This window comes from Streptomyces sp. NPDC047974 (genome assembly GCF_040653375.1).
Taxonomy (GTDB): domain Bacteria; phylum Actinomycetota; class Actinomycetes; order Streptomycetales; family Streptomycetaceae; genus Streptomyces.
This window is the reverse complement of record NZ_JBEZNU010000007.1, coordinates 57372-102400: the sequence shown is the minus strand read 5'-3', so window position 1 is coordinate 102400 and position 45029 is coordinate 57372. Positions and strand designations below refer to the sequence as shown.

Here is a 45029-nt window from a genome sequence, read left to right as displayed (position 1 = left end):
CACGGCGTCCCGGTCGCCCCGCAGGAGCCCGTCGCCACCGCCCACGGCTACGAGCCCGGCATCCTCGACACCGGCGCCCACGAGGCCGCCGGCCGCGACTCCGGCCCCGTCGACCTCGGCGGCGTCCGCGTGCCGCCGCCGGCCGCCCCGCAGCCCGCCCCCGCGCGCCGCCCGCTCCACATGGGCCCGCCGGTCCCGGACACCGCCACCGGCGGCGTGGTGCGCTCGCTCGCCGACCGCGGCCCGGCCGCGCCGGTGCCCGCCGCCCCGCCGGCCCCGGCGCCCGTCCCGGAGCCGCTCGTGGCCACCGGCCCCGCGCCCGTGCCCGTACGCACCCCGGGGCCGCCCACCACCGGGCCCGAGTACTTCGAGATCGCGCAGGACCGGCAGACGGCGCCGCAGGGCGCCGAGCCGTGGGCCGCGCAGCCGCAGGAGCCCCCGGCGCCCGCCGAGGCCGTCCCCGCAGAAACGGTCGTTCCGCCGAGCGGCCTGTTCGTCCAGGTCGAGGGCAGCGTCCCGACCGCCGAGCAGCCGGCCCCGACCCCGCCGGCCGGGACCCTGATCCCCGAGCAGGAGGCCGTCGCGCCCGAGGCAGGGGTCCCCGTGGCCCCCGAGGCCGTCGTCCCCGCGCCCCGCGAGCCCGAGGCCGCCGCCGAGGAGCCCGTGGCGGAGGAGCCGGTGGCCGAGGAGCCGGTGGCCGAGGAGCCCGCCGAGGCGCCCGTGGCCGAGGTCGTGGAGGTCGCCGCGCCCGCCGACGTACCGGCGGAGAACGCGCCGGAGGCCCCGGCCGAGGAGATCGCGGCCGAGGAGCTCGCGGCCGAGGTGGCTCCGGCCGCCGAGCAGCCCGTGGAGCCGGTGGAGCCGATCGCCGAGCCGGTGGCCGAGGCCGAGGCCGTCGCCGTCGCCGTCGAGGAGCCCGTGGTCGCCGAGCAGGCGGCCGAGCCCGTGCCCGCCGCGGTCGAGGAGCCCGCCGCCGAGGAGCCCGTCGTCGTGGCGGCCCCCGTCGAGGTCGTCGCCGAGGCCGTCGCCGAGCCCGCCCCCGAAGCCGAGCCGCAGCCCCAGGCCGCGCCCGAGGTCGAGGGCGAGGCCGTAGCCGCCGAGCAGACCTCTGCGGAGCAGCCCCTCTCTGCGGAGCAGCCCCAGGCCGAGCAGGTCCCGGCCGAGCAGACCCCCGCCGAGGCGTTCGCCGACGCCGCCGCCGAGGTGCCCGCCGAGGCCCCCGTCGTCGCCGTGGCCGAGGAGATCCCGGTCGTCGCCGAGGACGCCCCCGAGGACCGGGCGCAGACCGAGGCCGAGGCCGGGACCGAGGCCGAGGACGCCGACGAGCAGGGGGAGCCGCGTCCCGCCGCCCCCGGCTACGACGAGGCCGAGCGCGAGGCGGTCCTGCGCGTGATGCGCGAGCGCCGCGACATCCGCAACGGCTTCCGCTCCGACCCGATCCCGCACGAGGTGCTGCTCCGCGTCCTGGAGGCCGCCCACACGGCCCCCAGCGTCGGCCACTCGCAGCCCTGGGACTTCGTCGTCATCCGGTCCGCCGAGACCCGGCAGACCATGCACGAGCTGGCCCAGCGCCAGCGCGAGGCCTACGCCAAGTCGCTGCCGAAGGCCCGCGCGAAGCAGTTCAAGGAACTGAAGATCGAGGCCATCCTCGACACCCCGGTCAACATCGTGGTGACCGCCGACCCCACCCGGGGCGGCCGGCACACCCTCGGCCGCTACACGCAGCCGCAGATGGCCCCGTACTCCTCGGCCCTCGCCGTCGAGAACCTCTGGCTCGCCGCCCGCGCCGAGGGCCTCGGCGTCGGCTGGGTCAGCTTCTTCGACGAGCGCGAGATGGTCCGCGCCCTCGGCCTCCCCGACCACCTGGAGGTCGTCGCGTACCTCTGCGTCGGCTACGTCGACGAGTTCCCGGACGAGCCCGAGCTGATGCAGGCCGGCTGGGCCAAGCGCCGCCCGCTCTCCTGGGTCGTCCACGAGGAGACGTACGGCCGCCGCGCCCTGCCCGGCGAGGAGCCGCACGACCTGCTCCAGGAGACCGTCGCCGCCATCCGCCCGCTGGACGCCAAGGCGCTCGGCGAGGCGTGGGAGCGGCAGAAGCGGATGACCAAGCCGGCCGGCGCGCTGGGCATGCTGGAGATCATCTCCGCGCAGCTCTGCGGCCTCTCCCGGGTCTGCCCGCCGCCGATCCCGGAGCCCGCCGCCGTCGCGATCTTCGCCGGCGACCACGGCGTGCACGCCCAGGGCGTCACCCCCTGGCCGCAGGAGGTCACCGGCCAGATGGTGGCCAACTTCCTCGGCGGGGGAGCGGTCTGCAACGCCTTCGCGAACCAGGTCGGCGCCGAGGTCTGCGTCATCGACGTGGGCGTCGCGAGCGAGCTGCCCGCCACCCCCGGCCTGCTGCCCCGCAAGGTCCGCGCCGGGTCCGGCGACTTCACCACCGGCCTGGCGATGACCCGCGAGGAGACGATCGCGGCGATCGAGGTCGGCATCGAGACCGCCCGTGACCTCGTCGCGGCGGGGAACAAGGCGCTCCTCACCGGCGAGATGGGCATCGCGAACACCACCGCGTCCGCCGCCCTCATCTCCGTCTTCACCGGTGTCGACCCGGCCGAGGTCACCGGCCGCGGCACGGGCATCAACGACGAGACCCACGCCCGCAAGGTCGACGTGGTCCGCCGCGCCCTCGACCTGCACAAGCCGGACCCGCAGGACCCGATCGGCGTCCTGTCGCAGATCGGCGGCCTGGAGCACGCCGCCCTCGTCGGCTTCATCCTGGGCGCCTCCTCGCTGCGCACCCCGGTGATCCTCGACGGCGTCTCCACCGGCGCGGCCGCCCTGGTCGCCCGCGCCATCGCCCCCGAGTCGCTGGCCGCCTGCATCGCGGGCCACCGCAGCGCCGAGCCCGGCCACGTGGCCGCGCTCAACAAGCTGGGCCTGCGCCCGCTGGTCGACCTGGACCTCCGCCTCGGCGAGGGCACCGGCGCCCTGCTGGCCCTGCCGCTGGTGCAGAGCGCGGCCCGCGCCATGCACGAGGTCGCGACCTTCGACTCCGCGGGCGTCACGGAGAAGTAGTCCGTACGGCCCCGGTGCCGCCGCCCCGACCACGGGGGACGGCGACACCGGGGCCGCCCCATGTCCCCCTCCGCGCCCCGTCCGGCGCAGCCCCGCGCCGGTCCGAGGGACGAGGGTCACAAGGTGCCCACGCCACGTCACCGATATCGTGTGCACCGGGCCTCCCGCCCGCCCCACCAGCCGCTTCACCGCCGCAGCGGCCCCCCAGGGCCTGCCTGACAGGCCCGAGCCCCGTCCGAGGAGCCGCCCGCACATGGCCCAGCACGTCGAGCCCGCCGAGCACCCCGCCTACCCCGTCGGCCTCCGCCTCGCCGGCCGGCGCGTCGTCGTCCTCGGCGGCGGCACGGTCGCCCAGCGCCGCCTGCCCGCCCTGATCGCCGCCGGCGCCGACATCACCCTGATCTCCCCCTCCGCCACCCCCTCCGTGGAGGCCATGGCCGAGGCCGGCGAGATCACCTGGGTGCGCCGCCGCTACGAGGCCGGCGACCTGGCCGAGGCCTGGTACGCGCTCGTCGCCACCACCGACCCGGCCGCCAACGCCGCCGCCTCCGCCGAGGCCGAGCGCGCCCGGGTCTGGTGCGTCCGCTCCGACGACGCCGAGGCCGCCACCGCCTGGACCCCGGCCACCGGCCGCGGCGCCGGCGTCACCGTCGCGGTCCTCACCGGCCACGACCCGCGCCGCTCGGCCGCCGTCCGCGACGCCGTCCTGGAAGGCCTGCGCGACGGCTCCCTCGCCGCGCCCGCGCAGCGTGCCCGTACGCCCTTCGTGGCCCTCGTCGGCGGCGGCCCCGGCGACCCCGACCTCATCACCGTCCGCGGGCGCCGGCTGCTCGCCGAGGCCGACGTCGTCATCGCCGACCGGCTCGGCCCCCGCGACCTCCTGGACGAACTGCCGCCGCACGTCGAGGTGATCGACGCGGCGAAGATCCCGTACGGGCGCTTCATGGCCCAGGAGGCCATCAACAACGCGCTGATCGAGCACGCCAAGGCGGGGAAGTCCGTCGTCCGCCTCAAGGGCGGCGACCCCTTCGTCTTCGGCCGGGGCATGGAGGAGGCTCAGGCGCTCGCCGCCGAGGGCATCGCCTGCACCGTCGTGCCCGGCATCTCCAGCTCCATCTCGGTCCCCGGCGCCGCCGGCATCCCGGTCACCCACCGGGGCGTCGCCCACGAGTTCACCGTGGTCAGCGGGCACGTCGCCCCGGACGACCCGCGCTCGCTCGTCGACTGGGCCTCGCTCGCCAAGCTCACCGGCACCCTGGTGATCCTCATGGGCGTCGACAAGATAGGGAAGATCGCCGAGGCGCTCGTCGCCCACGGCAAGGCCCCCGACACCCCGCTCGCCCTCGTCCAGGAGGGCACCACCGCGACCCAGCGCCGGGTCGACGCCACCCTCGCGACGGTCGCCGAGGTCGTGAAGGCCGAGGAGGTCCGTCCGCCGGCCGTCATCGTCATCGGCCCGGTCGTCGCGGAGGGCCCCGACAAGCTCACCCGCTGACGCGACCACCCACCCACCCGGCCGGGACGGGCGGCGGCCGCCGCCCGTCCCGCGCATTGGCACCACACCCCGGACAAGGCAGTATCACCCCGTGGCCGAAATCATCACGATCACCGACGCCGACGACCCCCGCCTCCACGACTACACCGGCCTGACCGACGTCGAGCTGCGCCGTCGGCGCGAGCCCGCCGAGGGCCTGTTCATCGCCGAGGGCGAGAAGGTCATCCGCCGCGCCAAGCAGGCCGGTTACGAGATGCGGTCGATGCTGCTCTCCGCCAAGTGGGTCGACGTCATGCGCGACGTCATCGACGAGGTCCCCGCCCCGGTGTACGCGATCCAGCCCGACCTCGCCGAGCGCGTCACCGGCTACCACGTGCACCGCGGCGCCCTCGCCTCCATGCAGCGCAAGCCGCTCCCCGAGCCCGCCGAACTCCTCGCGGGCGCCCGCCGGGTGGCCGTCATGGAGGCGGTCAACGACCACACCAACATCGGCGCCATCTTCCGCAGCGCCGCCGCCCTCGGGATGGACGCCGTCCTGCTCTCCCCGGACTGCGCCGACCCGCTCTACCGCCGCTCGGTGAAGGTCTCCATGGGCGCGGTCTTCTCCGTCCCGTACGCCCGACTGGACACCTGGCCGCGCGGTCTGGAGGCGGTGCGGGAGGCGGGCTTCAAGCTCCTCGCCCTCACCCCGGCCGAGAAGGCCACCGCCATGGACGAGGCCGCCCCGCACCGCCTCGACCGGGTCGCCCTGATGCTCGGCGCGGAGGGCGACGGCCTCTCCACCCAGGCGCTGCGCGCCGCCGACGAGTGGGTCCGCATCCCGATGGCCCACGGCGTCGACTCCCTCAACGTGGGCGCGGCCGCGGCCGTCGCCTTCTACGCGGTCACGGCCGGCCGCCCCGAGGCGTAGGCCGCCCCGGGTCAGCCCTGGAGGGCCTGGGCGGCGGCGATGCCCAGCGCCACCAGGAGGGTCACCACCACGAAGACCACGAGCCGCTGGCGCAGCAGCCGGGGGTTGGCCGGGCGGCGGCCGGTGGACGTGGTCCGCGCCCCCGGACGGGTCCCGGGCCGCGACTGCGGGTTGCGGGAGCCGCCGGTGCGCGGAGCCGCCGAGGGACGCGAGGACGGTGCGGCGCCGCGCCCCCGGGCCGCGGCGCGTTCCGGCTCGCGGCCCGGCGCGTCGCGCTCCGTGTACCGCTCGGTGGGCCGCAGCGTGCCGCGCTCCTCCATCCGCTCGCGCGGGGCCGGCGGCCGTGCGGACGGCAGGCCCTGCGCCTCGCGGGCCGCGATCTCCTTGAGCCGCATCGACAGCTGGAGCGTGCTGGGCCGGTCCTCCGGGTCCTTCGCCAGACAGGCCCGGATCAGCGGCGCGAGCGCGTCCGGCACCCCCTGGAGCTGGGCCTCCTCGTGGACCACGCGGTAGAGCATGACCTCGGAACTGCCGTGCCCGAAGGGGGAGTCGCCCATCGAGGCGTACGCGAGGGTGGCGCCGAGCGAGAAGACGTCCGTCGCCGGGGTGACGGCCGCGCCCCGCACCTGCTCGGGCGCGAGGAAGCCGGGGGAGCCGACCGCCGTGCCGACGTGCGTGAGGGTGCTGGCCCCGGTGGCCCAGGCGATCCCGAAGTCGATGATGCGGGGGCCCTTGGGGGAGAGCAGGATGTTCGACGGCTTCAGGTCCCGGTGCACGACCCCGGCCTCGTGGACGGCGACCAGGCCCTCCGACAGGGCGGCGCCGATGGAGGCCACGTCGGCGGCCCGCAGCGGACCCTCCTCGGCGACCCGGTCGTGCAGCGAGGGCCCGGGCACGTACTGGGTGGCGAACCAGGGACGGTCGGCGTCCAGGTCGGCGGCGACGAGCCGGGCGGTGCAGCCGCCACGGATCCGCCGGGCCGCCGACACCTCACGGGCGAACCGCGAGCGGAACTCCTGGTCCTCGGCGAGGTCCGGGCGGATCACCTTCAGCGCCACCCGCTGCCCGCGCCGGTCGGAGCCGAGGTACACGACCCCCATCCCTCCGGCGCCGAGTCTGCGGTGGAGCCTGAACGCCCCGACGATCCGCGGGTCCTCGCGCCGGAGCCGCATCATCGCCATGTCCGTCCCCTCGTCCGTTCGACGTGGCACAGCTTACGTAGTGGCGCCCCCGCGCGCTCATAGGCCGCGCCCTCCCACCGGCTTCGATTGTCAGTGCTGAGGGGGACGACGGCCCCGTGCCGCACCGACTCTCCCCGCCAACACCCCTTGCCGTCCAGCCCACTTGACAACGGCCCCGGACAACTCCCGTCGCCCCGCGCCGGGTACCTCCGCCCGGGTCGGCGCACCCCGGCGCATCCCGCCCGCCCTCGGACGTGACCCAAGTCACGCGGGGGCGCGTCCCCTCCGGGAAGACCCCCACCCGCGCGCCCCCGTCTCCACCCAGGGGAGTACGCCGGGGGGAGCGGCGTCATCCTCGCGTAGGCCCGCAAGCCGGTACGCGGGCATGACGCCCCGGGCGGCCCCGCTCCCTACTGTTGAGGTCATGCGGTGGGCGCGACTCTCGTCCCCCGAGGAACACGCGCCCACCGCACCGAGAACCGGCAAGAGAAGCGACAGGAGAGGACCATGGCCCACACGGCACACCGGCCGACCACCCGCCCCGCGGGACGCCGTCACCCCCTGGTGGCCACCGCCATGGTCCTCCCCCTCGCGGCCCTGCTCGTGGTCGTCTTCGGCGGCTGGGAAGCGGTGGTCACACAGGCGTCGTCCGTGGGCGTGATGCTGGGGCGCTGAGCGGCGCCCCGGACCCGGGAGAGCGGCCCGGGTCGGGGACATCGGCCGACAGCCCCGTGGGGACGGGGGTGCGGCGGACGACAGCGCAGGGGCCGGTCGGCCGGGGAGCCGACCGGCCCCTCCGCGTGTCCGGACCCGGGCGCCCGCCCGGTGCCTGCCGCCCGGCTCCGCCGCGTACGCTCGCCGGATGGAGTTCGTGGAGAGCGGCGGTGACGTGCTGGGGGCGCTGGCCCTGATCGCGCGGGGGGCCGTGCACGGCGGGGAGCGGTGCGGGTGCGATCCGGAGGCGGTCCGGGTGCTCGCGGACCGCGAGGACGGGGCCGTCGTACGGCACGGCGGGATCGTCGCCAAGGCGCACGCCCCCGGCACGGAGGACGGTCCGCACGCGCTGCGGGTCGCGCTCGCCGGCGACCCCGCCCTCGGCGGGATCCTCCTGCCGCCGGTCCCGGGGCCCAGGACCGAGCGGGTCGCGGGACGGCCGGTGACGGTGTGGCCGTACGGGCCTCCGGTCGATCCCGGCGACCCCGACGCGGCGCCCTGGGAGGACGCGGCCCGGCTGCTCGCCCTGCTCCACCGCACCCCGCCCCCGCCCGGCCCGCTGCCCGCGATGCGGGCTCCCGCGAAGGCGGCGCTCGCCGTCGGGCGGATGCTCCGCGCGGCGCCGGACCACCCGGCGACCGCCACCGTCCTCGCGGCCTGGCGGACCGTCACCGACTCCATGGGCGAGGGCGACACCGGGGGCACGCGCGTGTCCCTGTGCCACGGCGACTTCCACCTCGGCCAGCTCGTCCGGGACCTCCGCGGCGAGTGGCGCCTCATCGACGTCGACGACGCCGGGCTCGGCGACCCCGCCTGGGACCTGGCCCGCCCCGCCGCCTGGTTCGCCGCCGGGCTGCTCCCCGCGGAGGTGTGGGCGCGGTTCCTCGGCGCCTACGAGGCGGCCGGCGGCCCGGCCACCGGGCCGGACCCGTGGGCGCGCCTCGACCTGCCCGCCCGGGCCCTGACCGTGCAGACCGCGGCGCTCGCGCTCGCCAAGGCGGCGGTGGAGGGCCGCGCGCTCGACGAGGTCGAGGGCGTGATGATCGACACCTGCGCCAGGATCCCGGTTGCCCGAACCGTCCCGGGCTCCGCCGCGTCCTCATAAGCTGAAGCAGTCATACGAACGGCAACGGCAGGGGAGTTGAGCCGAGCATGCAGTGTCCCAAGTGTCACGCGGCGATGCACACGTACAACCGCAACGGCGTCCAGATCGAGCAGTGCAGCGGCTGCCGCGGGATCTTCCTGGACTACGGCGAGCTGGAGGCCCTGACCCGCCTGGAGTCGCAGTGGCAGGCCCCGCCGGCCCCGCCCGCCGGCTACCCGGCCCAGCCCGCCCCCGCCGCCCCCGCCTGGGGCGCCCCGCACGGAGGCCACCACGGCGGTCACTACCGTCAGCGCGGCTTCGGCCGGATGCTCTTCTCCTCCTGAGCCGTCCGCGTCCTTCCGGCCCCCGGGTCCGCCCTGCGGATCCGGGGGCCGGCGCGCGCCCCCGCCCGCACGACGACGAAGCCCCCGGCCGCGAACCGCGGCCGGGGGCTTCGTCTTTCTGTGCGCGATACTGGGATTGAACCAGTGACCTCTTCCGTGTCAGGGAAGCGCTCTCCCGCTGAGCTAATCGCGCGGGACGCACCCGAAGGTGCAGGAGATGTGGTGCGCGATACTGGGATTGAACCAGTGACCTCTTCCGTGTCAGGGAAGCGCTCTCCCGCTGAGCTAATCGCGCGGGACGCACCCGAAGGTGCAGGTGAAGTGGTGCGCGATACTGGGATTGAACCAGTGACCTCTTCCGTGTCAGGGAAGCGCTCTCCCGCTGAGCTAATCGCGCGGGGATCCGAAGATCAGGACCCGAAGATCCAGTGGACGATACTGGGATTGAACCAGTGACCTCTTCCGTGTCAGGGAAGCGCTCTCCCGCTGAGCTAATCGTCCTTGGAGGTGGAGACGGGATTTGAACCCGTGTAGACGGCTTTGCAGGCCGTTGCCTCGCCTCTCGGCCACTCCACCAGGAGTGATAACGGGGGTTCGGGAAGATCCCCCACATCGAGCGGACGACGAGATTCGAACTCGCGACCCTCACCTTGGCAAGGTGATGCTCTACCAACTGAGCCACGTCCGCTTGTCGTTTCCGGTCCGCTTGCGCGTCCCGGCGACGTGTTGAACTCTAGCGGATTCCTGGGCCAGTACAAAAACGCGTTTCCGCAGCGTGCTGACCTGCACGCCCTTCGGCGCGCCCGGCGGCGGCTCCCGGAGGGTTCGAACGGTGTTCACCCGCCGTGTCCCCCGGGTCGCGCGGAGCCCCGCTCCCCGCGCACCCCGTGCCCCGGGGGCGGCTCGACCTAGACTCGATGCGTGTACGACCTACCTCCCCTGGCCCGCTTCGGCGGCCTCGTCGCGACCGACCTGCGGGACGTCACCCATGATCCCGAGGCGCTCGACTCCACCGGCTTCTGGGCCGTCTGCGCCGACTTCGAGGGCCGGCTCACCTGCGCCCGCTTCGGAGACGTCCGCAGGGCGCCGGTGCCCGCCGCCGTCCCCGGCGCGTGGATCGGCCCCGGACCGGGCGACTGGACGTCGTCGCTCGACCGCGCCGCGTACACCGCGGGCGTACGCGCGGTGCGCGAGCACATAGCGCGCGGCGAGGTCTACCAGGCGAACCTCTGCCGGGTGATGACCGCGCCGCTCCCCGATCCGTCCGCCGCCGACGTGGACGCCCTCACCGCGCTGCTCGCGGCCGGCAACCCCGCCCCGTACGCCGGGACGATCCGGCTGCCCGCGCACGGCGTGGAGATCGCCACCGCCTCGCCCGAGCTGTATCTGCGGCGCGACGGCGGCCGGGTCTCCTCCGGGCCCATCAAGGGCACCGGCAGGACCGCCGCCGACCTGCTCCCCAAGGACCACGCCGAGAACGTGATGATCGTGGACCTGGTCCGCAACGACCTCGGCCGCGTCTGCGAGACCGGCTCCGTCGCCGTCCCCGCCCTCTGCGACATCGAGGAGCACCCCGGCCTGGTCCACCTCGTCTCCACCGTCAGCGGTGTCCTGCGCGAGGACGCCGGCTGGCCCGAGCTGCTCGCCGCCACCTTCCCGCCCGGCTCCGTCACCGGCGCCCCCAAGTCCTCCGCGCTGCGGATCATCGAGGCGCTGGAGACCGCGCCCCGGGGGCCGTACTGCGGCGGCATCGGCTGGGTGGACGCGGACGGCGGCCACGGCGAGCTGGCCGTCGGCATCCGCACCTTCTGGATCGACCGGCCGTTCGGCGTGCTGCGCTTCGGCACCGGCGCCGGCATCACCTGGGGCTCCGACCCCGAGCGGGAGTGGGAGGAGACCGAGCTGAAGGCGGCCCGGCTGGTCGCGATAGCGTCGGGCGCCTACGAGTCAGGCGCCCGGGACGGCGAGGTCCCAGGAGCGAGCGGAAAGGCCATCTCTCGATGAAAATCTGGGTCAACGGCGGGCTGCACGACGAGGAGACCGCCCGGGTCTCCGTCCTGGACCACGGACTGACCGTCGGCGACGGCATCTTCGAGACGGTCAAGGCCGAGCGCGGCGAAACGTTTGCTCTCACCCTCCACCTGGAGCGGCTCACCCGCTCCGCCCGCGGCCTCGGCCTGCCCGACCCGGACCTCGACGAGGTCCGCCGGGCCTGCGCCGCCGTCCTCGCGGCCAACCCGATGGAGCTCGGCCGGCTGCGGATCACGTACACCGGCGGACTCTCCCCGCTCGGCTCGGAGCGCGGCGACGCCGGCACGAGCCTCGTCGTCGCCGTCGGCGGGACCTCCCGCCGCCCCGACACCACCGCCGTGGTCACCGTGCCCTGGACCCGCAACGAGCGCGGCGCCCTCACGGGCCTGAAGACCACCTCGTACGCGGAGAACGTCGTCGCCCTGGCCCGGGCCAAGGAGGCCGGCGCCACCGAGGCCCTCTTCGCCAACACCGTCGGCCGGCTCTGCGAGGGCACCGGCTCCAACGTCTTCGTCGTGCTCGACGGCCGGATCCACACGCCGCCCGTCTCCTCCGGCTGCCTCGCCGGCATCACCCGCGCGCTGGCCGTCGAGTGGATCGGTGCCGTCGAGACCGACCTGCCGTTCGACGTCCTGGAGACCGCGGAGGAGGTCTTCCTCACCTCCACGCTGCGCGACGTCCAGGCCGTGCACCGCGTCGACGGCCGCGAACTCGCCGCCGCCCCCGGACCGGTGACCGCCAAGGCCATGCGGATCTTCGAGGAGCGGGCCGCCGCCGACCGGGACCCGAAGCTCGGCTGAAATCCGGATGACGGGGCCTTCCCGGATGGGTAGAACACCCCTGATGACCACCACCCTGCGGCCGACCGAGCCGCTCCAGCACTCCGCCGACGGCGGCCGTTCCCGCGTCTACGACATCTGCGTGAACAGCCGCCGGGTCGGTTCCGTCCGCGTCGCCACCGATCCCGGCTTCGGAGCCGGGTCGGGGAGGGTCGACCGCCTGTGGGTCGAGGAGCCGGACCGCGGCCGGGGGCGGGGGACGGTGGCGGCGCTCGCCGCCGAGGAGGTGCTGCGCGGCTGGGGCTGCTCGGACGTCCGGATATCCATGCCCGCGGACGCGACCGCCGCCCTCGGCCTGGCCCGCGCGCTCGGCTACGCCGAGCTCAGCCGGAACATGCTGAAGGAGCTCGCGGACCCGTCGCCCGCGTTGCCGTCCGGCGTCGAGGTGCGGCCGATGACCGAGGACGAGTTCACCGCCTGGCAGGCCACGGCCAAGGAGTCCTTCGCGCGGAGCTGGGTCGACCGGGGCGTGCCCGAGGACCAGGCCAACGCCAAGGCGGAGGCCAGCCACCGCGAGCTGCTGCCCCAGGGGCTCGCCAGCCCCGGCACGGCGTTCCACGTGGCCCTCGCCGACGGCCGGGTCGTCGGCAACGTGTGGACCGGGGTGCGCGAGCTGGAGCCCGGCGTCAGCGCCGCGTACGTCTACGACGTCAAGGTCGCGGCGGAGCGGCGCGGCCGGGGGTACGGCCGGGCGCTGATGCTGCTGGCCGAGCGCGTGGCGCGGGAGGCCGGGGAGCACCGGCTCGGACTGCACGTCTTCGCGGGCAACACCCCGGCGATCCGCCTGTACGAGTCGCTCGGCTACCGCACGACCCACGTCAACAGTGCCAAGCGGCTGCTCTGAGACCCGCCGCCGGGGTCAGCCGGCCAGCAGGCGGTCGGCGATCTCCTCGATCCGGGCGCGCAGCCCGTCCTGGCTCTGGCCGCCGTCGAGGCGCTCCCCGCCGATGACGTAGGTCGGGGTGCCGCTGATCTTGAGGGCCTGGCCCTCGGCCTGGTCGGCGTCGACCGTGAGCAGGTGCCGGCCGTCGATCAGCGCCGTGTCGAACTCCTCGGCGTCCAGGCCGAGTCCGGCCGCCACCTCCATCAGCACCGGCTCGCCCCGGTCGGCGAGCTCGGCGGTCCTGGCGAGCAGCGCCTCCACGTAGGCCCAGCCCTGTCCCTGGTCGGTCGCCTCCTCGGCGGCCTGGGCGGCGGCGTAGGCGTGCTTGTTCTTCGTGAGCGGGAAGTGGCGCAGCTGGATGTCGAGCCGGTCGCCGTAGGCCGCGCGCAGCGCGGCGACGTCGTCGAGGGCCCGGAAGCAGTCGGGGCACTGGAGGTCGAACCAGGCCTCCAGGACGACGGGGGAGGGGGCGGTGGTGGAGTCTGTCATGGACGGCAGTCTTCCAGCAGGTCGGCGCGGGTCCCGCATCGGCACGGCACCGGGACCTGAGGAGGAGATCCCGCCCGGGACGACCCGGAGATCTCCCTGAGACCGGCCCGGGGGCGTGGCCTCCGGCGGGTGGACCGGTGCAGGATGGAAGGGACGTAATCACCCGGGACCTGGAGGATCGCATGCTGGCCGAGACCATCTTCTCCGCGGTGTCCGCGGCGGGCCTGGGCATCGCCGCGATCACGGCGTACCGGAAGAAGTACCTGAGCGCGGCACGGATCGCCGGCTGGTCGCTCGTGCCGCTCGGCCTGGTGATGACCGGCGCCGTCGAGTGGGCCTTCGACACCGTCTTCAGCCCGGTCGCCTGGGTCGGCTTCGGCGTGCTCGGCGCGGCCTGGCTGCTCCTGCTGACGACCCGGGGCGTGGAGCGCCGCCGGGGTGGCCGGAAGGCGGCGGGCGGGGGAGCGCGGCCCGAGGCGGTCGCCCCCGGCGCCTCGTCCCCGGCCTCCGCCACCGCGTCGGGCCGTGAGGCCCTGGCCCGTCCCGCGTCGGGCACGCCCGCCCGTGGTGGGGAGGCCGAGGACTTCAGCGACATCGAGGCGATTCTGAAGAAGCACGGAATCTGACCGCTTCTGGCCGTTGCCTGCCGGGCCGCGACCGGGCGGTGCTCCGGAGATCCACGGGAAGGGATGAACCGCCCCGCCCAGGGGCGGATTCCGGCCTTCCCGGGGGCCGTGGTGCGCGATCATCCCCCCGAGATGCTCGATACCTCGCGGGAACCCGCCCCCGCCTCCGCCGAGTCCGTGCCCGCCGCCGATCCGCCGGTCGACGAGCCGAGGGGCTGTCTCTACGCGCTGTCGCAGCCGCCGCTGATGATCTTCCTGACGGTGATCGGGGCCCTGCTCCTGATGGCGGCCCTGCACGACCTCTACGTGCTCTGAGGCGTCAGCCGGCGGCTTCCTTGCGGCGGGCCCGGTAGGCGGCGACGTGCAGCCGGTTGCCGCAGGTGCGGCTGTCGCAGTAACGGCGGGAGCGGTTGCGGGAGAGGTCGACGAAGGCCCGGCCGCAGTCCGGGGCCTCGCAGCGGCGCAGCCGCTCGCGCTCGCCCGAGACCACGATGAAGGCGAGCGCCATCCCGCAGTCGGCGGCCAGGTGGTCGGCGACCGACGCGCCCGGCGCGAAGTAGTGCACGTGCCAGTCGTAGCCGTCGTGGTCGGTGAGCTGGGGGGTGGTGCCCGCGGCGGCGACCAGCTGGTTGATCAGCGGGGCGGCGATCCTGGCGTCGGGGGCGGTGAAGACGGCGGCGAAGCGGTCCCGCACGTCGCGGACGGCCCGCAGGTCCTCGGCGTCCAGGTCGCCCACGTCGCTGATCCGGTGCTCGCGGACGAACACGCCGAGCGCTTCGAGGTCCGCGAGCGTGTCCTCGCGGTCGCCCTGGGCGGCGGTGTTCATGAGATCGACGACGGTGTCGAGGGCGATCCGGGTGTCGTGGGGAATGAGCACGCTTCGCTCCCTGGCCGGCCGCGGGCGGGCGCCCGTGGAATGCCGTCGACTCTAGCGCGCCCCGGAAAAGCGCGACGGCGCCCTCGCCGCGCCGGCTGCGCGGTGAGGACGCCGGAGGTCGAGCGGATGCGACCGCCCGCGCGGCGCCGTCGCCCCGAGTCGGACGGCGCCGTGCGGTCTATGGCCTGGCTCAGCTGTCGGCCAGGATGTGGGACAGCTCCGTATCGAGGTCGAAGTGCCGGTGCTCGGTGCCCGGTGGCACCGCGGCGTCGGTCCGCTTGAGGAACGATTCCAGGGCCCGCGCGGGGGCCTCCAGCAGGGCCTCGCCCTCGGGCGAGCTCAACGCGATGCAGACGACTCCCTGGCCGTGACTACGGGAAGGCCAGACCCGGACGTCGCCCGTGCCGGTGGGCCGGTGCAGCCCCTCGGCGAGAAGGTCGCGGGCGAAGACCCACTCGACCGTCTCCTCGGCTCCGGTGTGGAAGGTGGCGTGCACGGCGTACGGATCCGCCGTGTCATACCGCAGGCCCGCGGGTACAGGCAGTGAGGACTCGCTCGACACAACGAGGCGCAGGTGCAGCTCGCAGCTCACCACGGTGTTCATAAGCGCCAGGGCCTTTCGCTCAGTGTGCGCTCGGGGATTCGCACGTCGGCGAAATCGACATGCCACCTCCGGTGCCGTTGTAAACCCCTCTGTCGGTTTTGTGATCGTTCAGGTAGCTCGTCTGGCGGTATGTAACTTTGGGTAATACCGCCATACCGGTGGGGCTGGTGAGTCGGGTAAATTGGCATCATGAATGCGGAGAGTGACGAGCGAGCCCCCGAATCCCAGCCCGCCGAGCAGGCCGAACTGGGATCCCGCGCACCGGAGTTCATCAAGGCCCGCCGCGGCCTCCACCTGAGCTGGCAGGTCGGCGTCTTCATCGTCGGACTCGCCGTGATCGTGGCCGGCATCCTGATGCTCGTCTTCCCCGGCCCCGGCTGGCTGGTCATCTTCGGCGGCATGGCGATCTGGGCCACCGAGTTCGTCTGGGCGCAGATCGTCCTGCGCTGGACCAAGCGCAAGGTCACCGAGGCCGCCCAGCGCGCCCTCGACCCCAAGGTCAGGCGCCGCAACATCACCCTCACCGTCATCGGCCTGGTCGTCATCGCCGCGCTGCTCGGCTGGTATCTCTGGAAGTTCGGCCTCGTCATGCCCTGGAAGATCGACGAGTGACCCGAGGGTGGTTCGGAAGCCCCGCTGACATGCGGTAATGTTTGCGGTGCGCCGGGGCGATTAGCTCAGCGGGAGAGCACTTCGTTCACACCGAAGGGGTCACTGGTTCGATCCCAGTATCGCCCACCCCGGTCCGAGGGTCCGGAGACGACATCGTCTCCGGGCCCTCGGCGCGTCCGGCCCCGGATCACCGCATCCGGGCCAGCCGCTCCCGCATCCTCCGCGCCTCCCGCAGCCGCCGCTCGTACGTGGCCCCCACCGCGAGCAGCAGCAGCCCGGCCGCCGCCGGCGGCAACCACCGCGGCAGCGCGCCGACCAGCTGCACCACGTACGGCGCCAGCTCGTGCACCGCCACCAGGGCGAGCGCCGCCCCGCCGAGGACCAGCGGCGCCTGGAGCCGGGACCGCGCCCCGAGCAGCGTCACCGCGAGCGCGCCCGTCCCCAGGAGCAGCGGCCGCAGCCCGTACGGGTCCGACCAGACCGCCATCAGACTCGGCACCAGCGTCGCCGCGAGGCCGGGGCCGTACGCGACCCAGGACGAGGCCTCCGGGTCCCGGCGCCGCCGCAGGAGGCCCACCACCAGCGCCGGCACCGTTACCGGCAGCGTGTACGCCTCCGGGACCGTCACGCCCCACACCCCGAGCCGCAGCCAGGCCGCGGCCAGGAAGAGCGCGCCCGCCGTCCACGAGGCCGCCCGCCGCCGCTCCGCCCGCAGCGCCGTCGCCGCCGCGATCACCCCGCCCAGCGCCAGCGCCAGGGCGAGCACCACCGGACGCGGCGCCGTGAGGGCCACCGCCAGGACGCCCACGGCCACCCCCGACAGCTCCGCCGCGCGCGACCGGAACCGGGCGGCCAGGACCGCCGTGCCCGCCGGGACGAGCAGCAGCACCAGGCCCGTCGTGGCCGCCGTGAGCCCCGCCGCCGCGGCCCCCGCTCCCACCAGGCCCGCCGCCGTGAGGACCCCGGCCGCGGCCGCCGCCCCCCGGACCGCCCCGGTGCCCCGCCAGGCCGCCGCCGCGAACAACCCGAGCAGCACGCCGAGCACCGCGAAGGTCGCACCCCGCGCGTCCAGCGCGAGCAGCGCCGCCGAACCCGCCGTCGCCAGACCGGCCACGAGACCCGTCCACGCCGCCAGGACGTCCGGACGCACCGGCGCCACCGGCGCCCCGGCCGTCCAGGACGCCCCCCAGCCGCCCTCGGGGTGCCCCGAGGGGCCCGCCGGGGCCTTCGGGGCGGACTCCGGCAGACCGCGGGCCGGAGGCCCCGGCCGCACCGCGACCGCGAGCGCCCCCGCCACCGCCACGAGCCGGACCGCGAGCCCCGCCGCGTACGGCAGCTCGAAGACCACCGGCAGCGCCATCAGCAGCGCCCACCCCAGGACCAGCGCACCCCACCGGCCCCACGGCCGTCCCGCCGCCGCCCCCGCGCCGAGCAGCAGCACCAGTGCCGCCGTCGCCGGGTAGCCGAACACCGGCGCGGCGTGGTCCCCGGACCAGACGCCCGCACCCCGGGCCGCGGGACCCAGCAGACCGCCGAGCACCGGCGGCAGCGCCCACAGCACCCCGAGCGCGGCGACCCCGCCCCCGGCGACCCCGAACCCGGCACGTACCGGAGCCGGGAGCCACGCCGCCCGCACCAGGCGCCACAGCACCGCCGGAACCAGACCGCAGACCGTGTACACCGGCACCGCCCACTCCCAGGGCAGCGCGGCCCGCGCCGGCCCGCCCACGGCCGCCACCGCCGCGAGCCCGGCCACCGCCGCGAGGACCGACGCCGCCGGACGCGCCGCCCGCACCGCGTACAGGCACAGCGCGGCGCAGGCCAGCAGGAGCGGAGCACCCGTCCACGGGTCCGTCAGCGAGAGCCAGCCGCCGGTCGTCAGCGCCCAGGTCCCCAGCAGCCCCGCCGCCGCCCCGGCCGTCACCCGCACCGAGAGCCCCACCGGGCGCCCGAGCAGCAGCAGATCGCCCGCGACCGTCAGCAGCACCGCCCACGCCACCGTCGCGGGACCGCCTCCGGCCGCCGCCGCGCCCAGCGGCAGCGGCAGCTGCGCCGCGGCCACCGCCGCGGGGAACGGCAGCCGCAGCCCCCGCAGCACCCCGCCGTACCCGGCCCACATCCCCGCGAGGACCGCGGCGGCGCCCGCCGCGTACCCGAGCCCGTCCGTCTCCGGCAACGCCACCCGGTGCAGGGCGTACGCGTCCAGGACCGTCAGCGCGAGGCCCAGCGCGCCCACCGCCTCCGCCGTCGACGCCAGCCCCCGGCGCAGCAGCACCGCGGGCGCCGCCAGCGCCGCCGAGGTCACCACGAGCAGCACCGCCGAACGCCCCGCGATGCCCATCGAACCCCAGCTCACCAGCGTGAACGCGAGCGCGGCGACCGCGAGCAGCGTCCCGCCCAGCGTCAGCAGCACGTTCTGCGCACCGCGCGGCGAGGTCTCCGCCGCCCGCGGCGCCCCCGGGAACGCCCGGGCCGCGGGCGGCCCGGCGGGGGAGTGCAGCACGCCGAGCAGCCACACCCGCCGGGCCAGCAACTCCGCGCGGCGCGCGTCGAGTCGGGCCAGCTCGACGTCGAGGCGCCGCAACTCCTCGACCGGAGGCAGGTTCATGTCCATGCCCGGAGTGTCGCGCCGCGCCCCCGCCCGGGGAATGCGCGCTGCTACTCAGATCCGGCCCGAGTACCCACACTGGACCCATGGACTGGTGCCGGTACCGCTTCCGCAGCGTCTGGCGGCTCGCCGCCCCGCCCGACCGGGTCTACGCCGCCCTCGCCCGCGCCGAGGACTACCCCCTCTGGTGGCCGCAGGTCCGCGCCGTCGTCCCCCGCGACGACACCAGCGGCACCGCCCGCTTCCGCTCCCTGCTCCCGTACGACATCGAGGTCACCGCCCGCGCCCTCCGCCATGACCCCCGGTCCCGCGTCCTGGAGGTCCGGCTCGACGGCGACCTGGAGGGCTGGGCCCGCTGGACCCTCACCGCCGACGGGGCCGGCACCCACGCCCTCTACGAGCAGGAGGTCGAGGTCCGCGCCCGGCTGCTGCGCCTCCTCGCCGTCCCCGGCCGCCCCTTCTTCCGCGCCAACCACGCCCTGATGATGCGCGGAGGACGGCGCGGGCTCGCCGCGCGCCTGCGCTCCGAACGCATGCTCCGGTGAGCGCTCCCGTGAACGCCCCGAACGAATTTGGAGCCCGGCCCGGAAGCCCTGTATGGTTCAACCCGTTCCCGGGCGATTAGCTCAGCGGGAGAGCACTTCGTTCACACCGAAGGGGTCACTGGTTCGATCCCAGTATCGCCCACCGGGAGAGGCCGGTCCGTCATCACGACGGACCGGCCTCAGCCGTTTCCGGCACCGCTCACGCCGCCTTCCGCAGCTCCGGACGGAGCGGCCACGCGGGATCCACCAGCTCCGGCGTCCCCTGCCGGGTGAACCACGCCTGGAGGCCCCGCGCCTGCGCCGCGTGCCACACCGCCTGGAGCGTGTGCAGCTCCGCCGGGGACAGCCGTTCCAGACGGGACGCGAAGCGCCGCCCCACCGCCCGCACCACCTGGAGCGCGGCCGTGGCGTCCGCCGCCGCGTCGTGCGCTCCCTCGAGGTCCACCTCGTAGTGCGCGCACAGGTCCGTCAGCGTCCGGCGGCCCTTGCGGTACCGGTCCAGATGCTTGTCGAGGACCCGCGGATCGAGCACGCACAGCGAGGTGTGCTCCAGGTACCGGCCCAGCGTCGACGCCCGATGGCGCCTCAACTCCCGGTCCAGGATGGTGAGGTCGAACGGCGCGTTCATCACCACCAGCGGCCTTCCCGCCGCGTTCTGCTCGGCCAGGGCGCGCCCCAGCTCCTCCATCACCGGCGACGGCCACCGGCCGTTGCGCTGGAGGTGGTCGTCCGTCAGCCCGTGCACCGCCGTGGCCCCTTCCGGGACCGGAACCCCCGGATTGACCAGCCAGCGGGTCACCCGGGGCCGTGCCCCGGCCGCGTCCTGGACGACGAGAGCGGCGGACACGATCCGGTCCTGCTCGACGTCCACTCCGGTGGTCTCCGTGTCGAAAGCGGCCAGGGGCCCTTCGTACCAGTTCGTCGTCATACCCGAACTCCTCGCACCCGCGCGGCAGATGGCCAACCCCCTGCCCCGAAGCGGTGATACCCGCCCTGTTTGCGGCGTACGCGGACCGGTCACAACACTGGTGACGGGGAAGGACGTTCACATGTCGGTCGCCAAGCCCGAGTCGGGAGGGCTGCCGCCCCAGCGGGCGGCCCCGGCACGCGGCTCACTCGCCACCACCGCCTGCATGGAGACCCTCCAGGTGGGATACCTGCACGCCGTCGCCGCCGCGGCGGGCTGCTCGCTCGCGCAGCCCTTCCCGGACAACGGCGTCGACTGGCACGTGAGCCACGGCTCGCCCGGACACACCGTCGACGACGAGGTCACCATCAAGGTGCAGCTGAAGTGCACCTACCAACTGCCACCGCACCCGACGGGGAGCACCTTCCCCTTCACCCTCGACAACGACCACCTGGTGAAGCTCGCCCGGACACCCGTGGCGGTGCACAAGATCCTGGTCGTCATGATCGTCCCGAGAGACCCGGAGGACTGGCTGCGAGCGAGCCACGACCGGCTCGACCTGAGGCACTGCTGCTACTGGATGAACCTGGCCGGACACCCGGTCACCGGACGCCGCCGGACCACCGTGCGCGTCCCCACGGCGCGGATCTTCGACGACCGGGCGCTCTGCGAGATCATGACCCGGGTCGGCCGGGGAGGGAGACCTTGATGCACCGACCGATCGACGACTCCGGATACGGGACGGGGGACGGGTACGGGACCGGGGACGGGTCGGGCGGCGGGTACCGGGCGGGCGACCGGGGCGCACCCGGACCCGTCCCGTCGCCGTACCGGCCCCACCCCGTCCCGGCCGCCGACCCCGCCGGCTCCTGGTCCTCCCCGGGCGACGGCGTCCCCGACCCCGGCCGGGTCGACCCGCGCGTCCTCGGCGCCCTCCTCGCCCGCCACGGCTGGCAGCGCCGCGGCGGGGCCGCCGGCCGCTACGGCCGCTGGACCCCGCCCGGCGGGCAGCCGAGCGGCGGCACCAGCCTCCTCGTCCCCGACAGCCTCGCCTTCCCCGACTGCGAGGACCTCATCGGCGAGGCCCTCACCGCCCTCGCCCGCAGCGCGGCCCCCTCCGCCCGCGAGGTCCTGACCGGCCTCGCCGTCCCCAGCGACGAGGTCCGCTGGTGGCGCGAGGTGCCCCCGGGCCCGGCCGGCACCGTGCCCTGGCCCGCACAGGAGAAGTTCCGCGCCGCCGCCCGCGGGATCCTCCTCGCCGGGGCCCTCGCCGTGCGCGGCCGCGCCGGCTACCACGGCTCCCGGCACCGCTCCGCCGCCCGGGCCGCCCTCGAACCCGTCGTCGTCGGCACCGACCCCGGCGGCCGGGTCCTCACCGCCTTCCTGCCCGTCCCGCCCGGCCGGCCCGTCGCGGTCCGGCTCTACCACGCGCTGCACGCCGCCCGCGAGGCCGTCGACTACCAGCGCGCCACCGGAGGCATGGAGGCCTTCGACTCCGCCGTCGAGGCCGGCGTCAGCCGCGAGCTCACCGAGGCGCTCGTCGCCCTCGTCCGGGGGACCGAAGGCGCCCGCATCGCCCTCGAATGGGCCCCGGCCGCCGGCGTCCCCGAGGGCTGCGCCGCCCGCCCCGAACCCGTCGAGTTCTCCCCCGGCGACCTGCCCGCGCTGCGCGAGGCGAGCGCCCGCTACCTCACCGACGAGCCCTCCGTCCCGGTGCGGATCACCGGCGCCGTCGTCCGGCTGCGCCGCTCGGGACCGCGCGGCGAGGGCACGGTCAAGCTCCGGGTGCTCGGCGGCGCGGAGGTCGGCCACGTCCGCGTCGCGCTCGACGAGGAGGCGTACCGCACCGCGGGCCACGCCCACCTCGTGGGCCTCCCGATCCGGGTCGTCGGCCGGCTGGAGAGCCGCGGCGGCTTCCGCCGCCTCACCCAGGCCTCCGGCGTCGTCCCGGTGCAGGTGGACGAGGCGGAGCGGGACCGGCTGATGAAATCGCTGCAGGGGACCGTCGAGGACGGGGCCTTCTTCGAGGAGGAGGGCGGGCCGGAGGAGGACCGGTGAGCGGGGCGCGGGCGGGCCCGTAAGATCGAGGGGACGCGGCACCTCGTCTCTGCCGCGCGCCGCCGGCGCCGGCACCTCGTGTCTGCCAGCGCCCCGATGCATGGAGTACCCGTGTCAGAAGTCCGTGTGACCGTCCAGTCCGCCTTGGGATTTGAGGAGAGGACGGTGAGCGCGGGCACCACGGCCGGCGCCCTGTTCGCCGACGACCGCACCGTCATCGCCGCCCGTGTCGCGGGTGACCTCAAGGACCTCTCGTACGAGCCCGCCGACGGCGATGTCGTCGAGGGCGTCGAGATCTCCTCCGAGGACGGCCTGAACATCCTGCGCCACTCGACCGCGCACGTCATGGCGCAGGCCGTGCAGGAGCTCTTCCCCGAGGCCAAGCTGGGCATCGGCCCGCCGGTCCGTGACGGCTTCTACTACGACTTCGACGTCGAGAAGCCGTTCACGCCCGAGGATCTCAAGGCCATCGAGAAGAAGATGCAGGAGATCCAGAAGCGCGGCCAGCGCTTCGCCCGCCGCGTGGTGACCGACGAGGCCGCCCGCGAGGAGCTCGCCGACGAGCCGTACAAGCTGGAGCTCATCGGCATCAAGGGCTCCGCTTCCACCGACGACGGCGCGAACGTCGAAGTGGGCGGCGGCGAGCTGACCATCTACGACAACCTCGACGCCAAGACCGGCGAGCTGTGCTGGAAGGACCTCTGCCGCGGTCCCCACCTCCCCACCACCCGGAACATCCCGGCGTTCAAGCTGATGCGCAACGCGGCCGCCTACTGGCGCGGCAGCGAGAAGAACCCCATGCTGCAGCGCATCTACGGCACCGCCTGGCCGTCGAAGGACGAGCTGAAGGCCCACCTCGACTTCCTCGCCGAGGCCGAGAAGCGCGACCACCGCAAGCTGGGCAACGAGCTCGACCTCTTCTCCATCCCGGACGAGATCGGCTCCGGCCTCGCCGTCTTCCATCCCAAGGGCGGCATCATCCGCCGGGTCATGGAGGACTACTCGCGCAAGCGCCACGAGGAGGAGGGCTACGAGTTCGTCTACTCGCCGCACGCCACCAAGGGCAAGCTCTTCGAGAAGTCCGGCCACCTCGACTGGTACGCCGAGGGCATGTACCCGCCCATGCAGCTCGACGAGGGCGTGGACTACTACCTCAAGCCCATGAACTGCCCGATGCACAACCTGATCTTCGACGCGCGCGGGCGCTCCTACCGTGAGCTGCCGCTGCGCCTGTTCGAGTTCGGCACCGTGTACCGGTACGAGAAGTCCGGCGTCGTGCACGGTCTCACCCGGGCCCGGGGCTTCACCCAGGACGACGCGCACATCTACTGCACCCGCGAGCAGATGGCGGAGGAGCTGGACAAGACCCTCACCTTCGTCCTGAACCTGCTCCGCGACTACGGTCTGACGGACTTCTACCTGGAGCTGTCGACCAAGGACCCGGAGAAGTTCGTCGGCTCCGACGAGGTGTGGGAGGAGGCCACCGCCGTCCTCCAGCAGGTCGCCGAGAAGCAGGGCCTGCCGCTCACCCCCGACCCGGGCGGCGCCGCCTTCTACGGCCCGAAGATCTCGGTGCAGGCGCGGGACGCCATCGGCCGTACCTGGCAGATGTCGACCGTCCAGCTCGACTTCAACCTGCCGGAGCGCTTCGACCTGGAGTACACCGCTCCGGACGGCACCAAGCAGCGCCCGGTCATGATCCACCGTGCGCTCTTCGGTTCGATCGAGCGCTTCTTCGCGGTGCTCCTGGAGCACTACGCGGGCGCCATGCCGCCGTGGCTGGCCCCGGTCCAGGCGACCGGCATCCCGATCGGCGACGCGCACGTCGAGTACCTGCAGGAGTTCGCCGCCAAGGCGAAGAAGCAGGGCCTGCGCGTGGAGGTCGACTCCTCCTCGGACCGGATGCAGAAGAAGATCCGCAACGCGCAGAAGCAGAAGGTCCCCTTCATGGTCATCGCGGGTGATGAGGACATGGCGGCCGGTGCCGTCTCCTTCCGCTACCGCGACGGTTCGCAGGAGAACGGCATCCCCGCCGACGAGGCCATCGCCAAGATCGCCAAGATCGTCGAGGAGCGCGTCCAGGTCTGACGGCCTGGCGCGTCCCGCCGAGCGCGTCGTCAGAAGGCCTCCGGGGAATCCCCCCGGGGGCCTTCCCCGTTCCCCGGCGGCTTCTCGTCCTCCCTGGTGAACGCCTGGATCAGCCACGACGAGAACGAACCCGTCACCGCGCCGAGCAGGGCCAGGCCGCAGGCCATCAGGCCGACCGCCACCGTCCGGCCGATGGGGGTCACCGGGCTCACGTCGCCGTAGCCGACCGTCGCCAGCGTGGCGCAGGCCCACCAGACGGAGTCGCCGAAGGTGCGGATGGAGGCTCCTGGGGCGTCGGCCTCGTGGTGGTAGACGGTGAGCGCGGCGGTGAAGCCGAGCAGGGAGACCGAGAGCCCGGAGTAGACCATCACCCGGGCGTAGAGGGTGAGCCGCGGCTGGCCCCGGCGGCGCTGGACCCGGTCGTAGAGCGTCACCATCCGGACCGGGCGCAGCAGCGGCAGCAGGAGCACCGTGGTGTCCAGGAGGTGGGTCCGGACGAAGCGGAGCGGGCGCAGGCCGCTGAGCCGGAGCCGCACCACGTAGTCCGTGATGAAGACCGCCCAGGCGCCGAGGACGATCCCGACGCACAGGTCCACGCCGAGCCGCGGGAGGTGGTCGCGGGCGAGGACCCGGACCGCGTACCCCGCGAGGTAGGCGAGCGAGGCCACGGCGAGCGGCAGCTCCATGCGGTGGTCCCAGCGTTCCTGGCGGGGCGGTTTCGGGGGCCTTTCGCTCATCGGATCAGGATCACCCGAGGGGGCTTCCCTCGCCCCGCCGACACGTTCCGAACGGGCGACGCAATATGCTGCACAGCATGACGACTGAGCCGGAGCAGCAGATCGGGGTGGGGGCGCCGGACGCGTTCCAGCGTCTGTGGACGCCCCACCGGATGGCGTACATCCAGGGGGAGAACAAGCCGACCGGGCCGGGCGCCGACGACGGCTGCCCGTTCTGTTCGATCCCGTCGAAGTCGGACGAGGACGGGCTGGTGATCGCCCGGGGCGCGAGCGTGTACGCGGTTCTCAACCTGTATCCGTACAACGGCGGGCACCTGATGGTCGTCCCCTACCGGCACGTCGCCGACTACACGGACCTCGACGCGGCCGAGACGGCGGAACTGGCCGACCTGACCAAGCGGGCGATGATCGCCCTGCGGGCGGCGTCGGGCGCGCACGGCTTCAACATCGGCATGAACCAGGGCGCGGTGGCGGGCGCGGGGATCGCCGCGCACCTGCACCAGCACGTGGTGCCGCGCTGGGGCGGCGACACCAACTTCATGCCGGTCGTGGGCCACACCAAGATCCTGCCGCAGCTGCTGGCCGACACCCGGAAGATGCTGGCCGACGCCTGGCCGGCCACCGTCTGAGCCGACTTCCTCGCCGTACGGCCCCGGGGCGCGCGCCCCGGGGCCGTACGCGTCCCCGGGCGGGGACGTCAGGCGTCGTAGACGTCGGCCTTCTTCGGGCCGGGCTCCTGCACGGAGCCGCCGAGGACGAGGGAGCGGTTGGTGAAGCGCTCGGTGTCGACGTTGTGCTCGCCGAGGAAGCGGATCGTCGCGGTGTGGACGGCGCGGAGCACGGGCGTGGCCATGCGGATGGCGTCGTCGGCCATGAAGCGGTTCTTCCAGAGCGGTCCGGCCCAGACGTGCCGCAGGCCGAAGGGCTCGGGCAGGGTCATCTTGCCGCCGAGGAAGTCCAGGACAGGCGGGTACCAGGTGAGCGGGGCGCGGACGGCGAGCCGGACGATGTCGTCGGTGCCGAGCAGCGGCTGCGGGATCTCCTTGGTCTCCCAGAAGCGGACGGTCTTGGAGACCTCCTTGGTCTTCGCCTTGGGCTTGGTGGTGAACAGGCCGTGGACGGGGCCGAGGGCGTGGCCGGTGACCTCGATGCGCAGGGTGTGGTGGAGCGAGGTCACCGTGACCATCATGGTCAGGACCACGTTGCCGTCCCAGAGCGTGAACTGGACGCCGAGGTAGTGGCGGTTGCCGGCGTCGAACTGCTGCTCGTTGCAGATCCGCTGTATCTCGTGGGGCTTGACCTGGTAGTGGACGATGTTGTCGCCCTCGGGGCGGCTGACCTCGTCGGCGCCCTCGCCGACGGGGGAGACGATCCAGTGCTTGACCGTGGGTTTCGGGAAGCCGGTCTTCAGGGAGCCGCGCTCCAGGAGCGTGAGCTGGTCGTGGATCTTGCGGATCAGGTCCCAGGCGCGGAAGTCGTGCATCTCGAGGCCGGCCACCGGGACCAGCTCCTCGGCGAGCGTCCAGCTGCCCCAGCGGGTGCCGAGGCCGAGGATGCCCTTGGGGCCGGCGTAGAAGACCACGTTGGACTGCTGCTCGGCGGAGAGTTTCTCCAGGTTGAGCCGGAGCTCCTCGGCGGACTTCTCGCCGGGGTCGGTGGGGACGGACTTGGGGACGTGGGCGCTGACGCCGCCGCCGCTCAGCAGTCCGGTCCACCGCTCGCGGAGGTCCACGGCGGCGCCGAGGCAGATCCGGCTCGCGAGGTACCAGCCGATCACCGGGGCGACGATCATCGCCCGCAGGTAGTTGGGGAGCAGGCCGTCGAAGGGGAGCCTGAGGAGGACCAGGGCGGCGACGATGCCCGCCGCCCACAGGAGGACGGTGCCGATGAGGCTGGTCTTCTTGTTGGCCTTCCCGGCGGCGGTGCGGCGCAGGTGGATCACTCCGAGCCAGAGCAGCAGCCCGGGCAGGAAGAGGAAGCCGCAGACGAAGGTGACCAGGGTCAGCTTGATGTCGCGGCGCCGGCGGATGTGGGTGGCCGCCAGGCAGTGTTCGACGACAGGCTGGGGCTCGGCGCCGAAGGACTGGATGAGGGCCTTGCGGCCACCGCCGAGCATGCGGACCTGCACGGCCCGGGAGAACGCCTCGCCGAGGTCGGGGCGGAAGAGCTTCTCCCACTTGCCCTTCTTGACCCCGGTCTTGTAGTGCTCGTTGTCGGCATCCTGGATGGTCTCCAGGGGGCTGTCCCGGTACGCGGCCGAGGCCAGCGCGTTCGTCGCCCCGGTCAGGCCGCTGCCGCCCTGGAGGGGGATCTGTGCCCCCGGTCCGAAACCGTCGATCGCCACTTCCGCCCCCATCACCGCGAGTACCCGTGCGGGCCGTTCCCGACTGCCGCGCCCGGCACAGCCGCCGAGCTGGGCACCACAGCGTAACCGGGCGGCGTGGTATGCGTCACCGGCTGTGGACAACCCCGGCCGGAAGCTGTGGACAAGGCTGACCGGAACCCGTCCGCCCGCTGCGGTGCCGGGCGGACGGAGACCGCCGGCGCTTCGTCGACTACCCACCCTTCCCTGTCTGTTCGCGGAGTCGTTCGGCGATCTGAGGGGGCATCGGTTCGTGCCGGGCGTAGCTGCGGTCGAAGCGGCCCGTGCCGTGCGAGACGGACCGCAGGTCGATGGCGTACCGGCCGATCTCGATCTCCGGGACCTCGGCCCTGACGACCGTGCGGCCCGGTCCCGCCTGGTCGGTGCCGACGACCCGGCCGCGCCGCCCGGACAGGTCGCTCATCACGGCGCCCACGTACTCGTCGGGGACGAGCACCCGCACCTCCGCGACCGGCTCCAGGAGGTGGACCGGGACCTCGGCGGCCGCCTCGCGCAGGGCGAGCGCGCCGGCCGTCTGGAAGGCGGCGTCGGAGGAGTCCACCGAGTGGGCCTTGCCGTCCTTGAGGGTGACCCGGACGTCGACCAGCGGATGCCCGGCGGCGACCCCGCGCGCGGCCTGGGCCCGTACGCCCTTCTCGACGGAGCCGATGAACGGGCGGGGGACCGCGCCGCCCACGACCTTGTCGACGAACTCGATGCCGCTGCCCGGCGGGAGGGGCTCGACGTCGATCTCGCAGATTGCGAACTGGCCGTGCCCGCCGGACTGTTTGACGTGCCGTCCGCGGCCGGAGGCGGGTGCCCCGAAGGTCTCGCGCAGCGGCACCCGGTACGGGACGGCGTCCACGCGCACCCCGTAGCGGCCGCGCAGCCGCTCCAGGACGACGTCCTGGTGGGCCTCGCCCAGACACCACAGGACGACCTGGCCGGTGTCCTGGTTCTGTTCCAGGCGGAGGGTCGGGTCCTCGGCGACCAGCTTGGCCAGGCCCTGCGAGAGCCGGTCCTCGTCCGCCTTGCTGTGCGCCTCGACGGCGAGCGGCAGCAGCGGTTCGGGCATCGGCCACGGTTCGATCAGGAGCGGATCGTCCTTGGCGGACAGGGTGTCGCCGGTCTCGGCGCGGCCGAGCCGGGCCACGCAGGCGAGGTCGCCGGCGACGCAGTGCGCCATCGGCCGCTGCTGCTTGCCGAAGGGGGACGTGAGGGCGCCGACCCGTTCGTCGACGTCGTGGTCCTCGTGGCCGCGGTCGGCCAGGCCGTGCCCGGAGACGTGCACGGTGTCGTCGGGGCGCAGGGTTCCGGAGAAGACCCGGACCAGGGAGATCCGGCCCTGGTAGGGGTCGGCGGCGGTCTTCACGACCTCGGCGACGAGCGGTCCGTCGGGGTCGCAGGCGAGCGGCGGGCGCGCCTCGCCCGCCGGGGTGGTGACGGCCGGCGGCTCGTGTTCCAGCGGGGAGGGGAAGCCACGGGTGATGAGGTCCAGGAGCTCGACGGTGCCCAGGCCCTGGCCGCCGCCGTTCGTGGCGGGGGCGGCGGCGAGCACGGGGTGGAAGCCGCCCCGGGCGACCGCCTTCTCCAGGTCGTCGACGAGGGTGCCGACGTCGATCTCCTCGCCGCCCAGATAGCGGTCCATCAGGGTCTCGTCCTCGCTCTCGGCGATGATCCCCTCGATGAGCCGGGCCCGCGCCGCGGCGATCGGCTCCCGGTCGGCCTCCTCGGGCGGCCGCTCGCTCCGGACGCCCGTCGCGTAGTCGAAGACCTGCTCGGACAGGAGGCCGATCAGGCCGGTGGCGGGGGCGTGGCCGTCGGCGCCCTCCGGGCCGTGCACCGGCAGGTAGAGCGGCAGCACGGCGTCGGGGTCGTCGGCGCCGAAGAGCCCGGCGCAGACCCGGGTCAGCTCCTCGAAGTCCGTGCGGGCGGTGTCGAGGTGGGTGACGACGATGGCGCGCGGCATGCCGACGGCCGCGCACTCCTCCCAGACCATCCGGGTGGAGGCGGCGACCGCGTCGGCCTCCTGGGCGGCCGAGACGACGAAGAGGGCCGCGTCCGCCGCGCGCAGACCGGCCCTCAGCTCCCCGACGAAGTCGGCGTATCCGGGGGTGTCGAGCAGATTGACCTTGACGCCGTCCCAGCCGACCGGGACGAGGGAGAGCTGGACCGAGCGGTGCTGGCGGTGCTCGATCTCGTCGTAGTCGGAGACGGTCGCCCCGTCCTCGACCCGGCCCGGTCTGCCGAGCGCCCCCGCGGTCTGGGCGAGCGCCTCGACCAGCGTCGTCTTGCCCGAGCCGCTGTGGCCGACCAGCACCACGTTCCGTACCTCCGAGGGCCGGTCGGCCGTCGGTGCCCTGCCGGCGGCTCCGGCGGGGGTGTGCGCCTTGTCGCCCATGATGTCCTCCCGGCTGCGAGGCGGTGAGGGGAGCGGGCGCGGGGGAGCGGCGTCGCGGTGCGGCTCCGGCGGTGCCCGCGGGGTGCTCCTTCGAGCTTTGCACCGACGCCGTGACGCGTCCATACGTCGTACACGGGTGGGGCCTCCGGGGGTACGGTGACGCGGCGGGGTGGGTGCGCTCCCGTGCGCCGCCACCCGCGTGGCTACGATGGGTGAGCCGGTGGTCATGGGACCGCGCGGCCCGCCGAAACCTCGGGAAGGCCATGCTGAACAAGTACGCGCGTGCGTTTTTCACGCGTGTCCTCACACCGTTCGCCGCGTTTCTGCTCCGCCGGGGCGTCAGCCCCGACGCCGTGACGCTGATCGGCACGGCGGGAGTGGTCGCCGGTGCGCTGGTCTTCTTCCCCAGGGGCGAGTTCTTCTGGGGCACGATCGTCATCACCCTCTTCGTCTTCTCCGACCTCGTCGACGGCAACATGGCCCGGCAGGCCGGGATCTCCAGCCGCTGGGGCGCCTTCCTCGACTCGACCCTCGACCGGGTCGCCGACGGGGCGATCTTCGGCGGCTTCGCCCTCTGGTACGCCGGCAAGGGCGACGACAACGTGCTGTGCGCGGTGGCGATCTTCTGCCTGGCGAGCGGCCAGGTCGTCTCGTACACCAAGGCGCGCGGCGAATCGATCGGCCTGCCGGTCGCGGTCAACGGCCTGATCGAGCGGGCCGAACGGCTCGTGATCTCGCTGGTCGCCGCCGGTCTCGCCGGACTGCACGCCTTCGGCGTGCCGGGGATCGACGTGCTGCTGCCCATCGCGCTGTGGATCGTGGCCGTCGGCTCGGCCGTGACCCTGGGGCAGCGGGTCGTGACGGTACGCAGGGAATCGGCCGAGGCGGACGCCGCCGCGGCCGCCGGGGGAAGCGGGGCGGCGACGTGAGCGCGCTGAAGGACAAGGTGGCCGACGGGCTGTACGGCCTCGGCTGGGCCACCGTGAAGAAGCTCCCGGAACCGGCGGCCGAGGCCCTCGGCCGGAAGATCGCCGACACCGTGTGGAAGCGGCGCGGCAAGGGCGTGCTGCGCCTGGAGGCCAACCTCGCGCGCGTGGTGCCCGACGCCACGCCCGAGCGGCTCGCCGAGCTGTCGAAGGCCGGCATGCGCTCGTACATGCGCTACTGGATGGAGTCCTTCCGGCTCCCCACCTGGAGCCGCGAGCGGGCCGCGAACAGCTTCTCGATCAAGGGCGAGGACGTCCTGAAGGACGCCATAGCCTCCGACCGGGGCGTGATCCTCGCCCTGCCGCACATGGGCAACTGGGACCTGGCCGGCGTCTGGGTGACCCGCGCCCTCGACACGCCCTTCACGACGGTCGCCGAGCGCCTCAAGCCCGAGTCGCTGTACGACCGCTTCGTCGCCTACCGCGAGTCCCTCGGCATGGAGGTGCTGCCGCACACCGGCGGCGCCGCCTTCGGGACCCTCGCCCGCCGGCTGCGGGACGGCGGCCTGGTCTGCCTGGTCGCCGACCGGGACCTGTCCGCCTCCGGCGTCGAGGTCTCCTTCTTCGGCGAGGCCACCCGGATGCCCGCGGGACCGGCCATGCTCGCTCTCCAGACCGACGCGATCCTGCTGCCGGTGACCCTCTGGTACGACGACACCGACGTCATGAAGGGCGAGGTGCACGCGCCCGTGGAGGCACCCGGGTCAGGTACCCGCGGCGAGAAGGCGTCCCTCATGACACAGGCCCTCGCCGACACCTTCGCCGGGGCCATCGCGGACCACCCGGAGGACTGGCACATGCTCCAGCGCCTCTGGCTGGCCGACCTGGAGGAGCGCACACCGTGAGGATCGGAATCGTCTGCCCGTACTCCTGGGACGTACCGGGCGGCGTCCAGTTCCACATCCGCGACCTCGCGGAGCACCTGATCCGGCTGGGGCACGAGGTCTCCGTCCTGGCCCCCGCCGACGACGACACCCCGCTGCCGCCGTACGTCGTCTCCGCAGGCCGTGCCGTGCCCGTCTCGTACAACGGCTCGGTGGCCCGCCTCAGCTTCGGCTTCCTCTCCGCCGCGCGGGTCCGCCGCTGGCTGCACGACGGCACCTTCGACGTCGTCCACATCCACGAGCCGACCTCGCCCTCGCTTGGCCTGCTCACCTGCTGGGCTGCGCAGGGTCCGATCGTCGCCACCTTCCACACCTCGAACCCGCGCTCACGGGCGATGCTCGCCGCCTACCCGATCCTCCAGCCGGCGCTGGAGAAGATCAGCGCCCGGATCGCGGTCAGCGAGTACGCGCGCCGGACGCTGGTGGAGCACCTGGGCGGCGACGCGGTCGTCATCCCCAACGGCGTCGACGTCGACTTCTTCGCCGGAGCGGAACCGAAGGCGGAGTGGCAGGGCGAGACGCTCGGTTTCATCGGGCGGATCGACGAGCCCCGCAAGGGCCTGCCGGTCCTGATGAAGGCGCTGCCGCGGATCCTCACCGAGCGCCCCGGCGCCCGCCTGCTGGTCGCCGGGCGCGGCGACGAGGAGGAGGCGGTGGCGACGCTGCCGCCCGAGATGCGCTCCCGGGTGGAGTTCCTCGGCATGGTCAGCGACGAGGACAAGGCGCGGCTGCTGCGCAGCGTCGACGTGTACGTGGCGCCCAACACCGGCGGCGAGTCCTTCGGCATCATCCTCGTCGAGGCGCTGTCCGCCGGCGCGCCGGTCCTCGCCGCCGACCTGGACGCGTTCGCGCAGGTCCTCGACCAGGGGGCGGCGGGCGAGCTCTTCGCCAACGAGGACGCGGACGCGCTGGCCGACGCGGCGATCCGGCTCCTCGCCGACCCCGCCCGCCGCGCCGGACTCAGCGCACGCGGCTCGGCGCACGTGCGGCGGTTCGACTGGTCGACGGTCGGCGCCGACATCCTGGCGGTCTACGAGACGGTGACGGACGGGGCGGCGGCGGTCGACACGGACGAGAAGACAGGCGGCCTCCGAGCCCGCCTGGGCCTGTAGGACCCGGCGCCCCCGGCCGGGCCGGGGCTTTCCGGGCCCGGGCCCGCACCTGACGGGCGGCGCCGTACCGGTGCGGGTCCCGGCGCGTGACGTTCCGCGCGGGCGCGGCTTCCGCTGTGCCCGCCCGTTCCGCCCCTGGCGGAACGGGCGCCCACAGCGGCGGCGGGCGAACACCCTGCTCGCATGATGCACGTCACGCGACTCGACCTCGGTCACTTCGTCCGCCCCGCCGACGAGTGGGGCGGCCCCCACGCGCGCGTGGAGCCCGCGCTCGCCTACCTGGTCCGGCACCCCGCGGGCACCGTGCTGTTCGACACCGGGATGGGCGAGGGCTCGCCGGAGACCGACGCCCACTACCGGATCGTGCGCCGGCCGCTCACCGTGCCGCCCGCGGAGGTGGACGCGATCGTCAACTGCCACCTCCACTTCGACCACATCGGCGGCAACCAGCGCTTCCCCGGCACCCCCGTCCTCGTGCAGCGCCGCGAGCTCGCCACCGCGCGGGCGGGCGCGTACACCATCGACAGCCTCCTGCCCGGCGTCGCCTGGGTGGAGATCGACGGGGAGCACGAAGTCGGACCGGGCGTGCGGATCGTGCCGACGCCCGGGCACGTCGACGGGCACCAGTCGCTCGTCCTCGACCACGGCGACCGCGTGACGGTCCTCGCCGGGCAGGCGTACGACACGGCGGGCGACTTCGGGACGCCGTACCGGCCCTGGCTCGGCCGGCTCGCCGAGCTCGCCGACGGGCGGCCGGTGCGCGTCCTGTTCGCCCATGACCACGCCCTTCGGGAAGGTGTGCTGCCGTCGCCCGGGTAGCCTGTGCGCCCGTGACCGAAACCCTGATCTGGACCGTCGTCGCGCTGATCCTCATCGGCGTCTACCTCAGCTGGACCGCCGGCCGGCTCGACCGGCTGCACACGCGGATCGACGCGGCGCGGGCCGCGCTCGACGCGCAGCTGCTGCGGCGGGCCTCGGTCACCCAGGAGCTGGCCACCTCGGGAGTCCTCGATCCGGCCGCCTCGATCGTGCTGTACGAGGCCGCGCACGCGGCCCGGCAGGCCGAGGAGGACCACCGCGAGGTCGCCGAGAGCGAGCTGAGCCAGGCCCTGCGCGCGGTCTTCGGCGAGCCGGAGCAGGTGGAGCTCGTACGGGAGGCGCCCGGTGGGGAGGAGGCGGCGGGGGAGCTGGCCGCGGCCGTCCGCCGGGTTCCCATGGCGCGGCGGTTCCACAACGACGCCGTCCGCGCCGCCCGCGCCCTGCGCCGCCACCGCAAGGTCCGCTGGTTCCGGCTCGCGGGCCACGCGCCGTTCCCCATGGCCTTCGAAATGGATGACGAACCGCCGGTGGCCCTGGCCGATCGTCCTTCCTGAGCCCACGCGGCCTCGGATTCCCGCGAAAAGGATCCACAGGCTGCGCATTGGCCCTTGATGTGGACCGCTCGTGGCCTGTTTCCTCGCTCTAGTCGTCAACGTCCCGTTGAACCCGTTGTCACGAGTGAGGTCCCCGTGTCCAGCACCACCACCCCCCAGTCCCCCGAGACCGGCACCGCGCGCGTCAAGCGCGGCATGGCCGAGCAGCTCAAGGGCGGCGTGATCATGGACGTGGTCAACGCCGAGCAGGCGAAGATCGCCGAGGACGCCGGCGCCGTGGCCGTCATGGCCCTGGAGCGGGTCCCCGCGGACATCCGCAAGGACGGCGGCGTGGCCCGGATGTCCGACCCGAACATGATCGAGGAGATCATCGGCGCGGTCTCCATCCCGGTGATGGCCAAGTCCCGCATCGGCCACTTCGTCGAGGCCCAGGTCCTGCAGTCCCTCGGCGTCGACTACATCGACGAGTCCGAGGTCCTGACCCCGGCCGACGAGATCAACCACTCCGACAAGTGGGCCTTCACCACCCCCTTCGTCTGTGGCGCCACCAACCTGGGCGAGGCCCTGCGCCGCATCGCCGAGGGCGCGGCCATGATCCGCTCCAAGGGCGAGGCCGGCACCGGCAACGTCGTCGAGGCCGTCCGCCACCTGCGCCAGATCAAGAACGAGATCGCCAAGCTGCGCGGCTTCGACAACAACGAGCTCTTCGCCGCCGCCAAGGAGCTGCGCGCCCCGTACGAGCTCGTCAAGGAGGTCGCCGAGCTCGGCAAGCTCCCCGTGGTCCTCTTCTCCGCCGGTGGCGTCGCCACCCCGGCCGACGCCGCGCTGATGCGCCAGCTGGGCGCCGAGGGCGTCTTCGTCGGCTCCGGCATCTTCAAGTCGGGCGACCCGGCCAAGCGCGCCGCCGCCATCGTGAAGGCCACCACCTTCTACGACGACCCGAAGGTCATCGCGGACGCCTCCCGCAACCTCGGCGAGGCCATGGTCGGCATCAACTGCGACACCCTCCCCGAGTCCGAGCGCTACGCCAACCGGGGCTGGTAAGCACCGATGAGCACCACCCCCGTGATCGGAGTCCTGGCCCTCCAGGGCGACGTACGGGAGCACCTGATCGCCCTGGCCGCGGCGGACGCCGTGGCCAGGCCGGTCCGGCGCCCCGAAGAGCTCGCCGAGGTCGACGGCCTGGTCCTCCCCGGTGGCGAGTCCACCACCATCTCCAAGCTGGCCGTCCTCTTCGGCCTGATGGAGCCGATCCGTGAGCGGATCGCCGCGGGCATGCCGGTCTACGGCACCTGCGCCGGCCTGATCATGCTCGCCGACAAGATCCTCGACCCGCGCTCGGGCCAGGAGACCTTCGGCGGGATCGACATGATCGTGCGCCGCAACGCCTTCGGGCGGCAGAACGAGTCCTTCGAGGCCGGAGTCACCGTCGCGGGCATCGACACGCCCGTCGAGGGCGTCTTCATCCGCGCTCCCTGGGTGGAGTCCGTCGGTGCCGGGGTCGAGGTGCTCGCCGAGCACGACGGCCACATCGTCGCGGTCCGCCAGGGCGGGGTCCTCGCGACCTCCTTCCACCCCGAGCTCACCGGTGACCACCGCGTCCACGAGCTCTTCGTGGACATGGTGCGCGCGGATCGGTGACACGATCCCGGTAGGATCTCTGGGGTTCGTTCAAGATGTTGGTTACGCGAAGGAGACAGGCAGATGTCCGGCCACTCTAAATGGGCTACGACGAAGCACAAGAAGGCCGTGATCGACGCCAAGCGCGGCAAGCTCTTCGCGAAGCTGATCAAGAACATCGAGGTCGCTGCCCGTACCGGCGGTGCCGACCTGGACGGCAACCCGACGCTGTTCGACGCCGTCCAGAAGGCGAAGAAGCAGTCGGTCCCCAACAAGAACATCGACTCCGCCCTCAAGCGCGGTGCGGGTCTCGAGGCCGGCGGCGCCGACTACGAGACGATCATGTACGAGGGCTACGGCCCGAACGGTGTCGCGGTCCTCATCGAGTGCCTCACCGACAACCGCAACCGCGCCGCCTCCGACGTCCGCGTCGCCATGACCCGCAACGGCGGCTCGATGGCCGACCCCGGCTCGGTCTCGTACCTGTTCAACCGCAAGGGCGTCGTCGTGCTCCCCAAGGGCGACCGCTCCGAGGACGACGTCCTGGAGGTCGTGCTCGACGCGGGCGCCGAGGAGGTCAACGACCTCGGCGAGTCCTTCGAGGTCATCAGCGAGGCCACCGACCTGGTCGCGGTCCGCACCGCCCTCCAGGAGGCCGGCTTCGACTACGACTCCGCCGAGTCCAGCTTCGTCCCGACCATGCAGGTCGAGCTCGACGAGGAGGGCGCGCGCAAGATCTTCAAGCTGATCGACGCCCTGGAGGACAGCGACGACGTGCAGAACGTCTTCGCCAACTTCGACGTCAGCGACGAGGTCATGGAGAAGGTCGACGCCTGATCGGCGGCCTTCCCGACAGCGGGCCGACGGGGACACACCCCCGTCGGCCCGCTGCGTTGTCAGTGGCACCCGATAGCCTGCACGAACAGCCGATCGCAGGATCCGAGGGAGGGGGCGGCGTGCGCGTACTGGGAGTGGACCCGGGGCTCACCCGGTGCGGTGTCGGCGTGGTCGAGGGCGTCGCCGGACGGCCGCTGGCCATGCTCGGGGTCGGCGTGGTCCGCACCCCCGCCGAGGCCGACATCGGCCACCGCCTCGTCGGCATCGAGCGCGGCATCGAGGAGTGGATCGACCGCTTCCAGCCCGAACTGGTCGCCGTGGAGCGGGTGTTCAGCCAGCACAACGTCCGTACGGTGATGGGCACCGCCCAGGCCAGCGCGGTCGCCATGCTCTGCGCGGCCCGGCGCGGCATCCCCGTCGCCCTGCACACCCCCAGCGAGGTCAAGGCCGCCGTCACCGGCTCGGGACGCGCCGACAAGGCCCAGGTCGGCGCCATGGTCACCCGGGTGCTGAGGCTCGCCGCCCCGCCCAAGCCGGCCGACGCCGCCGACGCGCTCGCCCTCGCCATCTGCCACATCTGGCGGGCCCCCGCCCAGAACCGCCTCCAGCAGGCCGTCGCCCTGCACGCCTCGAAAGGCCGCACGTCATGATCGCCTTCGTCAGCGGCCCGGTCGCCGCCCTCGCCCCCACGACCGCCGTCGTCGAGGTCGGCGGCGTCGGCATGGCCGTCCAGTGCACGCCGGACACCCTGGCCGGCCTCCGGGTCGGCGAGCACGCCCGGCTCGCCACCTCCCTCGTCGTCCGGGAGGACTCCCTCACCCTGTACGGCTTCGCCGACGACGACGAGCGCCAGGTCTTCGAGCTGCTCCAGACCGCCAGCGGCGTCGGCCCCCGGCTCGCCCAGGCCATGCTCGGCGTCCACAGCCCCGACGCGCTGCGCCTCGCCGTCTCCACCGGCGACGAGAAGGCCCTCATGGCCGTCCCCGGCATCGGCAAGAAGGGTGCCCAGAAGCTCCTCCTGGAGCTCAAGGACAAGCTCGGCCAGCCCCTCGGCAGCAGCGGCCTCGTCGGCCAGCAGCGCGCCGTCGCCACCGGCCCCGCCCCCTGGACCGAGCAGCTGACCGCCGCCCTCGTCGGTCTCGGCTACGCGAGCCGCGAGGCCGAGGAGGCCGTCGTCGCCGTCACCCCGCAGGCCGAGGCCGCGCTCGCCGAGACCGGCGCCGCGCCCGTGCCCCAGCTGCTGCGCGCCGCCCTCCAGACGCTCAACCGAGCCCGCTGACCGCGGCCGACCCCGCCCGTACGAAGGAAGACACCACCGTGAACTGGGACGACGACGAGACGGCGACCGCCGCCGAGGAGCGGATCGTCGGCGCCGCCGCCGAGGGCGACGACCAGGCCGTCGAGGCCGCCCTGCGCCCCAAGGACCTCGGCGAGTTCATCGGCCAGGAGAAGGTCCGCCAGCAGCTCGACCTCGTCCTCAAGGCCGCCCGCCAGCGCGGCGCCACCGCCGACCACGTGCTGCTCTCCGGCGCCCCCGGCCTCGGCAAGACCACCCTGTCGATGATCATCGCCGCGGAGATGAACGCGCCGATCAGGATCACCTCCGGCCCCGCCATCCAGCACGCCGGCGACCTCGCCGCGATCCTCTCCTCCCTCCAGGAGGGCGAGATCCTCTTCCTCGACGAGATCCACCGGATGTCCCGGCCCGCCGAGGAGATGCTCTACATGGCGATGGAGGACTTCCGCGTCGATGTCATCGTCGGCAAGGGCCCCGGTGCCACCGCCATCCCGCTCGACCTGCCGCCCTTCACCCTGGTCGGCGCCACCACCCGGGCCGGCCTGCTGCCGCCGCCGCTGCGCGACCGCTTCGGCTTCACCGCCCACATGGAGTTCTACGAGCCGCACGAGCTGGAGCGGGTCGTGACCCGCTCCGCCGGCCTCCTCGACGTCGTGATCGACCCGGCCGGCGCCGCCGAGATCGCCGGCCGCTCCCGCGGTACCCCCCGCATCGCCAACCGACTGCTGCGCCGGGTCCGCGACTACGCCCAGGTGAGGGCCGACGGAGTGATCACCCGCGAGATCGCCGGCGCCGCCCTCGGCGTGTACGAGGTGGACAGCCGCGGCCTCGACCGCCTCGACCGGGCCGTCCTGGAGGCCCTGCTGAAGCTCTTCGGCGGCGGCCCCGTCGGCCTCTCCACGCTCGCCGTCGCCGTGGGGGAGGAGCGCGAGACCGTCGAGGAGGTCGCCGAACCCTTCCTCGTGCGGGAGGGACTGCTGGCCCGTACGCCCCGTGGCCGGGTCGCCACGCCGGCGGCATGGACCCACCTCGGGCTGGTTCCGCCGCAGGCAGCGGGCCCGGCGGGGGCTTCCGGAGCGGCGGGATCCGGACAACAGGGGCTCTTCGGCGCCTGAGGCGGCTGTGACGGGTGGGTGACGGCGCGGAGTCTCGCCGGACGAGGAACCACGGTGCCATGCTGGGCGTTGTTCCATCGATGCGGACTCGCCTAGACTCCGCCGATGCCGCCCTTTCCGGCGGCGTACCCACCCCCGAAGACCAGGCCGCGGGTTCTCCGTGACCGTGCGAAGGATTTTCGTCCCGTGAATAACATCGGCATGCTCCTCCCGTTCATCGTGCTCATCGGGGCGATGTTCCTGATGACCCGCTCTGCCAAGAAGAAGCAGGCACAGGCGGCGGAGATGCGCAACCAGATGCAGCCCGGCACCGGCGTACGCACGATCGGGGGAATGTACGCCACCGTCAAGGAGATCCAGGACGAGACCGTCCTGCTCGAGGTCGCGCCCGGCGTCCACGCCGTCTACGCGAAGAACGCGATCGGCGCGGTCCTCGACGACGCCGAGTACAACCGGATCGTCCACGGCGACACCGACGAGGACGTCGCCGACGACTCCGACACCGTCGTCCCGGACGACGCCTCCTCGCTGACCGAGGCCGCCGACGAGGCGCCCAAGGCCGATCTGACGAAGAAGTCGGACGCGGCCGAGGTCGAGAAGGACGGCAAGGCCGACGGCGAGACCGAGGCGAAGTAAGCCGCATCCGGCACCGCGGTCCCACGCCCACCGGCGTGGCCGCGGTCGGACACGGTCCGACGTCTGCGGGGGATGGTCCCCACACACACTTCGTGGCCTCCGTGCGCCCACCCGGCGCCCGGACGGTTTGGACAGGGAGAAACGACAGGTGGCAGCACCGAACAAGGGTCGAAGGCCGGCGGGGGGACAGAGCCGGCCTGGCCGCGCCCTGGCACTCATTCTGATCGCCATGGTCGCGCTCACCGGGGGCATGTTCTGGTCGGGGCACACCACCCCGCGCCTCGGCATCGACCTCGCCGGCGGCACGTCGATCACGCTCAAGGCCAAGGCGGAGCCCGGCCAGGAGTCCGCGGTCAACGAGACCAACATGAACACGGCGGTCGGCATCATCGAGCGCCGTGTCAACGGTCTCGGCGTCTCCGAGGCCGAGGTCCAGACGCAGGGCCGCGAGAACATCATCGTCAACATCCCCAAGGGGACGAACGAGAAGCAGGCCCGCGAGCAGGTCGGCACCACCGCCCAGCTCTACTTCCGGCCCGTTCTCGCTGTCGCGGCCGCCACGCCGGAGGCCGCGCCGACGGCGACCCCCTCGGGTTCGGCGACGCCGAAGCCCTCCGCCTCCGCCTCGGTGGGCGAGAAGAAGTCGGCGACCCCGACCGCCACCGCCTCCACCCAGGGCCGTGCCCTCTCCGAGGCCCTCAAGGCCCCGAGCGCCACCGGCACCCCCACCCCCACCGGCTCCGCCTCCGGCGCGCCGAAGGCGAGTGCCACGCCGAAGGCGAGCGGCACCCCGCAGCCGACCCCGTCCGCGGACGCCGACACGGCCGCCCTCCAGCAGAAGTTCGCCACGCTGAACTGCCTGGACCCGAAGGCGCGCACCGCCGCCGCGGCGGGCACCAAGCCCACCGACACGATCGTCGCCTGCGGCAAGAACGCGATCGACCAGTGGGAGAAGTACCTCCTCGGCCCCGCCGAGGTCGAGGGCCGTGACGTCGACGACGCCAAGGCCGCCATCGACCAGCAGAGCGGCCAGTGGATCGTGGACATGGAGTTCACGGACGCCGGCTCGAAGAAGTTCCAGTCGATCACCGGCAAGCTCTCGCAGCAGGCCGAGCCGCAGAACCAGTTCGCGATCGTCCTCGACGGCGAGGTCGTCTCGGCGCCCCGCGTCCAGACGACGCTGAGCGCCAACGCGCAGATCTCCGGCAGCTTCAACCAGCAGTCCGCCCAGGACCTCGGCAACATCCTGGCCTACGGCGCCCTGCCGCTCTCCTTCGACACCCAGAGCGTCGACACCGTCACCGCCGCCCTCGGCGGCGACCAGCTGGAGGCCGGTCTCATCGCCGGCGCCATCGGTCTCGCCCTGGTCATCATCTACCTGGTGGTCTACTACCGCGGCCTGTCGTTCATCGCGATCCTCAGCCTCGGCGTCTCCGCCCTGCTCACCTACGTGATCATGGCCCTGCTCGGCCCGGCCATCGGCTTCGCGCTGAACCTGCCGGCCGTCTGCGGCGCCATCGTCGCCATCGGCATCACCGCGGACTCGTTCATCGTGTACTTCGAGCGCATCCGCGACGAGATCCGCGAGGGCCGCACCCTGCGTCCGGCCGTCGAGCGCGCCTGGCCGCGTGCCCGCCGCACCATCCTGGTCTCCGACTTCGTGTCGTTCCTCGCCGCCGCGGTGCTCTTCATCGTCACCGTCGGCAAGGTCCAGGGCTTCGCGTTCACGCTCGGCCTGACCACCCTGCTCGACGTCGTCGTGGTGTTCCTCTTCACCAAGCCGGTGATGACCCTGCTCGCCCGCACGAAGTTCTTCGGCAACGGCCACAAGCTGTCCGGCCTGGACCCGAAGAGCCTGGGCGCCAAGCCGCCGCTGCGCCGCACCCGCCGTACGACCGCCCCCGTCGACCCGAAGGAGGCGTGAGATGTCGAAGCTCGGAGATCTCGGCGCCCGGCTCCACCGCGGTGAGGTCGGCTACGACTTCATCGGCAACCGCAAGATCTGGTACGGCCTGTCCATCCTGATCACCATCACGGCCATCGCCGCCCTCGCCGTCCGCGGCCTCAACATGGGCATCGAGTTCCAGGGCGGCGCCGTCTTCACCACCCCGAAGACGGAAGTCACCGTCAGCCAGGCCACCGAGTACGCGGAAGAGGCCTCCGGCCACGACGCGATCGTCCAGCAGCTCGGCAACGGCTCCCTGCGCATCCAGGTCGGCGGTCTCGACACCGAGAAGTCCGACCAGGTCCGCACCGAGCTGGCCAAGGACCTGAACGTCCCCGAGGAGAAGATCGCCGCCGAGCTGGTCGGCCCCAGCTGGGGTGAGCAGATCGCCACCAAGGCATGGACGGGCCTCGGCGTCTTCATGATCCTCGTGGTGATCTACCTGGCGATCGCCTTCGAGTGGAGAATGGCCGTGGCGGCGCTGATCGCGCTCATCCACGACCTCACGATCACCGTGGGCATCTACTCGCTGGTCGGCTTCGAGGTCACGGTCGGCACGGTCATCGGTCTGCTGACGATCCTCGGTTACTCGCTGTACGACACCGTCGTCGTCTTCGACTCCCTCAAGGAGCAGACGAAGGACATCACGAAGCAGACCCGCTTCACCTACGGCGAGCTGGCCAACCGCTCGATCAACGGCACCCTGGTCCGCTCCATCAACACCACCGTGGTGGCGCTGCTGCCCGTCGCCGGCCTGCTCTTCATCGGCGGCGGCGTCCTCGGCGCCGGCATGCTGAACGACATCTCGCTGTCGCTCTTCGTGGGTCTGGCCGCCGGCGCCTACTCCTCGATCTTCATCGCCACCCCGCTCGTCGCCGACCTCAAGGAGCGCGAGCCGGCGATGAAGGCGCTGAAGAAGCGCGTCCTCGCCAAGCGCGCGGCCGCCTCCGCCCGCGGCGAGGACGGCCTGGACGACGGCACCGACGCGGGCGAGGCCGCGGTCGTCGGACCGCGCACCGCCGCCCGCCGGGGCCGCGCCGAGGAGCGCCGAGGATGAGCGCCGAGGCCCGCGACGTGACCGGCCTGCTGCTCAGCCGGATCCGCGACGTCCCCGACTACCCGAAGCCGGGCGTGCTGTTCAAGGACATCACGCCGCTGCTCGCGGACCCGGAGGCGTTCACGGCCCTCACCGACGCCCTCGCCGCCCTGTGCTCCGCGCACGGCGCGACGAAGATCGTCGGCCTGGAGGCCCGCGGCTTCATCCTCGCGGCACCGGTCGCCGTCCGCGCGGGCCTGGGCTTCGTCCCGGTCCGCAAGGCCGGCAAGCTCCCCGGGGCCACGCTCCGGCAGGCGTACGAGCTGGAGTACGGCACCGCCGAGATCGAGGTGCACGCCGAGGACCTGGCCGCGGGCGACCGCGTCATGGTCATCGACGACGTCCTCGCCACCGGCGGCACCGCCGAGGCCTCCCTCGAACTGATCCGCCGCGCGGGCGCCGACGTCGCCGGCGTCGCGGTCCTCATGGAACTGGGCTTCCTCCCGGGCCGCGCCCGCCTGGAACCCGCCCTCCAGGGCGCACCGCTCACCGCACTCATTCGGGTGTGATGGATCAAGGAGCACGACCGCCGGTCCGATGACGAGAACGGGCCACGCGAGGGGCACCCCGGGACATCCCGAGGTGCCCCTCGCGCCGTGGCCCCTCGACACACCGGAGGGAAGCGAATGAAGTGGTTCCGGAGGAGCACCGTCGGGGCGGCGTCGCTCCTGGCGTTGGCCGGCCTCGTCTCGGGGGCGGGCCCCGTCAGCGCCGGCCAGGTCGCCCGGCAGCCGGTCGCGGCGGCCGACAGCTGCGTGGGCTGGAAGAACGCGGGCAGCGTTCCCGCGAAATGGACGAAGGCCAGTGACGGCTGTGGCCATTTCGGGGCCAACGGGATGACCATGAAGTACGACTGGGCCGTGTTCAAGGGCGGGAGCGTCTGCCTGCGCGTCAAGGGCTTCGACCGCCGTACCAAGGAGATCTGGTCCGACCCCGTGTGCGGCAAGAGCGGATCGATCAGGGTCCACTGGGGCAATGTCGCGGCCCAGAAGGAGATCCAGGTCAAGGGCGGCCCCTCGCTGTTCCGCTGGAACTGATCGCGAGCGCCTGACAGGGGCGCCCCGGGAATTCCCGGGGCGCCCCTGGTGTTTGTCCCGGTACGTTCGCCGAAGGGGCCGGAGAGGCGGCTCCTGGCCCCGGTCCGTCCCGTGGGCGCGTGAGCACGGGACCTGATGGCTCGATACGATGGCCTTTCCGGGCCTGACCGGGGGACCCGGAACCTCGCCCGGACTCCGTCCGGGGAGACCCCAGAGGAGCGCTCTTTGCCAGACGAGGCCCAGTCACTCTCCGCCGCGCAGCCCGACCCCAAGGCCCGCCAGGCCGCGCAGGGGACCGGCACGCCCCAGGACAAGCCCGCGGAGACCAGGCCGAAGCCTGCTGCGCCCGCTCCCGCGCCGACCCCCGCGCCCAGTCGCTCCGGCGGGTCCTCCAACCGGGTGCGCGCCCGCCTCGCCCGGCTCGGGGTGCAGCGCTCGTCGCCGTACAACCCGGTCCTCGAACCCCTGCTGCGGATCGTCCGCTCCAACGACCCCAAGATCGAAACGGCCACTTTGCGCCAGATCGAGCGGGCCTACCAGGTCGCGGAGCGCTGGCACCGCGGCCAGAAGCGCAAGAGCGGCGACCCGTACATCACCCACCCGCTCGCCGTCACCACCATCCTTGCCGAGCTCGGCATGGACCCGGCGACGCTGATGGCGGGCCTCCTGCACGACACCGTCGAGGACACCGAGTACGGCCTGGAGGACCTGCGCCGCGACTTCGGCGACCAGGTCACCCTCCTCGTCGACGGCGTCACCAAGCTGGACAAGGTCCGGTTCGGCGAGGCCGCGCAGGCCGAGACCGTCCGCAAGATGGTCGTCGCCATGGCCAAGGACCCCCGGGTCCTCGTCATCAAGCTCGCCGACCGCCTGCACAACATGCGCACCATGCGCTACCTCAAGCGGGAGAAGCAGGAGAAGAAGGCCCGCGAGACCCTGGAGATCTACGCCCCGCTGGCCCACCGGCTGGGCATGAACACCATCAAGTGGGAGCTGGAGGACCTCGCCTTCGCGATCCTCTACCCCAAGATGTACGACGAGATCGTCCGGCTCGTCGCCGAGCGCGCCCCCAAGCGGGACGAGTACCTCGCGATAGTGACCGACGAGGTCCAGACCGACCTGCGCGCCGCCCGCATCAAGGCGACCGTCACCGGCCGCCCCAAGCACTACTACAGCGTCTACCAGAAGATGATCGTCCGCGGCCGTGACTTCGCGGAGATCTACGACCTGGTCGGCATCCGCGTCCTCGTGGACACCGTCCGCGACTGCTACGCGGCCCTCGGCACCGTCCACGCGCGATGGAACCCGGTCCCCGGCCGGTTCAAGGACTACATCGCGATGCCGAAGTTCAACATGTACCAGTCGCTGCACACGACGGTCATCGGCCCCAACGGCAAGCCGGTCGAGCTGCAGATCCGCACCTTCGACATGCACCGCCGCGCCGAGTACGGCATCGCCGCGCACTGGAAGTACAAGCAGGAGGCCGTCGCCGGCGCCTCCAAGGTCCGCACCGACGTGCCCAAGAACGCCGGCAAGGACGACCACCTCAACGACATGGCGTGGCTGCGCCAGCTGCTCGACTGGCAGAAGGAGACCGAGGACCCGGGCGAGTTCCTGGAGTCCC

43 protein-coding genes and 8 tRNA genes (1 of these 51 only partly in view) are annotated in these 45029 nt (G+C 73.4%); 36 read left to right on the top strand and 15 right to left on the bottom strand.

From position 1 onward, the window contains the following. The 3 genes from cobT to AB0E19_RS12690 form a co-directional block, all read left to right on the top strand. Positions 1-3072, top strand: a 3072-nt coding sequence (gene cobT, locus AB0E19_RS12700) for a nicotinate-nucleotide--dimethylbenzimidazole phosphoribosyltransferase (RefSeq protein WP_362177578.1), incomplete at its 5' end; no start/stop codon positions are given. A 253-nt stretch (positions 3073-3325) separates the two neighbouring features. Then, positions 3326-4567 carry a uroporphyrinogen-III C-methyltransferase gene (gene cobA / locus AB0E19_RS12695; RefSeq protein ID WP_362177575.1) on the top strand — a complete coding sequence of 414 codons (1242 nt, stop codon included), beginning with the start codon at positions 3326-3328 and terminating at the stop codon, positions 4565-4567. A gap of 91 nt (positions 4568-4658) precedes the next feature. Then, complete coding sequence (locus tag AB0E19_RS12690; protein WP_359163814.1) at positions 4659-5477, top strand: RNA methyltransferase; 819 nt, start codon at positions 4659-4661, stop codon at positions 5475-5477. An 11-nt stretch (positions 5478-5488) separates the two neighbouring features. Here AB0E19_RS12690 and AB0E19_RS12685 read toward each other — a convergent pair whose 3' ends face one another. Beyond that, positions 5489-6658 carry a serine/threonine-protein kinase gene (locus tag AB0E19_RS12685; protein WP_362178062.1) on the bottom strand — a complete coding sequence of 390 codons (1170 nt, stop codon included), beginning with the start codon at positions 6656-6658 and terminating at the stop codon, positions 5489-5491. 507 nt (positions 6659-7165) lie between these two features. Between AB0E19_RS12685 and AB0E19_RS12680 the strand changes: the two genes are divergently transcribed. From AB0E19_RS12680 to AB0E19_RS12670, 3 genes are all read left to right on the top strand, one after another. Then, positions 7166-7333, top strand: a complete 168-nt coding sequence (locus AB0E19_RS12680) for a hypothetical protein (RefSeq protein WP_189849773.1) — start codon at positions 7166-7168, stop codon at positions 7331-7333. A gap of 187 nt (positions 7334-7520) precedes the next feature. Next, entirely contained in the window at positions 7521-8477 is a 957-nt protein-coding gene (locus tag AB0E19_RS12675) for an aminoglycoside phosphotransferase family protein (RefSeq protein ID WP_362177570.1), read from the top strand. A 47-nt stretch (positions 8478-8524) separates the two neighbouring features. Beyond that, positions 8525-8800, top strand: a complete 276-nt coding sequence (locus tag AB0E19_RS12670; protein WP_362177567.1) for a zf-TFIIB domain-containing protein — start codon at positions 8525-8527, stop codon at positions 8798-8800. 121 nt (positions 8801-8921) lie between these two features. Here the strand turns inward: AB0E19_RS12670 and AB0E19_RS12665 are convergent. From AB0E19_RS12665 to AB0E19_RS12640, 6 genes are all read right to left on the bottom strand, one after another. Then, positions 8922-8993 (bottom strand) — tRNA-Val (locus AB0E19_RS12665). A 27-nt stretch (positions 8994-9020) separates the two neighbouring features. Next, positions 9021-9095, bottom strand: a tRNA-Val gene (locus AB0E19_RS12660). A gap of 27 nt (positions 9096-9122) precedes the next feature. After that, positions 9123-9197, bottom strand: a tRNA-Val gene (locus tag AB0E19_RS12655). Between the two features lie 32 nt (positions 9198-9229). Beyond that, positions 9230-9301 (bottom strand) — tRNA-Val (locus AB0E19_RS12650). Between the two features lies 1 nt (position 9302). Beyond that, positions 9303-9376, bottom strand: a tRNA-Cys gene (locus AB0E19_RS12645). Between the two features lie 39 nt (positions 9377-9415). Further along, a tRNA-Gly gene (locus tag AB0E19_RS12640) sits at positions 9416-9488 on the bottom strand. 233 nt (positions 9489-9721) lie between these two features. On the opposite strand from AB0E19_RS12640, the gene AB0E19_RS12635 reads away from it, so the two are divergent. From AB0E19_RS12635 to AB0E19_RS12625, 3 genes are read left to right on the top strand one after another with little or no spacing between them, the layout of a single operon-like run. Continuing rightward, positions 9722-10804 (top strand): chorismate-binding protein, encoded by a 1083-nt coding sequence (locus AB0E19_RS12635; protein ID WP_362177564.1) that lies wholly within the window; start codon positions 9722-9724, stop codon positions 10802-10804. Next, complete coding sequence (locus AB0E19_RS12630) at positions 10801-11631, top strand: aminodeoxychorismate lyase (protein WP_362177561.1); 831 nt, start codon at positions 10801-10803, stop codon at positions 11629-11631. Before AB0E19_RS12635 ends, AB0E19_RS12630 begins: the two co-directional genes overlap by 4 nt. Before the next feature lie 43 nt (positions 11632-11674). Next, positions 11675-12514, top strand: coding sequence for a GNAT family N-acetyltransferase (locus tag AB0E19_RS12625; RefSeq protein ID WP_362177558.1), 840 nt, complete (start codon positions 11675-11677; stop codon positions 12512-12514). A 15-nt stretch (positions 12515-12529) separates the two neighbouring features. Here the strand turns inward: AB0E19_RS12625 and AB0E19_RS12620 are convergent, their stop codons facing one another. Further along, positions 12530-13042 (bottom strand): DsbA family protein, encoded by a 513-nt coding sequence (locus AB0E19_RS12620; protein WP_362177555.1) that lies wholly within the window; start codon positions 13040-13042, stop codon positions 12530-12532. 182 nt (positions 13043-13224) lie between these two features. Here AB0E19_RS12620 and AB0E19_RS12615 point away from each other — a divergent pair, with 182 nt between their 5' ends. Together AB0E19_RS12615 and AB0E19_RS12610 are read left to right on the top strand one after the other, a co-directional pair. After that, positions 13225-13668 (top strand): hypothetical protein, encoded by a 444-nt coding sequence (locus AB0E19_RS12615; RefSeq protein WP_362177552.1) that lies wholly within the window; start codon positions 13225-13227, stop codon positions 13666-13668. Positions 13669-13800: 132 nt separating this feature from the next. Further along, positions 13801-13983, top strand: coding sequence for a hypothetical protein (locus AB0E19_RS12610; RefSeq protein ID WP_362177549.1), 183 nt, complete (start codon positions 13801-13803; stop codon positions 13981-13983). Between the two features lie 4 nt (positions 13984-13987). Here AB0E19_RS12610 and AB0E19_RS12605 read toward each other — a convergent pair whose 3' ends face one another. Then, positions 13988-14545, bottom strand: coding sequence for a CGNR zinc finger domain-containing protein (locus AB0E19_RS12605; protein WP_362177546.1), 558 nt, complete (start codon positions 14543-14545; stop codon positions 13988-13990). 190 nt (positions 14546-14735) lie between these two features. After that, entirely contained in the window at positions 14736-15149 is a 414-nt protein-coding gene (locus AB0E19_RS12600; RefSeq protein WP_030493555.1) for an SsgA family sporulation/cell division regulator, read from the bottom strand. Between the two features lie 189 nt (positions 15150-15338). On the opposite strand from AB0E19_RS12600, the gene AB0E19_RS12595 reads away from it, so the two are divergent. Both AB0E19_RS12595 and AB0E19_RS12590 read left to right on the top strand, forming a co-directional pair. Further along, positions 15339-15761: a TIGR02611 family protein gene (locus AB0E19_RS12595; protein WP_362177541.1), complete on the top strand. Its 423-nt coding sequence runs from the start codon at positions 15339-15341 to the stop codon at positions 15759-15761. Between the two features lie 54 nt (positions 15762-15815). Continuing rightward, a tRNA-Val gene (locus AB0E19_RS12590) sits at positions 15816-15887 on the top strand. A gap of 61 nt (positions 15888-15948) precedes the next feature. Here the strand turns inward: AB0E19_RS12590 and AB0E19_RS12585 are convergent. Further along, entirely contained in the window at positions 15949-18375 is a 2427-nt protein-coding gene (locus AB0E19_RS12585) for a hypothetical protein (protein ID WP_362177538.1), read from the bottom strand. Between the two features lie 80 nt (positions 18376-18455). Here AB0E19_RS12585 and AB0E19_RS12580 point away from each other — a divergent pair, with 80 nt between their 5' ends. Both AB0E19_RS12580 and AB0E19_RS12575 read left to right on the top strand, forming a co-directional pair. After that, positions 18456-18914, top strand: a complete 459-nt coding sequence (locus AB0E19_RS12580; protein ID WP_362177535.1) for an SRPBCC family protein — start codon at positions 18456-18458, stop codon at positions 18912-18914. 70 nt (positions 18915-18984) lie between these two features. After that, positions 18985-19056: transfer RNA gene (locus AB0E19_RS12575), tRNA-Val, on the top strand. Between the two features lie 57 nt (positions 19057-19113). Here AB0E19_RS12575 and AB0E19_RS12570 read toward each other — a convergent pair. Continuing rightward, complete coding sequence (locus AB0E19_RS12570) at positions 19114-19842, bottom strand: 3'-5' exonuclease (protein ID WP_362177532.1); 729 nt, start codon at positions 19840-19842, stop codon at positions 19114-19116. A 121-nt stretch (positions 19843-19963) separates the two neighbouring features. On the opposite strand from AB0E19_RS12570, the gene AB0E19_RS12565 reads away from it, so the two are divergent. From AB0E19_RS12565 to thrS, 3 genes are all read left to right on the top strand, one after another. Further along, positions 19964-20530 (top strand): DUF4365 domain-containing protein, encoded by a 567-nt coding sequence (locus AB0E19_RS12565; protein WP_362177529.1) that lies wholly within the window; start codon positions 19964-19966, stop codon positions 20528-20530. Further along, positions 20530-21879 (top strand): hypothetical protein, encoded by a 1350-nt coding sequence (locus AB0E19_RS12560; RefSeq protein WP_362177525.1) that lies wholly within the window; start codon positions 20530-20532, stop codon positions 21877-21879. Before AB0E19_RS12565 ends, AB0E19_RS12560 begins: the two co-directional genes overlap by 1 nt. A gap of 111 nt (positions 21880-21990) precedes the next feature. Continuing rightward, a complete protein-coding gene (gene thrS, locus AB0E19_RS12555; protein ID WP_362177522.1) occupies positions 21991-23967 on the top strand; it encodes a threonine--tRNA ligase in 1977 nt (658 codons plus the stop codon). 29 nt (positions 23968-23996) lie between these two features. Here the strand turns inward: thrS and AB0E19_RS12550 are convergent, their stop codons facing one another. Next, on the bottom strand, positions 23997-24704 hold the full coding sequence (locus AB0E19_RS12550) for a potassium channel family protein (RefSeq protein ID WP_362177519.1): 708 nt from the start codon (positions 24702-24704) through the stop codon (positions 23997-23999). A gap of 65 nt (positions 24705-24769) precedes the next feature. On the opposite strand from AB0E19_RS12550, the gene AB0E19_RS12545 reads away from it, so the two are divergent. Next, positions 24770-25333 (top strand): HIT domain-containing protein, encoded by a 564-nt coding sequence (locus AB0E19_RS12545; protein ID WP_169092680.1) that lies wholly within the window; start codon positions 24770-24772, stop codon positions 25331-25333. 68 nt (positions 25334-25401) lie between these two features. Here the strand turns inward: AB0E19_RS12545 and AB0E19_RS12540 are convergent, their stop codons facing one another. Next, a complete protein-coding gene (locus tag AB0E19_RS12540) occupies positions 25402-27060 on the bottom strand; it encodes a hypothetical protein (RefSeq protein ID WP_362177514.1) in 1659 nt (552 codons plus the stop codon). Positions 27061-27259: 199 nt separating this feature from the next. Further along, the gene (locus tag AB0E19_RS12535; protein WP_362177511.1) at positions 27260-29467 is read right to left on the bottom strand and encodes an elongation factor G-like protein EF-G2; all 2208 of its coding nucleotides are present in this window, start codon (positions 29465-29467) and stop codon (positions 27260-27262) included. 263 nt (positions 29468-29730) lie between these two features. Between AB0E19_RS12535 and pgsA the strand changes: the two genes are divergently transcribed. The 17 genes from pgsA to AB0E19_RS12450 all read left to right on the top strand — a co-directional run. Then, entirely contained in the window at positions 29731-30396 is a 666-nt protein-coding gene (pgsA, locus tag AB0E19_RS12530) for a phosphatidylinositol phosphate synthase (protein ID WP_043228045.1), read from the top strand. Continuing rightward, positions 30393-31298, top strand: coding sequence for a phosphatidylinositol mannoside acyltransferase (locus tag AB0E19_RS12525; protein ID WP_362177506.1), 906 nt, complete (start codon positions 30393-30395; stop codon positions 31296-31298). Before pgsA ends, AB0E19_RS12525 begins: the two co-directional genes overlap by 4 nt. Continuing rightward, a complete protein-coding gene (locus AB0E19_RS12520; protein ID WP_362177503.1) occupies positions 31295-32449 on the top strand; it encodes a glycosyltransferase family 4 protein in 1155 nt (384 codons plus the stop codon). Before AB0E19_RS12525 ends, AB0E19_RS12520 begins: the two co-directional genes overlap by 4 nt. Positions 32450-32632: 183 nt before the next feature. Then, complete coding sequence (locus AB0E19_RS12515; protein ID WP_362177500.1) at positions 32633-33268, top strand: MBL fold metallo-hydrolase; 636 nt, start codon at positions 32633-32635, stop codon at positions 33266-33268. Between the two features lie 11 nt (positions 33269-33279). Then, positions 33280-33822 carry a hypothetical protein gene (locus tag AB0E19_RS12510; RefSeq protein WP_030745424.1) on the top strand — a complete coding sequence of 181 codons (543 nt, stop codon included), beginning with the start codon at positions 33280-33282 and terminating at the stop codon, positions 33820-33822. A 135-nt stretch (positions 33823-33957) separates the two neighbouring features. After that, positions 33958-34866 carry a pyridoxal 5'-phosphate synthase lyase subunit PdxS gene (gene pdxS, locus AB0E19_RS12505; RefSeq protein WP_362177495.1) on the top strand — a complete coding sequence of 303 codons (909 nt, stop codon included), beginning with the start codon at positions 33958-33960 and terminating at the stop codon, positions 34864-34866. Positions 34867-34872: 6 nt separating this feature from the next. After that, the gene (gene pdxT, locus AB0E19_RS12500; protein WP_362177492.1) at positions 34873-35463 is read left to right on the top strand and encodes a pyridoxal 5'-phosphate synthase glutaminase subunit PdxT; all 591 of its coding nucleotides are present in this window, start codon (positions 34873-34875) and stop codon (positions 35461-35463) included. Between the two features lie 63 nt (positions 35464-35526). Further along, the gene (locus tag AB0E19_RS12495; RefSeq protein ID WP_360603980.1) at positions 35527-36279 is read left to right on the top strand and encodes a YebC/PmpR family DNA-binding transcriptional regulator; all 753 of its coding nucleotides are present in this window, start codon (positions 35527-35529) and stop codon (positions 36277-36279) included. Between the two features lie 119 nt (positions 36280-36398). Next, positions 36399-36929, top strand: coding sequence for a crossover junction endodeoxyribonuclease RuvC (gene ruvC, locus AB0E19_RS12490; protein WP_362177488.1), 531 nt, complete (start codon positions 36399-36401; stop codon positions 36927-36929). Next, positions 36926-37558 carry a Holliday junction branch migration protein RuvA gene (gene ruvA, locus AB0E19_RS12485; protein ID WP_362177485.1) on the top strand — a complete coding sequence of 211 codons (633 nt, stop codon included), beginning with the start codon at positions 36926-36928 and terminating at the stop codon, positions 37556-37558. Before ruvC ends, ruvA begins: the two co-directional genes overlap by 4 nt. A gap of 38 nt (positions 37559-37596) precedes the next feature. Beyond that, a complete protein-coding gene (gene ruvB, locus AB0E19_RS12480) occupies positions 37597-38691 on the top strand; it encodes a Holliday junction branch migration DNA helicase RuvB (protein WP_360603984.1) in 1095 nt (364 codons plus the stop codon). Between the two features lie 201 nt (positions 38692-38892). Further along, the gene (gene yajC, locus AB0E19_RS12475) at positions 38893-39327 is read left to right on the top strand and encodes a preprotein translocase subunit YajC (RefSeq protein ID WP_362178059.1); all 435 of its coding nucleotides are present in this window, start codon (positions 38893-38895) and stop codon (positions 39325-39327) included. Positions 39328-39475: 148 nt separating this feature from the next. Then, entirely contained in the window at positions 39476-41251 is a 1776-nt protein-coding gene (gene secD, locus AB0E19_RS12470; protein ID WP_362177482.1) for a protein translocase subunit SecD, read from the top strand. A 1-nt stretch (position 41252) separates the two neighbouring features. Next, positions 41253-42329 carry a protein translocase subunit SecF gene (secF, locus tag AB0E19_RS12465; protein WP_362177479.1) on the top strand — a complete coding sequence of 359 codons (1077 nt, stop codon included), beginning with the start codon at positions 41253-41255 and terminating at the stop codon, positions 42327-42329. Beyond that, positions 42326-42877, top strand: coding sequence for an adenine phosphoribosyltransferase (locus tag AB0E19_RS12460; RefSeq protein ID WP_362177476.1), 552 nt, complete (start codon positions 42326-42328; stop codon positions 42875-42877). Before secF ends, AB0E19_RS12460 begins: the two co-directional genes overlap by 4 nt. A 117-nt stretch (positions 42878-42994) precedes the next feature. Beyond that, positions 42995-43405, top strand: coding sequence for a hypothetical protein (locus AB0E19_RS12455; protein WP_362177473.1), 411 nt, complete (start codon positions 42995-42997; stop codon positions 43403-43405). A 225-nt stretch (positions 43406-43630) separates the two neighbouring features. Then, a protein-coding gene (locus tag AB0E19_RS12450) for a bifunctional (p)ppGpp synthetase/guanosine-3',5'-bis(diphosphate) 3'-pyrophosphohydrolase (protein ID WP_362177470.1) crosses the window boundary here: on the top strand, positions 43631-45029 show its 5' portion. The gene runs 1052 nt beyond the window's last position; 1399 of the gene's 2451 nt are visible here — the first part of the coding sequence; the start codon lies at positions 43631-43633; its stop codon lies beyond the right edge, outside the window.

Bases quoted from the DNA above. Each gene is read 5' to 3' on its own strand.
- cobA (WP_362177575.1), top strand. From the start codon at position 3,326: ATGGCCCAGCACGTCGAGCCCGCCGAGCACCCCGCCTACCCCGTCGGC.
- AB0E19_RS12685 (WP_362178062.1), bottom strand. From the start codon at position 6,658: ATGGCGATGATGCGGCTCCGGCGCGAGGACCCGCGGATCGTCGGGGCG.
- AB0E19_RS12680 (WP_189849773.1), top strand. From the start codon at position 7,166: ATGGCCCACACGGCACACCGGCCGACCACCCGCCCCGCGGGACGCCGT.
- AB0E19_RS12675 (WP_362177570.1), top strand. From the start codon at position 7,521: ATGGAGTTCGTGGAGAGCGGCGGTGACGTGCTGGGGGCGCTGGCCCTG.
- AB0E19_RS12670 (WP_362177567.1), top strand. From the start codon at position 8,525: ATGCAGTGTCCCAAGTGTCACGCGGCGATGCACACGTACAACCGCAAC.
- AB0E19_RS12630 (WP_362177561.1), top strand. From the start codon at position 10,801: ATGAAAATCTGGGTCAACGGCGGGCTGCACGACGAGGAGACCGCCCGG.
- AB0E19_RS12625 (WP_362177558.1), top strand. From the start codon at position 11,675: ATGACCACCACCCTGCGGCCGACCGAGCCGCTCCAGCACTCCGCCGAC.
- AB0E19_RS12620 (WP_362177555.1), bottom strand. From the start codon at position 13,042: ATGACAGACTCCACCACCGCCCCCTCCCCCGTCGTCCTGGAGGCCTGG.
- AB0E19_RS12615 (WP_362177552.1), top strand. From the start codon at position 13,225: ATGCTGGCCGAGACCATCTTCTCCGCGGTGTCCGCGGCGGGCCTGGGC.
- AB0E19_RS12610 (WP_362177549.1), top strand. From the start codon at position 13,801: ATGCTCGATACCTCGCGGGAACCCGCCCCCGCCTCCGCCGAGTCCGTG.
- AB0E19_RS12600 (WP_030493555.1), bottom strand. From the start codon at position 15,149: ATGAACACCGTGGTGAGCTGCGAGCTGCACCTGCGCCTCGTTGTGTCG.
- AB0E19_RS12595 (WP_362177541.1), top strand. From the start codon at position 15,339: ATGAATGCGGAGAGTGACGAGCGAGCCCCCGAATCCCAGCCCGCCGAG.
- AB0E19_RS12585 (WP_362177538.1), bottom strand. From the start codon at position 18,375: ATGGACATGAACCTGCCTCCGGTCGAGGAGTTGCGGCGCCTCGACGTC.
- AB0E19_RS12580 (WP_362177535.1), top strand. From the start codon at position 18,456: ATGGACTGGTGCCGGTACCGCTTCCGCAGCGTCTGGCGGCTCGCCGCC.
- AB0E19_RS12570 (WP_362177532.1), bottom strand. From the start codon at position 19,842: ATGACGACGAACTGGTACGAAGGGCCCCTGGCCGCTTTCGACACGGAG.
- AB0E19_RS12565 (WP_362177529.1), top strand. From the start codon at position 19,964: ATGTCGGTCGCCAAGCCCGAGTCGGGAGGGCTGCCGCCCCAGCGGGCG.
- AB0E19_RS12560 (WP_362177525.1), top strand. From the start codon at position 20,530: ATGCACCGACCGATCGACGACTCCGGATACGGGACGGGGGACGGGTAC.
- AB0E19_RS12550 (WP_362177519.1), bottom strand. From the start codon at position 24,704: ATGAGCGAAAGGCCCCCGAAACCGCCCCGCCAGGAACGCTGGGACCAC.
- AB0E19_RS12545 (WP_169092680.1), top strand. From the start codon at position 24,770: ATGCTGCACAGCATGACGACTGAGCCGGAGCAGCAGATCGGGGTGGGG.
- AB0E19_RS12540 (WP_362177514.1), bottom strand. From the start codon at position 27,060: ATGGGGGCGGAAGTGGCGATCGACGGTTTCGGACCGGGGGCACAGATC.
- AB0E19_RS12535 (WP_362177511.1), bottom strand. From the start codon at position 29,467: ATGGGCGACAAGGCGCACACCCCCGCCGGAGCCGCCGGCAGGGCACCG.
- pgsA (WP_043228045.1), top strand. From the start codon at position 29,731: ATGCTGAACAAGTACGCGCGTGCGTTTTTCACGCGTGTCCTCACACCG.
- AB0E19_RS12515 (WP_362177500.1), top strand. From the start codon at position 32,633: ATGATGCACGTCACGCGACTCGACCTCGGTCACTTCGTCCGCCCCGCC.
- pdxT (WP_362177492.1), top strand. From the start codon at position 34,873: ATGAGCACCACCCCCGTGATCGGAGTCCTGGCCCTCCAGGGCGACGTA.
- AB0E19_RS12495 (WP_360603980.1), top strand. From the start codon at position 35,527: ATGTCCGGCCACTCTAAATGGGCTACGACGAAGCACAAGAAGGCCGTG.
- ruvA (WP_362177485.1), top strand. From the start codon at position 36,926: ATGATCGCCTTCGTCAGCGGCCCGGTCGCCGCCCTCGCCCCCACGACC.
- yajC (WP_362178059.1), top strand. From the start codon at position 38,893: ATGCTCCTCCCGTTCATCGTGCTCATCGGGGCGATGTTCCTGATGACC.
- secF (WP_362177479.1), top strand. From the start codon at position 41,253: ATGTCGAAGCTCGGAGATCTCGGCGCCCGGCTCCACCGCGGTGAGGTC.
- AB0E19_RS12460 (WP_362177476.1), top strand. From the start codon at position 42,326: ATGAGCGCCGAGGCCCGCGACGTGACCGGCCTGCTGCTCAGCCGGATC.
- AB0E19_RS12455 (WP_362177473.1), top strand. From the start codon at position 42,995: ATGAAGTGGTTCCGGAGGAGCACCGTCGGGGCGGCGTCGCTCCTGGCG.